Origin of the sequence: Nostoc sp. (genome assembly GCF_036917535.1) — a bacterium.
Taxonomy (GTDB): Bacteria; Cyanobacteriota; Cyanobacteriia; order Cyanobacteriales; family Nostocaceae; genus Nostoc.
On sequence record NZ_JBALDA010000053.1, the window covers coordinates 1 to 57,671 of the forward strand.

A 57,671-nucleotide genomic window follows, 5' to 3' on the forward strand; every position below is an offset into this window, starting at 1 on the left:
GGGAGATTTTTCTTGTTTATTTGGGGTGGCGGGGGTTGCCGTTGGCAACCCCGCCCTCCTCCCCCTGTAATGATTATCATTTTCAAAACTGTATATTTTATTTCCTGGAAGTCCCTTAAGCGAGGGAGAATATGGAGTTAAAGACAAACCTGAACGTTTCTTGACTATTTGTATTTCTTTTTTCAACAGATAATTATCACAGGAGGTTCAGCTTTTCTCTAATTGTATTCGTTGGAGTATTATTAGCTGCGATAACTAAGCAATGAGCAAAGAAAGTGTCATAAAGTTTCTTGACAATGTCAAAAAAGACCCGGCTTTACAAGACATCAGGAGAGGTTTAAATAAAGGAAAAACTAAAGTTGGCATTGTCAATTATTTGACAGAGGAAGCCAATCAAAGGGGCTATGAATTTACTGCCCTAGAACTTGAAGAAGAACTTGTGCCCTGGTTTTTATCTGCACAATCTGAACTTTTAGAAACCCCAGAAGAATCTATAGAAGGCTCTGGAGAAAAATCATGAAATCATCTAAACTTCCGATTCAAGCTGCGCCTGTTGAGCGGACTATCAGTGGTGCTCGCATTTCCTGCTAGGGTAGTTTTACTTACTGAACTTGGCTAAATTTGAAGCAGTGTACCTAAACTTCTCTTGACCAGCAATAAATTCTCTATCAATGAGAAAGATGAATTTGTTGCTGGCGGAGTTGAAAACCTGGATATCGATTGCCAAATTAATTGGACTTTGGACAAAAAGAAGTGTTTGCGTAACATTTACGTGAACACTTCTTTTCTTTCTCAGCATACGTTCAAAATTACAAGAAAGGCACAAGGCAGAAGGAAAGGAGTATTAATAAAAACTTTAGTTCTGGGTCTGAGCTACAGTTTAAAAAAAGAATTGTATCGAGACGCGTAGCGCGAGATACAAAGCGTCCAAGATCAATCCCACGTTTAAAAACGTGGTTTCGCTTCAGCATAGCTGCCTTCATACTTCTGCTTTCTGAAGTCCGGTATTTTTTACCTCGTTAAATACACCTTCAATACGCTCTCACAGGCTGTTTAATAAAACCTCAAAAGCTTTGGCTGTTGTTGAAGTTGATTAGCTCGTTTTGGAGTGAAACTGTAGTTTGGTGAACGCGGATCTGAATCGGGCAGTGAATATTCTATACTCCTCAAGGTGAACTTACAAGATGGTAATTATCAAGAAAATTCTATTGATGAGCTAACATTAACTGAGATTTCACAGTTAATGCAACGATGGATTGAGTGCTGCGTAGCTTTTTTTCGGGATGTTAACATCGCTTTTGCAGGTATTGATAGTAGTGAAATCAAAACACCAGCATTTCTAATCGAGCAGTTGCAGCAATTCATCGCCGAATTTTTAGTTTGTCTGCACCAACTCCATCAACAAGAGGAAGAAGCACGAAAAGCTCAATTTCATAATCGCCTCAAACTTAACCAACAAGTTAGCGATCGCTCCATTGGCAATTTAACGGCAATTTTTTAACCGAAAGCCGCAGAATTTTTACTTGAAGGAGCAAACTTATTAATTGCTGCGGGAGCGGTAGGTGCAGCGTCGGGGATTGAGATCCGTCCCCCGGCTCGTTCCGAAGACCCCAACCGAGTTAAAGATCCATTAGAAGCGAAGTTTCACCAACTAGTTTGCCCTTTGAGAATGTTGTTAACTGCTGTTTATCGCTATCTTGTTGAGACTGCACCATCGCTAAATTGCCACTTAAGCATATATAAATAAATGTGACAAGTTTACCGGACTCGATTAAAACTGTTCCTGCTTGATAGATTTTCTCCTCTGCCACCGAGTTGAGCTAGTCAAAATCTTGGTCTTGCAAAACTCTAAAATGACGAAAATTAGAAAGAACTTGTTTTACAGGAGTTGCTTCTGAATTCGATACTAGGGACATGATAATTATAAATTTGTGTAAAAAGTAATCAATAATAGCGACTAACTATTGGCTGTAAAATTCAGGACTCGTATATTTTATTTCCTGGAAGTCCCTAACAAAAATAGGTGATTGTTGTAAATTACAGTAAGTATTGAAATTTCAGTAGGGACTTCTAAAAATTGAAGAAGAATTCAAGAGCGGAGCAAGGAAAGCTCCGCCAAGGCATCAGAATTAAGACGTTTATTCAGACGCTCTCTACAAGAGGCTTTGCGTAGCGTCTCGTAGAGAAGCCATGCCAAAGGCTTTAAAATAGGACGTGCAAGATTTACGCCCCGCAAAAGTCCTGTTTGAATTTGGTTATGCAATTTAGATAACTTTTAGCTTAATCATTGCTATTTTTGAATTTACGCTGCAATTGTTTTAGCGATTGATACATATCTGGCAGGCGACCATAAACAGCAGATACCTTGAGATATAGTTTGTAAGGAAGGGCTGGAGTTCCGCAGACAACTTCTCCTGGTGCAACATCGTTATGAATTCCAGTTTGAGCAGATGTCATCGACCCATCTCCCATCTTCACTTGATTAACTATTCCTGTTTGTCCAGCTAAAATAACGCGATTTCCCAGTTTAACACCTCCCGCCATGCCAACCTGACCTGCGATCGCACAACCAGAACCGATTTGGCAACCATGACCTATTTGCACTAAGCTATCAATTACTGTATTGCGACCTACCCGTGTTTCTCCGACTGCTGGGCGGTCAATACCAGTGTTACAGCCAACTTCTACACCATCTTCTAAGACTGTATAGCCTGATTGTTCCATTTTGAACCAACCAGTCCGGGTAGGAACAAAACCAAAGCCTTCTGCACCAATGACAGCACCACTGTGAATGACGCAATCTGCACCAATGCGGGTGCGTTCGTGAATGGTACAGTTAGCGTGTAAGGTGGTGCGATCGCCTATTTTGGCATTTGGATAAATTACTACATTCGGATGAATGATTGCACCATTGCCAATTTCTACCCCTTGTTGAATCACAGCATGGGGGCCAATATAAACATCACTACCAACTTTTGCGGTAGAGTGAATCACAGCGGTGGGATGAATTTCTGGGGTAGGGCGATATGGTTGATAAAAAAGTGCGATCGCTTTGGCAAACAATAATCGCGGATCTGGGGTCGCTAGCCAGACAATACCTCTTTCTTGTGCAAGCGCCTGTAATTTTTCGTCTTGGGGCAAAATTAAAGCACTAGCATTGGTATTGCCGACAAAAGACCCAAATTTTGCACCTTCTACATAACTGATCGTACCGTTGATAGCTTCATCAATAGCTGCTACCCCTGTAATTTCTGGGTCTTGGTTTGGGTTACTAGTCAGGCTATGATTGGTGGCCGCGTCACCAAATTGACGGAGGATTTCGCTGAATTTCATTGTTGGGTGTGTTCAAAATTGATCTACAATCGCAAGATAATTTTCCCTCTTTATGCTCCAATACAATAATTTTGTAGACGCGTAGCGGTGAGGCAATTAGACTGTTCCTAAATTCACTTTAAGTTGGATTACTTTAGTGACATTCTTCTATTGATGGCTCTCGTGAGCTTACTTTCACAGAATCTTCTCTCAATAGGGTCTTGAGGCGTTGATTATCTTCGGTAACGATCGTTTCACCATAATGATGAAGTTGAAAAAGCTGGCAATAACGGTTTTGTTTGGCGCAAATCAAGCAGCCATAGGCATGATTGCCGTTAGTACCGCATAGCCGATGTCCCATTACCGGGCCGAGAGAAATATTTTGCTCGCTAGCAACAGTACTGAGAATTGAGCGCAGTTTTGACTCGAACTCCAATGATAAGTATTGCTTACGTCCTGGTTGTGTACGATCCCATTCTGGAACAATTAATTCCTGTTTTAACAGACTCGCTTCAATCTCTTCAGACATCACAAGCCCAGACAGAATAACGTGACGGGAAACATGGGGCAATAGTGTCCGTGCTAATTGCCACATTAAAGCTTCATCAAACCACTCTTCAACCAGTGGACGCAGATACCAACAACAGGGTATACCAAGGTTTACTAAATCTTGCAGCAACTGTACCCGGCTCTGAATTGAGGCTTGCTCATAGCCTGGTTTCAAGGGTGGTAGACTAACAAAGACAGTGACTCGAAGTGAATGAGGTCGCTCTAGAATTGTTTTGAGGCGCTCTAGAAAAGATTGACCAGGATGGACTTTGGTGGTGATGTAGACTATGTTGGCAGCTTTGCGGTCAATCAGTGCATCCAGAATTGATAGTACGCGTTCTCGATGGGCTGGAATAAAAGGGTCAGAGTAATCACACAGTGAAATTGGAAAGCCCTTTTGTCCCTCCTGGGTAGCAAAAATGTAGTTTAGCAAAAGATCGAGCAGGTCAACTGGATCTGAGACATCCTGAAAATTTTGTGGATAATGATGCCATTCACGGTCTTGATGACATACACAATAGGCACATTCAATCGGGCAACGATTCTGGGCGTTTGGCAGAAATGGATTGAGGCTGAAGTATTTTACAGCACGTTCCTCATCAGGAATACCAAGCACTGGAAAGCCATGCAGCATATACTGGCTTCCCTGCAACGTAATTTCAGACGCAGCATTTTTATCAGTATTCATATTTTTTATGAAAAAAGTAATACATCCGGAAAAATTTGTCTTCTCTAGGGTGGCTGGTGTAAATGTAGAGTGGCAAGGTGGGAAATGCTGGAGGATTAATAAGAATTTTGATAAGTAAATATAGTTAAGTAGCGATCGCTTGTTCCTAAAGAACTGGTAAATGGGTTCGGGTTAACACAAAGAAAAATTCCGCGTCTTTGTGTCACTCCAAATCCATCAATTTTGGAGCGGCAGACTATTCGTGGCTAATCGCCATTGCCACGCCTGCTAAATAACCAGTTGTCCAAGCACTTTGGAAGTTAAACCCACCGGTAACACCATCGATATCTAAAATTTCTCCAGCAAAATAAAGACCAGGAATTAACCTACTTTCCATCGTCTTGAAGTTGACTTCTTTGAGCTTGACACCGCCGCAGGTAACAAATTCTTCTTTGAAGGCTCCTTTGCCGTTGATTAAATATTGTCCTTGAGTAAGTTCTTGCACCAGTTGATTTAAGGTTTTACTAGATATTTCTGCCCAACGGTCTTCTGTGGAAATGCTTACACGAGCAATGATATATTGCCAAAGACGATGGGGGAGATCAACGCCACGATGTAATGCGATCGCTTTCTTTCCCCATTCATCCTTTACTGCTAAAACTTTTTCTCGCACTTGTTCTTGGTGCAAATCAGGCAGCCAATTAATCAATAATCTGGCTTGGTAGCGGCTTTCGCGCAGAACTCTCGCACCCCAAGCAGAAAGTTTCAAAACAGCCGGGCCACTCAAACCCCAGTGGGTAATTAGCAATGGCCCAGTTTGTTGTAATTGGGATTTTCCGCCCGCAGATAACCGCAATTGAGCGGGGTTAACGCTAACTCCAGCCAATTCCCGCAACTTTTGATCGACAATGTTGAAGGTAAATAACGAGGGTACTGGCGGTTCAATTTCATGACCTAACTCTTGGACAATTTTATAACCCGCAAGGCTGCTACCAGTCGCCAGAAGTAGGCGATCGCATTTAATCGTCTCTCCCGACTTTAGAAGAATATCAAAACCCTCATCTGCGGAAGTTCTCACTGAAGTCACAGGTGTACCGATACGGAGTTTTACCCCAGATGTCGCCAGCGATTTAATTAGACATTCCACAATAGTTTCTGAAGTATTGGTGACAGGAAACATCCGGCCATCAGCTTCAGTTTTGAGATAGACTCCATTAGCAGCAAACCAAGCTACTGTATCCTCAGGCCCAAACCGAGTCAAAGCACCCCGCAAAGCTTTTGTACCTCTGGGGTAATTTTGCACTAATTCCTCTGGCTCAAAGCAAGCGTGAGTTACATTGCAGCGTCCGCCACCAGAAATTAGCACTTTTGCTAGGGGTTGGCGACTGGCTTCGAGTAAAGTAACTTGGGCATCAGGATTGGCTTTAGCACAAGCGATCGCGCCAAAAAATCCTGCTGCCCCACCCCCAATAACTACAATTTGTAACGGTAGCAAGTTCTAAAATTCTCAATAGCACGTACCTTACTAGGCTAGCCGTTATCTTCACTATTCAACTGGTTCAAATTGATCTTTTGTAGCACCGCAAACCGGACATACCCAATCATCTGGTATATCTTCAAAGGCTGTTCCTGGCGCTATATCGCTATCTGGATCGCCTACTTCTGGGTCATATTCATAGGCGCAAACAGTACATATATACTTTGCCATGTTCTTTTCCTCTCGTAAATTGTTGGCATTGCTTCAGTATTAAATACTTTTGGCAGTGAGTCAAAATAGGCAAGCTACAATTCTTAAACGAGAACTACGGCATGAAAATCAAAGCGTTTCGCAAAGTCATTAGTCCAAGAGAAACCACGCTCCTTGTGAGCGCAGTAAGAATTAGTCCGATATCCTGATTTTTTTCACCTACAAGAAGTGAGGTATGTAGCAAAAACTCTCGTATCTTAGACTAATGACAAATAATTAAAAACGCCACCATGTCCTTTGGGCGTAACTGATAATCCCGATCGCGATCGCCCCAAATAGCAGCAGCCAAATAATTCCACCTGGAATAAAAGTGAGAATACCAATACCTCTAAGTACCCAGACGGCGACGCTAATGCCAAGAAGTATACCAAAAATCTGGATTAATCTACGATTTAAAGAAGATTGACTCACCTAATTTTCCTCTCAATTATACAAACATTACACTTGATATTGATCATTAAGATATGAAGTTACGATGAAGTCGCAGTTTTATCATAAATAACACGTAAAAATTGAGAGATACTATCCAAACATTGGGGTAAGGTACTTGATGTTAAATTGTGTTTGTGCCATTCTAGCTGTTAACAACGTAGTTTTTCATCTAAAGTATTACTTTGACAAAACTCACTAAAGTATCAATTATGTTAATTGTGATAAGAAACACAGTTTTTATAGTAAAGTAACTGAAATAATTAGTAAAAAATCATCCTTTCCTGAAAAGATAAGTATTAAACTAGAACTAATTTTATAATGGGTTGGATCTAAATCAAGTTTTATGGCTTGTAGTTTCAACTCTATTTAGGTGGATGAGTTGAGGAGTAACTTAATCATTATGTCTGCGTCTTATATATCAGATTCAATTATTGCAGGTTCAGATATGGCTTGGAGTCAAGACAAGCAAAAGTTGCTGGTACAGGGTGAAATTTTGGTAGAAACGCGATCGCACAAGATGTCGGGTGGTGCGGTGACAGCCTGGATGTATTTGCCGATGGTGCGATCGCACGTTTGGCAGCAATTAACTGATTATCCCCGGTGGGTGCAATATTTTCCTGATATCACCAAGAGTGAGGTAGTACATAAAGGTGAAGTCAAACGTCTGTATCAAGCAGCACAAAAAGCCTTCTTCTTTTTCACGGCTCAAGTGGAAATTTACCTCAATGTTGTAGAAGTGCTGGGGCAGCAAATCCAATTTCGCATGGTAAATGGGACTTTTGAGGATTTTGACGCCAATTTAGAACTAAAAGATTGTGGTAATGGCACAATACTTGCTTATACTGTGCAAGCAACACCTCTAATTCCGATTCCATCTATTTTTATTCAACAAGCGATGAATTTCGAGTTACCTGCAAATATGCGTAAAATGCGACAAGTTATGTGTAAAGCTCAATAAAAAATTCAGGCGTTGCTGATTTGAAGGATGAATTTAGTGGCTACGCGAACAAAACGCTCTCGAAGAGATGCTGTGCGTAGCTTGCTTTTTTGCAGGAATAAACGGACAATTCTGAATTATGCTGTATGTACCGTTCCACTAGCACTTCTTATTTACTATTTAAATACGAAATCGATTTCATGAATCGATTCATAATCGATTGAGGTAATCGTTGCGGATACTTAGAAAAATAGAAAATTCTTAATGGAATAAAAATCATGATTCTATTCAAGCGTATCTCCCATTGCTCAATAATAGAGAGTGTTTTAGCATATTCCTTAAATAACTGTTGAATGCGCGTTTTATTTGTTCCATTTGTAGAATCATCAAAAGTTTTTGTTCCTGGATAATATCTAAAATTTCCCCAAATTTCATTAGAATATTTGACATAAGCTACTTTAACTGCCTTAAGTAAAAAATCTATATCCATTACATAATGCTCTTCAACTTTGTAGACTCCAATTTGTTGATGTAAGGATTTGTGGTAGAAGTAAGCCGATGGATTCACAGGAAAAGTAACATCAATCATGCCATCATCATTAATTTGCTTTTGCATCAATAAATCAACTGACCGTAGTCGTTTAGGTTTATTAATATGAATTAAGCTATTTTGATGATCCCACATATTACAATTGCCAACAATCAAGCTAGGTTCTGGTAAAGTTTTAAATAGTTCCAAAATACGACTAAGAACCTTTGGCTCATAGAAATCATCAACATTTAAAATACCTATAATCGCTCCTCGCGCCATAGCAATTCCTTTATTCATCGCATCTGATTGTCCCCGATCTTTTTCAGAAATCCAGCGGATATGGGAATATTGATTGGCGTAATGTTTGATAATATCTATTGTTTTGTCAGTTGAGCCACCATCGACAATAATATGCTCAACTTCTGCAAAATTTTGGTTAATGACATTTTGAAGGCAAGCTTCTATAAATTTCTCACCATTATAAACTGGTGTAATTACACTGATCATTAGTTATCACTTTGCAAAGGAGACTGAAGATTGGAAAATAGTTTTCCTAATTTCCAATTTTTCTTTTTAGGAATATAATTTATAATATCATGTCCGGTTAAAGACTTATCATTAAGACCGCAGGGGAGCAGGGGGCAGGGGGCAAGGGGAAAAAGGTTTTCCTGGTTTTTGCACAGATGTGGGAATTATAACTAATTAGGCGGACATGATATAACCCTCTTCCATCAGTCTTGGAGAAAGCAATCGCTGCAAGGCTTACGAGACTTTGCTTTCCGAGTTTTGGCTACATTTTTGAATTTATATTAGAAAATAAAGCCTCAAACCTTGATTGAGTCATAGTTTCAGTTTTCTGCTTCGATTATTGTTTTCTGAGAGTGATGGAAGAGCGATAATTCCCACTTTCTCCCTAAAACAATCAAAAACCCGCTTTCTCACGGAAAACGGGTTTTTGTGTGTGATTTGTGAGGTGTAATTATCCAGTAAATACTTCTACTGGTAAACGGCTAAAGGACAACCTTTCATTTTGCACATCTACAAAGATGGTGTTACCGTCGTTGAATTCGCCGCGCAAGATGGATTTAGCAATTTGAGTTTCTAACTCTCGCTGAATCGCCCGCTTCAGTGGACGCGCCCCATACACCGGGTCATACCCTACTTCTGCTAAAAAGTCAAGGGCAGCATCTGAGAGTTTGAGAGATATTTTGCGATCGCCCAATCTTTGCCGCAATCTTTGCACTTGCAATAGCACAATCTGCCGCAATTCCTGCTTATCCAAACCGTGGAAGATGATGATTTCGTCAATCCGGTTCAGGAACTCTGGACGGAAGCTATTCCGCATCGCTTCCATGACTCGACGGCGCATTTCGTCGTAGTGGGCATTATCCCCAGCAACATCAAGAATGTATTGCGAACCGATGTTGCTAGTCATGATGATAATAGCGTTCTTAAAATCCACCTTATGACCTTGGGCATCAGTGACGCGACCATCATCAAGAATTTGCAAGAAGATATTAAAGACATCGGGGTGTGCTTTCTCGATTTCGTCGAAGAGAATCACTGAGTAAGGACGGCGACGAATTGCTTCTGTAAGTTGTCCGCCTTCTTCGTAACCCACATATCCTGGAGGCGCACCAATTAAGCGAGAGACGGCGTGTTTTTCCATGTACTCAGACATATCGATTCGCACCAGCGCATCTTCGCTATCGAACATATACGCCGCCAGTGCTTTCGCCAACTCGGTTTTACCCACACCCGTAGGCCCAAGGAAAATAAAGCTAGCGATAGGACGATTGGGATCGGCTAATCCAGCCCGCGATCGCTGAATTGCATCGGCTACTGCTGTGACTGCTTCTTCTTGTCCAACTACCCGGCGGTGCAGTTCATCTTCTAAATGCAGCAGTTTTTCTTTCTCCGATTCCACCAATTTGCTGATCGGAATTCCTGTCCATTTAGAAATAATTTCGGCAATATCACCTTCTGTAACTTCTTCTCGTAATAGTGATTTACCACTTCTTTGAGTGTTTGCCAATTCTGCTTCTACTGCTTCCAATTGACGATGCAAACTGGTTAAATTACCGTATTTCAATTCAGCAGCGCGGTTAAGGTCGTAATCGCGTTCTGCTTGCTGAATCTCTAAGTTGACCTGTTCAATCTCTTTTTTAACAGACTGAATTTTGTCAATGATATCTTTTTCAGATTGCCATTGAGTATTCAGTGTTTTTTGTTCTTCTTTGAGATCGGCAATTTCTTTTTCCAATCTTCCTAGACGTTCACGAGAAGCAGCATCGCTTTCTTTTTGCAGCGAAAGCTTCTCCATTTCCAATTGCAGAATCTTGCGGTCAATTTCGTCGAGTTCTTCTGGTTTGGAGGTAATCTCCATTTTTAATCTCGCGGCGGCTTCATCTACCAAGTCAATCGCTTTATCTGGTAAGAAGCGATCGCTAATATAACGACTCGACAATACAGCTGCTGCAACTAAAGCGCTATCAGAAATCTTCACCCCGTGGTGGTTTTCATAACGTTCTCTCAATCCGCGCAAAATCGAAATACTATCTTCTACACTAGGCTGATCGACATAAACTTGCTGGAAGCGTCTTTCTAGCGCGGCATCTTTTTCGATATGTTTGCGGTATTCATCTAGGGTTGTTGCCCCAATACAGCGCAATTCGCCCCGCGCCAACATTGGTTTTAACAAGTTACTAGCATCCATAGCGCCTTGGGTTGCACCAGCGCCGACAACAGTGTGAATTTCATCAATAAATAAAACAATCTTGCCGATAGATTCAGTAACTTCTTTTAATACTGCTTTCAGGCGTTCTTCAAATTCACCCCGGAATTTTGCGCCTGCAATCAAAGCACCCATATCTAAAGCAATTAGCTTGCAATCTTTGAGGGATTGAGGTACATCACCTGCGATAATGCGCTGTGCTAATCCTTCAGCGATCGCAGTTTTACCAACACCCGGTTCACCAATTAGCACAGGATTATTCTTGGTGCGGCGAGAGAGAATTTGCACAGTCCTACGAATCTCATCATCTCGCCCAATCACTGGATCGAGTTGACCTTTACGTGCAGCTTCTGTAAGGTCACGCCCGTATTTTTCCAGTGCTTCGTATTTGCCTTCTGGATTTTGATCAGTCACTTTCTGACTCCCCCGAACTTGTTTAATAATATTTTTTAGTTTGCCTTCGTCTAAACCAAACTCTTGGAATAAAGCTTTGCCAAAGCGGTCATCTTTAGCGTAAGCCAGTAATAAGTGTTCAATTGAAATATATTCGTCTTGAAACTCTTTGCGATATCCGTCTGCTCGATCTAGAAGTGTATCCAAGCTGCGTCCTAAGTAGACAGAACTGCTAGTACCAGATACTTTTGGCTGACGTTGGAAAAATTGCTCAGTGCGATCGCGCAGTTTTTGCAAGTCAACACCCGCTTTAGTGAGAATCCCAGTTGCTAGACCATCTTGTTCTAGCAGTGCTTTCATCAGGTGTTCGCTTTCAATTTGCTGTTGTTGATATTGTTTAACAATATCAGGAGTATGGGCGATCGCTTCCCAGGCTTTTTCTGTAAATTGGTTAGGATTAGTAGGTTGCATAGGCTTTTTCAGGAACGTAAAGGTGCAGTGGCTTGTCGCAGACTACAACCAAAACACCAAGTAAACACAATTTCTGTTCTCATTTATAAATATTGTATGAACAGCAGAGCGATCGCCTAGATCGGTGTTCACGTCTTGTAAAAGTGGTATTTTCCCCTAGTTCCGATTTTCCTATGTGCGATTCTTGTTAGTGCAGCTTAATCCCTATTGGCGATTTCAAGTGATTTATGGGCTGTTGTGGGCGAGTGGAAATATAGGGCGATCGCGTGCTTTATCTTCCTTCAAGGATAGGCAATATTTAGCCGAGTGGTGTTACCAAAACTCTCACCAAAGCCAATAAACGTATGGAAGAGCTGTCTGTCAAATTAAACACAGGACTTCTGAATCTGGCTCCTATGGGAGCAAACTATAGTGCCTCTATTAAAGAATCAACAGATACTTCTGACAATTACTGGTTCTATGACCAGATTATACAAACAGCTAAAAAACTTGAATATTACGCTAATCTTGAAGCTTATAAGTCATGGATCAGACTTACTATAATGACCCAAGATCAATTTGAATTAGTTATCAGTTTTCACAGTATTAATTATAGCTTTCAAGGAATACTTGTGGTATCAGCTTTTACCTTAAAGAGAGTAGCTAATGAAGAGGGAGGTAAGGACGTTTCAAATCTGAAGCAAGCCACTCAATAACTATTTCAGTTTAATTATGCTGAAGCCTTTGAAAGTATTGAAAAACGGTTCAAGGAATGGCTAGAGTATGTGTTAGCAATTGGTCTTGCTGAGTGGAAGAGGAGCCTTGGTGGATAAATAAATTTTTGTAGCGGTTCTCGCTTGAATTAAGTACAGCGAAATAATTAAATCCAAAACCATTTCCCTACTAAGAAAGTGGATGCTTTACGCGAGCGCACTCGCTCATACTGTTTAACGAAATAGCTGATACAGATACATAGCTAGGGTGTACACCTGTACGCTCCTACAGCCGATTTATATGTTGCAAAAATTTTGGGAAATGGTATCACACCGCTATAATCATCGATTAATTGAGGCACAATAGAACCAAAAGCACTGTGAACACACAATGACTACTCAATTGATGGTTCAACCCTCATCCTTAATGTCTTCTGGTATCAGGATGAGCGAATTCGGTGATATTTATCTTTTTAAATTCACTGATGAGCTACAGTCCCGCTTTGAAGAACTGTTGCAAAAGAAAAAAGCTGATGCACTTACTCCTGAAGAAGAAGCTGAATATGTAGGTATCTCCGAATTAGAGCGAATATTTACCTTGATTAACGCTCAACTAGCGGCGAAAAGTAAATGGTGTCCGAACAAACTCGAAGACTTGTAAGAAAACGATCTGAATACCTTTGCGAATATTGTCATTCTCCAGAATACTTGAGTCCAGACCGTTTTACAATTGACCATATCATGCCGCAATCTTTGGGTGGTTCTGATGAACTGGATAATTTAGCATTAAGCTTGTCATCGCTGTAATGAGCGTCACTATAATTTTACAGTAGGTATTGATCCCAAAACCCAAGAACAAGTCTCTCTATTTCATCCCCGTCAGCAACAATGGTCTGACCATTTTATCTGGACAAAAGACGGGACAAAAATTGTCGGTACAACTCCTATAGGGAGGGCAACTAGCACTCGCTTTGACTTCAATGATGAACGTCGGGATGAGCCTTCGATTCAAGTGGCTCGTCGTTTTTGGGTAGAAGCTGGTTGGCATCCACCACAATCAGATTCACGTCAAGAATAAGAGAAAATACCCTTGAGCTATATCGCCTCACGGCTAAGTTACCGCTAAATCCCGACTTACTCCAAACAAACTATTTATTTTTGTCGCCGAACTCATTAATTATCGTTAAAGATTAGTTCAGGGGCTTGGCAGTAGTCACAATAATGGTTAAGTAGTTGTGCGATCGCAGTGTAAACTTTCGCATCATCGATTACGAAGATGGTACGGGTACGTTAGAAATACTTTGCCCTAACGAAGTTGTAAGGCAACGACTTTCCAAGAAAAAGCGCAAAATTACCAACAACATCAACACCTGCTGGAGTCATATCAGATGGTTTTCGCTATGTGTCCAGCAAGATAGTGAGTTGCATTGCCAGAAGTTTATCCGTAATGGTGATTTGGTGACATCTTAATTGAGGACTGGGGGAGGATAAGGGGAATGAAGGGGATGAGGGAGAATTATTGAACAAGTTTCTTCCTTGTCTCTTTCCAATGCCCCATGCCAAATGACAAATGACAAATGACAAAAAAACAAAAATTTCCTTACCTAGTTGGTTCTAAATGGACAGCACAGCGAAAAGTTGATGGCTGGAGGCATTTCCAAGTTGTTAACCGGAAAAATCAGGCTAAGTGGGTTTACGCCGAAATGGTTGCTGCTTGCGATTCTAAAGTCCGTTTTTGGATAAATGCCAAATTATTACAAGATAGCTCCCAGTGGCAAGCTGGCTGGCAAACATTACAGGAAATCCAGGAAATTGAAACTGAGGTGTCCTGATTTGCCTTGTTCCCAGTCAGAAACAGGGAATGCCCATTAGTAGGCTGCCGCCTCCTTCACTGGCGGCAGCCAAAAGATTTTAATCAGCTTAGACAATATTTGACAATTTAATAATTTTTTACAAAATCACACTAACTTACTCTCAAGCAGCAATTAAAGGGTCTTAGCTATCGACTAAAAACTGGCAACTTATCTGCGATACCTTCTCTACGAGACGCTACGCGAACGGTGAGCTACGCTAACGCAAATTTCAGTAGTATTTCCAGCATCAGGCTACACATACCTTTGTTTACCCGTGCCCCTGCGCCCAATGCCTTGAAAACACGTTGTCTGACCATCAGCTAATTCTATGAAAAGCATTCAAAAAAGCCGATCTAAATTTTTGTATTTTGTAACTATTTTTATAAAAATAAATAATAAAAATTTTTTAAATAGGAATTTTTCGAGATAAATAGGATTTTTAAGCTAATTAAAGCTGAAATACCCTTAATTAAGTTCTAATCCATCGGATAAAACAGTTTTAAAAATTAAGAGCCACTTTCTTTTCTATGTAATTTGCCCAATAATGACAATCACAGACCTCACCCATGGCCATCTCAGGACAGGTGGAGGCAAATGTTTGAGCCACAAGTTTGACAAAAAGCTATAAGAGGCAAACAAAAGTGAAACTAGCAGTCTACGGAAAAGGTGGTATCGGTAAATCCACAACTAGCTGTAACATATCAGTCGCCCTAGCTAAACGTGGCAAGAAAGTGCTGCAAATTGGTTGCGACCCCAAACATGACAGTACCTTTACCCTGACTGGGTTTTTGATTCCGACAATTATCGACACCCTTCAAGAAAAGGACTATCACTACGAAGATGTCTGGCCAGAAGATGTTATTTACAAAGGCTACGGCGGTGTTGATTGCGTAGAAGCTGGTGGACCACCTGCGGGTGCGGGGTGCGGTGGATACGTAGTCGGCGAAACCGTGAAATTACTTAAAGAACTCAACGCCTTTGATGAGTACGATGTAATTCTTTTTGATGTTCTTGGTGACGTAGTTTGCGGTGGTTTTGCAGCACCACTCAACTATGCAGATTACTGCCTGATTGTTACAGACAACGGCTTTGATGCTTTGTTTGCGGCTAATCGGATTGCTGCTTCAGTCCGCGAAAAAGCACGAACTCACCCACTACGTTTAGCTGGGTTAATTGGCAACCGTACCTCCAAGCGCGACTTGATTGAAAAATATATAGAAGCAGTACCAATGCCAGTTTTGGAAGTTTTACCTTTGATTGAAGATATCCGTGTTTCCCGTGTTAAGGGTAAGACATTGTTTGAGATGGCAGAGCAAGATCCTTCCCTAGACTACGTTTGCGACTACTATCTCAACATCGCCGACCAAATTTTGGCGCGTCCCGAAGGTGTTGTACCTAATGATTCACCAGATCGGGAATTGTTCTCTTTGTTATCTGATTTTTATCTAAATCCGGGTAAACCCCAGGTTCCTAATTCCGAAGAGGAACTAGACTTGATGATTGTATAAATCACCAAGTTCTCAGGATGGGGGACAATAATATGGCATTCTTTCACAGCTTTACAGACTCATTAAAGCAAAAGTGGTTGCAATTTTTCCAGAATAATCGAGACTGGATTACTCTGCACATGGAAGTGGAATCAGTCTACACCCCTGATGGCGGGAAGCGACCACCTTCTTACCTCATCCTGGGAGTTCTTAACGCCCTAGAGCCAAAGCTAGCGCAATTAATGTTGCCCTTTGCCAAACTCAATCCTGACGCCGATACCCTAATTGAGGTGCTGGATTTGCATTTTGACCCAGATTTAGCTCTCGGTAATCGCTTCGTCGTCAACCCAAAAGTAGAGAAATACGTAGAAGAAGCAGCTGTCATTGATGAAAAGCCTGAAGATGAAACATTGACACATGCTCATACAAACGGCTTTGCGTCGGTGGCGGTAGTTCAAGAGTTCGTAATCGTGGATTCTGAGGATGAAAGCCTGGGAATCAGTGAATTGGAGGAAACCGAAAATGGCTTTGGCGATGTTTCCTTAACCAACGGACACGATTCAAAAGATAAGTCTCTGGAAACCTCTAGTTTAGAAGTAGATGAGTTTGGGGACATAGACTTCGATACAACAGCTGCAACGGAAGTCAAGCTGGATGAAGAAGAGGCGCTTGAAGATAGTCCACTAGATGAAAATGCGTTTAAAGACGTGTTATCAGATGTCTGGGGTGATGAAACAGCTTTGCAAAAGGCTGAGGAAAATAACGATTTATTAGGGGAAGAACTGCCAGCAGGCGTTTTTGATGAATCAGAAATTGCCCGTCTCTTCCCCAACGCTTAATTATTGCCGTTCTTCGCAATTTTAAGTTTTAGATTTGGGGTTTTGGATTAGAAATTAGGGAAATTGTCGTTAGACAGAGGATACTTTTGTTGTCCCAGCCTTCAATCCCTCCGGGTGACGCTCCTACGTCGCTACCGCTGCGCTAACAGCAGTCACTCATGGGGGGAAACCCCCAAGACCCTTACAGGTGACGCTCGAATACTCGCTACCGCTGCGCTAACGCCAGTCGCTTCTCCCAAGGGGAGACGCTGCGCGAACAAGTCGGGAAACCCGCTGTTAGCGCCTGGCTCACCGCGCTGCTTCACCAAAATTATCAATCTAAAATCTAAAATTGGTAGATCTGCCATTAAATATCAAGGGGAGAAAAAACAAAATGACTGTCGCTCAACAACCAGAAGCTTTAAACTTTGAATGTGAAACTGGAAATTACCATACCTTTTGCCCAATTAGCTGCGTGGCGTGGTTATATCAAAAAATTGAAGACAGCTTCTTTTTGGTGATTGGGACAAAAACTTGTGGCTACTTCCTGCAAAATGCGATGGGGGTAATGATTTTTGCTGAACCCCGCTATGCAATGGCAGAGTTGGAAGAGGGCGATATTTCTGCACAGCTGAATGATTATGAAGAGTTAAAGCGGTTGTGCTTGCAGATTAAACGCGATCGCAATCCGAGTGTAATTGTCTGGATTGGCACTTGCACAACCGAAATTATTAAAACAGATTTAGAAGGTTTGGCACCGAAACTAGAATCAGAAATTGGGATTCCCATCGTTGTAGCGCGGGCAAATGGTTTAGATTACGCCTTCACCCAAGGGGAAGACACCGTATTAGCAGCAATGGCTAACCGTTGTCCTGATAAGGCTCCGGTGGCGGAAACAGAGAAGAACGAACGCAATGCGATCGCTAAATTGCTCAACTTCGGCAAGAAGAAAGAAGATGTCGCCCAAGATGAATCTGAGTACGTGGATCATCCACCCTTAGTTCTCTTTGGCTCCCTTCCCGACCCCGTGGTTACTCAGTTAACCTTGGAACTGAAGAAACAAGGCATCAAAGTTTCCGGCTGGCTACCTGCGAAGCGCTTCACTGAATTACCAGTACTAGAAGAAGGGTATTATGTCGCTGGTGTCAACCCCTTCCTCAGCCGCACAGCTACCACCTTAATGCGCCGCCGCAAGTGTAAACTCATTGGCGCACCCTTCCCCATTGGCCCCGATGGCACCCGCGCTTGGATTGAGAAAATCTGCTCGGTGTTTGGTATTACTCCCAAAGGTTTGGATGAACGGGAAGCACAAATTTGGGCAGGGTTGGAAGATTACGTCAAACTAATTCGCGGTAAGTCTGTATTCTTCATGGGTGATAACTTGCTGGAAATCTCCCAGGCAAGATTCTTAATCCGTTGTGGGATGACAGTTCACGAAATCGGCATTCCCTACATGGATAAGCGCTATCAAGGTGCTGAGTTGGCATTGCTGGAGAAAACTTGCCAGGAAATGGGTTCACCCCTACCAAAGATTGTAGAGAAGCCGGATAATTACAATCAACTTCAACGAATTTATGAGTTGAAACCAGATTTGGTAATTACTGGTATGGCTCACGCTAACCCATTAGAAGCACGCGGTATTAATACTAAGTGGTCTGTGGAGTTTACTTTTGCTCAAATTCACGGCTTTACAAATGCGCGTGACATATTAGAGTTGGTGACTCGTCCGTTGCGTCGGAATAATAATTTGAAAGATTTGGGTTGGGATAAGTTGGTGAAAGAGGAAGCGAAGATTTAGATTTGGATTGAGCAACAGCATAACACCATGTTAGGGGCGAACTTTTCGGGTTCGTCCTTTTTTTTACGAACCGCAGAGGCACAGAGAACGCGGAGGAAGAGGAGAAATGGGGATAATCAAAAATGCTAAAATCTTTATATTACTCTTAGTTTTTTACTTATTAAGTTAATGGAAATTACCAAATTGTCTCCTCAAGGACAAGTAATTATTCCCCAATCTTTGCGGGAAGCTCATCAATGGGAAGTAGGTCAAGAATTTATTATTATTGATATGGGTGATGGAATTCTTTTAAAGCCTAAGAAACTTTTTCCAGAAACTAAATTAGATGATGTAGCAGGTTGTTTAAAACATCAAGGAAAACCTAAAACTCTTGAGGATATCGACAATGCAATTCGCCAAGGTGTAGAGGAATTATGTAATAGTTAATTTATTATTAAATTTATAATAAGCTCTATTTTTAATAAGTTATATTTTTCAGCTAAGGATTAAGTATAGGAGATGTTATAAAATGCAAAACTGGAGATGTACACATACTTTTACTGGACATCAAGGCTGGTTTGCAGGAGTTAATTCAGTTGCATTTAGCCCAAATGCACAAATTATTGCTAGTGGTAGTGATGACCAAACTATTAAATTATGGAATCTAAAAGTTTTACAAGAAATCCAAACTCTTTCTGGTCATAAAGGGATAGTTCGTGCAGTTACTTTTAGTCCTGACGGAGAAATTCTTGCTAGTGCTGCTACAGACAGAACAGTTAAGATTTGGAACTGGGCAAATGCACGAGAAATTCAAACTCTATTTGGACACTATGAATCAGTTACATCAGTTGCTATCAGTCGTAATGGAGAACTTTTGGCTAGTGGTAGTAATGACAAAACAATTAAGTTATGGGATTTGAAAACAAGGCAGGAAATTCATACATTCACATCTCCTGATTCTTCATTAGTTGAATCGGTTGCTTTTAGTTATGATGGCAAAACTCTTGCTAGTGGTGGATGGGATGATAAAGTTAAGCTGTGGGATATAGGCACTGGAAAATTAACTCAAGATTTGTCATGGCATAGTAGTAAAGTTCGTTCTGTTACCTTTAGTGCCGAAGGAAACATATTAGCTAGTGGTAGTGCAGATAAAAGTATCAAAATTTTTGATTTAACAAAATTGGAGGATATTTATAATACTCTAAATGGTCATTCTAATACTGTAACAACGGTCTCTATTAGTCCTAACAATGAAATACTTGCTAGTGGTAGTGATGACAAAACAATTAAGTTATGGAACTTAAAAACATGGCAAGAAATCTGCACTCTTTGTGGTCATGAATCTTATATTATGTCTGTTGTTTTTAGTCCTGATGGTCAAACGATAGCTAGTAGTAGCCACGATAAAACTATCAAAATTTGGCAGTGTGATTGAAACGAAAATGCAGCACGTTTCTAGTAGCAAGTCGCATCGCTTCTACACAGCAAAGAACTTAATTCAGATGCAAGGGTATAATTCTAAAGGTTTGGATAGAATTATATACATTAATTCTGCGCCGTCTGGTTTAATTTCTGTTGATGGAGTTAATTTAAGCCAGTCATGAAAGCTGATTCTTAATTGGGATATTGCTTGTACTTCTGTTTGATATGCTTCAAAACGACAATTGGTTTCAATCATAGATTCAACTACAGCCAAAGTTTTAGGAAGACGTGCGTAAATCTGCGGCTTAGGATCATCCCAAATTGCTTTTCCTACCCAATCTACTTTGGAATCCCAAATTGCTGCTGGTATTGATTCTACCCATTTATTAGGGTCTTGAGCCAACATGAATAAATTCATCCGTTGCATATCAAAGACTGCATTTTCATCCAAAGTTGGGTCGAGCCATTGGTAAATTCGGGTTAGTCTACGCAAATCAATCTGACCTCTGAACTGAGGCTGTAAGTATACTGCTGGGTTAAAAGTAAGCAGAAGCTTAACATATTTCTGAATACGAGAACGAATAATTATTGACCCTTCTTGGAAGCGGCGAAGTGCTGTATCGTGTTCTTCTAATTCTAAATAGCAACGTGCTTCAGCTAGGTAAGCTAAAGATAAAGTCAGCAGATATTCATCAGCAATTTGGCTTTTTTGCTCAATTTCGATATCTGTGTATTCAGTATAAATATGCTCTGCTTCTAAAAAGCGGTTAATAGCTTGTAGTGCGCTGCTTCTGCGATTTTCAGGTTTAGTCATCGTAAAAGCATTAGTTGCTAATTCGATTGCAGCACGAAAATTTGCATAGAAACTAAGGTCGATTTTATTATTAATGTTATTTAACAGTTTTTGCGCTTGTTGTAAGCGTTGTTCTAATTCCTTAAGCCGTTGTGCTATTACAGCAAAGCCTATAACTGAGACACCAAGGTTAAGTATACTGACTGCACTAGTTACCTGCAAAATTCCTTCAGTTACTTGCAGACTTCCACTAAAATTATTTGCTCCCTGCTCCCGTAACCAACTAACGATTTGTTTTGTCTTTACATCTCGAATTACACCCCCAACTCGTTCAAAAGTTCCATCTGCCAATCCTTTGGCAACCCAATCAGTAAGCATAAAGGTTACTGTCACTGGTAAACTCATGATCTTCTCCTAGTTACTACAATTTCAGCAGTGTGATGTCTGGTAGAAAGTCGCTTCGATTTTGCACAGCAAATACCTGTACTTTACTCAGTATTCCCAATTTGAGTTCTATTCTGTCTAATAATGATCGCCCTTTTAAAAAACCCCAGAATATAAAGATGGCGATCGCTCAAATCTAATCACAGTCAAACACAGTTACAATAAGATAATAAAGATGGGAGAGCCATACCAATTATGCTTAGTGGAATTAAACAAAAGGCTATTGTTGGAAAAGATGGCAAGATTGAACTGTCTGCAACGGAATTACCAGAAGGAACTATTGTAGAAGTCATAGTGTTAGTTGAAACAGCAGTTGAAGAAGATGAAACTACCTATCTTCTAAAATCAGAAACTAATAAAAAACATCTGCTTAAAGCTTTGGAGAATGTAGAAAAAGGCAACTTAGTTTATGTAGATTTAGATGAATATGAAAAAAGTTGCCTTTGAACCAGAAGCTTTTGAACAATTAGGTCAGTGGGCAACAGAAGACAAGAAAATTTTCAGAAAAATATTGGAACTGATTAGAGATATACAAAAAGATCCTTTTGCGGGGATAGGGAAACCAGAACCATTAAAATATGAACTACAAGGTTACTGGTCAAGGCGGATCACAGATGAACATAGATTAGTTTACAAAGTGCAAGAAGATTTATTGATTATTTTGACTTGCAAATATCATTATGAGCAATAAAGGCTATTGAGGCTGGAATATTATTTTATTTCAAGCGATCGCTCTTTTTTAATCCAATGATGGGAAGCAAAACAAGAGAGCGATCGCAGATACAATCATAAGGAAAAAACAAGCTCGTAGAAAATGGCTGAAATTGTCAATAACCTTAAAATTAGCTGTTGAATGCGGCTTGAAACTAGCCTTCAATTAATAGCAAAATCTGTATATTTACGCACAGATGGTAACTGAAAACCTAAAACAATATCTTCTTTTGGGACACCTAATTCAACCAATTCATTAGCAATTCCTATCTCTGTTCCATCTTGCTGAATCCAAATTTTCTCGTTAATAATATCTAAATGGAGAACAGGGCCATATATGCGGTCTTGTTCGCGCCAACCTACATAAACTAATTGATAATGATCGTGTTCTGTATCGAAAATTATCTGTGCTTGAATGCGATTATCCCAAACAGTATTAGCATGTTGTTTAAGTAAATTCTTAATATACTGTCGATATTCGTCTATCTTTGCCATTGGGCGATCGCCTCCTGTTCAATATTATAAATTAGTAAACAGAGATAATTAGTTTTAATTACAGATTGGATAAATGGAAGGATAAAAAATTCATTGTAAACAGTACTAGGAAACGTTAAATATAAAGTCCGATTGGCTTCTTGTTTTTGTAAAGCAATTCGGTAAATGATAAATTGTCCTAATGCAGCATAAAGTTCTGTGATTTTTGATGGACTTAGAAAACTTTTAATTTCAACAGCTATTTTTTGTCCTTGTTTTTCGGCTGCAATAACTTTTTCTGCTCCTAAATCAATATATAATTCAAGGGTTCCTGCCTGGAGAGCATAAGGATCGTGAGTGATTAACCAGCCATCTTTCTCAAGTGCTGTTCTGACAACTGTATGAAAAGCATCTTTAGCAGACACAGGTTTAATTCCAATTTATGGCAGTGCTTGATTTAAAAATTTTCATTTTATTAATACATTGACAACCTAACGAAGCTTTTTTTTAACTAAATTTAATATAGTTCTGTTTCTTCTCACCTGTCTACTTACTCCAGATGCAGAGGAGAAGAGGATTGAATGAACCGCAGATGAAAGAGCGATCACCCCATCCCTGAATAACTTCGATAAAATCACTATGGTGCTAGTTAACCCTGCCTAAATTTAATGAAAAGCGATATCTCCGATGGGCTACGCCTACGCCCTTTTTCCCAACCTTCCCTTCAACGTCCTGAACTACTTGCGCCAGCAGGTAATTGGGACTGTGCTAAAGCTGCTGTGGAAAATGGGGCAGACGCGATTTACTTCGGTTTAGATCGCTTCAACGCCAGAATGCGGGCAGAAAATTTTACTGAGGCGGACTTACCTCAATTGATGACATTTCTACACCGTCGCGGCGTAAAGGGTTATGTCACTATCAACACACTAATATTTCCCAAAGAACTAGCAGAAGCACAGCAATATCTCCGCACAATTATTGCAGCTGGTGTGGATGCGGCGATCGTTCAAGATATTGGTATATGCCGTCTCATCCGTCACCTTTCCCCCGATTTTCCCATCCATGCTTCCACCCAAATGACCATCACGAGTGCAGCTGGGGTGAAATTTGCCAAGTCCCTTGGCTGTCAATTGGTAGTGCTGGCGCGTGAATGTTCTCTCAAAGAAATCAATAAAATACAGCAGCAAATTGCCCAACAGGAAACGTCTCTGCCCTTGGAAGTCTTTGTTCATGGTGCTTTGTGTGTGGCGTATTCTGGTCAGTGTTTGACTAGTGAGGCTTTAGGCGGACGTTCTGCTAACCGAGGTGAATGTGCCCAAGCTTGCCGGATGCCCTACGAGTTAATCGCTGATGGGGAAGTTGTGAATTTAAAAGAACGCAAATATTTACTCAGTCCTCAAGACCTAGCAGGGTTAGATATTTTGCCAGATTTGGTGAAATCAGGAGTAACCTCTCTCAAGATTGAAGGCCGCCTGAAAGCTCCAGAGTATGTTGCTAATGTCACCCGTGTTTATCGGCAAGCTCTGGATGGAGTAATGACGCAATTGGAAAGACCTAATCCCTTAACTCCTTTGCATACAAAGGAAAGAGAAAGAGGTCAATCAGACCAAGAACACTACAACCTAGAAATGGCATTTTCTCGCGGACTCTATACGGGCTGGTTTAGCGGAATTAATAATCAGGAACTAGTTCACGCCCGCTTTGGTAAAAAACGTGGGGTTTATCTGGGTGAAGTTATCCGCATTCACAACGAACAGGTAACAGTCAAATTGCAAGCGCCCGTAAAACCAGGAGATGGAATTGTATTTGATTGCGGTCATCCAGAAGTGAAGGAAGAAGGTGGCCGAGTTTATGCTGTGGCGTCCAAAGGTAAAGAAACTTTGCTGACATTTGGGCGAAATGACTTGAACCTGCGCCGAGTGCATATAGGCGATCGCATTTGGAAAACCAGCGATCCAGAACTCGATAAGCAACTACGTCAAAGTTTTGCTGGCGAAAATCCCCAATATCAACGTCCCATTGACTTGGAGGTTTATGGAGAAGTTGGTCAGCCATTGATTGCGATCGCTCGCGATCGACTCGGTAATATTGTACAAGTAGAGTCTGCAATTTCTCTGGTGGAGGCGCACACTAAACCCTTAGATACAGAGCGTTTACAAGAACAATTGGGTCGTCTCGGTAACACACCTTTCTGTTTAGGAACACTAACCAACCACCTCATTGGTGCTATTATGCTACCCGTAAGTGAGTTGAATCGGATGCGGCGGGAAATCGTAGCGCAGTTGGAAGAATTGCGAAGTCAACCCAAACGCTGGCAATTACGTTCTGATGTCTCTTTCCAAAACTTACTCCCTTCCTCATTATCCTCATCTCCCAACCTGCGGGAAGCTAAAGCTATATCTCCTTCACTCATCGTCCTAGTACGAAATCTCAAGCAACTTCAAGTAGCACTCAAAGCGGGAATCCAAACACTTTACTGTGAATTTGAAGACCCCCGTGCCTACCAAGAAGCGGTGCAAATGGTGCGCCAGCAACAGCAAAAAAACAAAGCAGACAATTCCTCACTTTTAACTGATAACTCAGCACTCTTAACTCCTAACTCCCCACTCCCCACCATCTGGGTTGCACCACCCCGAATTACCAAACCTGGAGAAAATTGGATTTTGCAGCAAGTACGTGCCTGTGAAGCAGATGGCTATCTGGTGCGGAACTATGACCAACTGCAATTTTTTGCAGCAGACCGTTGTATCGGAGATTTTTCGCTCAACGTTGCTAATCCCTTAACAGCAGATTACTTTCAACAACACTTTGGTTTAGAACGGCTGACGGCATCCTATGACCTGAATATTACCCAACTGCAAGACCTGCTCACCAGTTGTCCACCCCAGTGGTTTGAGGTGACAATCCATCAACATATACCGATGTTCCACATGGAGCATTGTGTATTTTGCGCCTTTCTCTCGACGGGTACAGATTACACTAATTGTGGACGACCTTGTGAAAAGCAGGAAGTGAAATTGCGCGATCGCGTTGGTAGCGAACATGTCCTCAAAGCAGATGTAGGTTGCCGAAATACTGTATTTAACGGCACTGCTCAAACGGGAGCCGAGTACGTACAACGCCTCATAGAACTGGGATTACGTCAGTTTCGCATCGAATTTGTGAATGAAACACCAGAGCAAGTGAGTAAAACAATACATTTTTATAGTCAATTATTGCAAGGTGAGATTACAGGTTCCCAACTCTGGCGCGAGTTGAAGTTGCAAAATCAACTGGGTGTGACTCGTGGACCGATGGGAGTGTCAGCACTGCGGTTATAATTGATTTTCTGAACGCCCAGCATGAAAAATCTGTTCGGCGGTCAAGTTTAATTCTGGGAATGTAGGCGATATGATGCGGTCATTTCCCAAAAACAGATTAACTTGATACTCACCATCCACCAAATAATAAATCGAAATAGTCGGTTGTTTGGGATTACCTATGATACCTTCTACCGCCCAAAGCTAAATAGTCAACAATCCAGTATTCAGGAACGCCAAAAATTTCATAGTCAACCAGCTTGGATGCATAATCATCTCTCCAATTAGTGCTGACGACTTCAATAACTAGGGGAACCGATGCAGCTTGAATCACCGTTGAAGATTTTTTCCACATTGGTTGTGCTGAAAGATTATTTTGATTTCTCAATATCACATCAGGTGAATAAACTGATTCTTTGTCAGGAATCTTAACTAGTGCTTGCTTGGGTATGAGGTATGGGAATTTTAATCGTTTGAACTCTAAAGTTATTTCACCAGCTAAAAAACCATTAATCTCTTCATGGTCTCCTACTGGCTGTATTTCAACAATCACTCCATCGTGTAGTTCATAACAACCCTGAGAAAACAGGCTTTTCAGTCTCAGTATGTTTTCAGAAATCAAATCGGAGTCCTATATATTGAATTTCTTAACGAGACACCCTTTGTTCATAATTGGTTTGCAACTTGTCTAACTATTTCCACAAATCTAAGCACGATTGGGGATGTCTCATTTTTTCGCCAAATCATCGCAATGCCGACTTTTGGAGTAGATTCTTGTACACTTTTATAAACTACTCCAGTCCGTTGCATATTTTGCAAAGATGCTGGCACGAGCGCCACACCCATCTCGGCTGCTACTAAGCTGACAATCGTTTGCATCTGGATAGCTTCCTGAGTAACATTAGGACTAAAGCCTGCTTGTTGGCAAAGACTGATTATTAAATCGTAAAGTCCAGGCGCTAATATTCTAGGAAATAAAATAAATGGTTCATTGGCAAGCGATGTCAAACACACATCAGACTCATTGGCTAGCAAATGTGCTTCAGGTAATGCCACCACCAGCGATTCTTGAAAAATAATCTCCCAATTAAATCTATTCTCATCAACAGGTGGACGCACAAATCCTACATCCATTCGACCTTCTCGCAACCACTCTAGCTGTTGATCTGTAGTTAGTTCGTGTAACTCTAAACTCACACCAGGAACACAACTACGAAAGCTTCGCAGAATAGTTGGCAAAATATTATATGTGGCAGAACTGACAAAGCCAACCACTAACTGTCCAATTTCGCCCCGACTGGTTTGCCGCCCAACTTGAATTGCCTGTTGTAATTGCCTGAAAATTTGCTGAACTTCACATAGAAACACTTGTCCCGCTTCTGTTAACTGCACATTTCGTTTCGTACGGTGAAACAGTTCAAAACCTAATTCCCCTTCTAGCTGCCGAATTTGTTGACTCAAGGGGGGTTGGGCAATATGCAAGCGTTCTGCCGCCCGCCCAAAGTGCAGTTCCTCTGCCAGGATGACAAAGTAGCGCAAATGCCGTAGTTCCATTTGTTACCCAAACTCATATCTTTTAAATATTAGTTAACGTCAAAATATATATTGGACATAATTAAAAATCTTTTTTACTGTAGTGATTAGGTATTCATGAACCTCAAGCAGATGGTTGAGGATTGGTGAATCAACACATTGTAATTTCACAATTTTATGAATAATATCTCAACACTCAATAATAATTGGGACACTTCGCTTTACGAAGATAAACACGCCTTTGTCTGGCAATATGGTGAAGACTTGTTGCAATTACTCAACCCCCAGCCAAGAGAATCGATTTTGGATCTTGGCTGTGGTACTGGACAACTCACCGATAAAATTGCCCAAGCCGGTGCCCAAGTATGGGGAATTGATAACGCACCTGCGATGATTGAAAAGGCAAGACAAAACTATCCCCATATCCGCTTTGATGTTGCTGATGCTAGGAACTTTCAAGTAGATAAGCCATTAGATGCTGTGTTTTCCAACGCTGTACTACATTGGGTAAAAGAAGCAGATAGCGCGATCGCTTCCATATATAAATCCCTAAAACCCGGAGGGCGTTTTGTGGCAGAATTTGGGGGTAAAGGGAATGTAAAGGCGATCGCCACAGCTTTATACAGTGCTTTAGAGTCCATTGGTATCCCTCAAGCACAAGTAGAGAATCCTTGGTATTACCCCAGCATTGGTGAATACAGCAGCCTCTTAGAACATCAAGGCTTTGATGTCATTTATGCTATCCTGTTTCCTCGCCCAACTCCCCTAGCAGAGGGAGAAGCTGGCATCGCAAACTGGATTAAAATGTTTGCCAGCCCTTTCTTAGCAGGACTTTCACCTGAGCAACAAATACAAATAATTCCCGTCATCGAGGAATATCTAAAGCCAACACTATATCAACAAGGAACTTGGACAGCAGATTATCGAAGAATTCGCATCGTTGCCGTTAAACTTTAATTTGTGCCAATTTTAACTTGTGTCTTCATAACGAATTATAAATTAGTATCAGTTATGCATATATTTAAATTGTGCGATCGCCTTTGGCGTTGGCGCAGCCATCGCCAGACATCGTTTTCATTACTACTAACCATTAGCCTTACAGCTTTACTAGTCCCGCCCTCACTAGCACAGACCCCTTCAATACCGTCGCCTTCTAGTGCGCCTTTAGAACTAGACTTATTGACCAAGCCAAAAGACTATATAATCACAGCTACCACCATTCACCCAGAACGATTAACCGTTCCCAGTTTATGGTGGGCACAACAAAACTCTGAGAAAAAGCTATTGGATAATTGGATCGCATATCCAGCTTCTAACAAAGAACCTGCACGAGTAGACTTGATCGTGAATCAGCAAATTTGGAGCTTACTAGAGTATATAGAGCGCTACGACTTCGTAAATCGCTTGGGTAGCGCTGCACGGAACTTTGGTTACAACGTCCGGGTATTTAATTATCAAAAAGAACCCTTGGCAACCTACACTTGCAACTTTAGTATAAGTCCAGCTTTATGCAGTATCCAAACCACTATTAAGAACAAGATAGGGTTACAGCGTTCACTCTAGTAAGTTGATTAGGTTTTTAACCGCTGGAAAAGGAGAATCAATAACCCATGCCCAATGACGCCAGTTGCTTAAAGTCGGGCATTGCCGGACGCCAGTCGCTCATGGGGGAAACCCCCAAGACCGCGCTGGCTCCCCAACGCACTGCCTCCCCAATGCCCCATGCCCAATTCCCAATTAAACCTTAATTTTGGCGAATAAAGACTCGTATTGTTTTATTGCTGATGGAGATAACGGAAGTAAAAATTCACTTTTATCAAAAACTTTGCGATCGCTCTCTAACAAACTCCATAATGGTTCTTGGATATCGGAAGCGGCAATATTTGTAGAAATTGGCGAATTACTTTTAGTTAGCACCGAAATTTGTTTAGCTGTGCTTGGTTGCCAACAAAAATCAATCCATTGATCTGATAAAGTATCCTCAGTAATCCCTGCGGGACGTACCCATAAGTCCGCCCAAATTGCTGTTCCTGACTGGGGGATAACTGCGGCAAGCTGCGGATAACGTCCCAGAATAGGCAATACATCGCTTGACCAACCAACCGCTAACCAAGTGTCTTCTATAATTAGAGGTTCCAAGTAGTGATTGGAACTGTAAAACTTCACCTGTTGGTTTAATATCTGTAATTCCTTTTCCAAGTCTGGTACTTGGTCAAGATTCTCAGTATTATAAGATTTTCCCAGTTTTTTTAAGACCAAACCAATAACTTCTCGTGGTTGATTGAGTAGGGAAATACGCTGCTGCATTCCATCTCGCCACAAATCACTCCAATCTTTGGGCGTCCATCCCAATTTTCGCAACTTGTCACGGTTATAAATAATTACTGTACTACCCCACCTGTAAGGTGCACCCCACACCTTCCCTTGAGTATCCAAAATACCTTGATCGTTACGCGTTACCAGTTGTTTCCATTTTTCATCTAAAGTAGACCACTGCTTTAATTGGTTTCCCTGCACTTCTTGGAGTGGTTGAATCAATTTCTGTTCAATAGCTGCTTGTAGCCAGTAATCTCCCAATGTCACTAGGTCTGTGTCAGCTGCTTTTTGACCTTGCCTAAAGGGTATAAAGCGACGCCATCCCTGCTCATCGCTGGTTTTTGGCTTCTGCTGCCAATTTTGTAATTGCTGAAATAAATCCTGTATATGCCCAACTGGAGTAAACTTTAACTGTACCCGTTGTTGCAAACCTTTGTGGAATTGATTCACCACCTGACCAGGTATAGAACCTTTTAATAACTGTACTTTTAGTTGCGTCTGCTTGTTTCCACCACAGCCAAAAAGCAGTTGTGAAAGTGCCAGTGTGCTTGTACCTAGCAAAAAAGACCGTCGATCCATTGATTTTGGATTTTGAGATTTTTGATTATACTTAATATTAAGCAGAGATTTACCAGTGGCTAACTAGCTGAAAAAGTGGATCTGGAGAATTATCGGTATTTTTTCTTAATAATAGGGTTAATTTTGAATATTTGACTCAAATTAGCGATTTTTTGTCAAATTACTACCTAAAGATTAATTTTTATCCATATATTTACTTGATGGTACTTATGGTGGAATCTTACTTGTATTTAGAACTAATGATTTAAATGTTACATTTCCACCAAAAATTATCAATACTTAAAAAATCCATAAGTATCGTTAAGGTTGGGAGTAAATTGAATAACATATAGAAAATGTACGAATAAAGGTATTAAATGGAGCTATTACAGCAGCAGATCCTGACTTTAAGCCAAAAGCTGGATGACCTGTGCCAAGTAATTGAGCAGCTTGATGGTAAAGTCACTCAAACTTTCTCAGAGTGTTCTTTAGCGAATACACAAGCAAAGGATAATTGCCAACAAAATGGCGCGGCTGGAGGCTACCAGTTTAAAGGACGTAACAATTTAAATCCAGAAATGGAACACAAGGATGTGTTGACAGATGGCATTTATCTAGATACACATCGTCAAGCTGGAGATAATATAACACCAGAAATTCAAATACAACGACTGACAGCACAATTAACAGCAGCGTACAATCGCATTGCGGCTTTAGAAGAACAATTACTTAGAGAGAGAATTCACTAAATTTAACTTGAGTTCAACGAATTAAAAGAATGGTTGAAGGTAGATGGCAAGCCTTTAGGTTTAATGTCAACTGATAGCTTTGTAAGCATATATTAAATAAGTATAAGCAACTAATCCAGCTATCAAATTGATAAAAAACTTAAACACACTATTACATATATTTACGTAATAGTGTGATATATTTACTTGTAAGTCTGAATAACCTTCATCCAAACTACTGTAAAATACGTTAACGTTGCCATTTCCGTCTTCCCCTCTTCCAGAAACCAGGTAAGAAAAACCGTTCTGGGTTAGTAACGGTGTACTTGTATTTAAAAATTTATCATTGATTCCGTATGTACCTGGTGAGAGCAACCCGATGATTGTCTCAGTAATTCCTTGGGCTGTCCTTTTGCTAGTTATTGCTGTAATTGTTTTTTATAGGATCTAGATCGGTGGTAGTAAGAGTGCCGCTAGCGGAAATCCCTGTACCATTTGCTTCATAACTGGGAAAAGAGTATTGAAAATCAAATAGCTGTACAGCTTGTGCCGCAGAAGATGCACCAATACCAGTAATACCGACAACAGCACTAGCGGTAGCAATACCAAGCTTTTTTACTAATTTCATCAGATAATTCTCCTGAAAAATAAGAAGGTAAACAAAGTTGCATAGTTTAAATTGCTAGAAAGACGCTCTTACGCATAGACACACAGAGAAGTTAAGAGTTTCTGGCTATTGTATAGCAACGGACAGGGAGCTTAGGACAGCAATAAAATCACATAGTATCCTGTTGAAGGCGCGTTTCCCACGAACTGTCCTAACGGCTTTGGCGACTGCTATAAGTCAACGCATTGGCATTGCAGGGTATTGCCAAATTTAATTCGCTACGAATTAATGAAATTCTGTACTTAGCCGTTCAAGTTGGGCTTCAATGGCTGTCAAAAGTTGGTGTTGCTGCCAATCTTGGCTAAGATGTGCAGCTATGCAAGCGGCTCCAGCACCCATACCTTCTTTGACAAAGCCCTGCTCATAAGCTCTCAGTTGGGGATAACGAGAATCAGCAAAGCTCAGATGAGTTGCTAATAGAGGAGGGGTTTCTCTACTCAAAGTTAAGCTGTTTTTTCCTAAGTTAAGGGCTAAGTCAACTGTAGCGCCAGTAGGATCTTCAGCCACCCAGCGGGTTGTGCCTACAACTACTGCTTCTGGTTGCCATGATAAGGCGTAAGCTTGAGCGATCGCACTAATGAGCGCATAAACCGCCAGCATTTGCGTCCCTCCAGCCAGCATTACACCACAACTACGGCTAGCAGCGATCGCCATCCCAGCTACCACCACCTGCATTGGATCGCCCACGGCGGCGACAAGTTGTAGGGGATCTACAGAATTTTGGATTTGAGATTGGAAGTTTATCTCCCCCTGCTTCTTGCTCCCCCTCATCTTGTCCAGCCCAGCTTGCACTAGTGCCCACTTTTGCGCGTGGTTACAAACAGGGTGGCTACTGTTAACTTTTCCCGCAGCATCTATACCTAAACCAGTTAAGATTGCCAGGGCAGTTGTAGTACCTCCGACGACGCACTCACCGACAATCAGATACCCCTGTTGGATATTGGCGGCAAGGCGTTCTCCCCAAAGTAGCCCTTGTTCAAACAAGTGATGTACTGTTGTAATTTCCATAGCAGCGCCTCCACTTAAACACTTAGCAGGAGCGCCACCCAAATCAATTACTGGCAAAGCAGGAGGCTGAGGTAAACCAGCATTAAATAAATGAACTGGTATCTTTAGTGACTCAAAGACAGTACGAGAAATCAGCACAGGTGAAGCCCCAGCCGCCAATGGTGGCAAGGGATATTGGGCTTTATGTTCTGGGCCGTAATACAAAAACTCAGCATCGGCACAAGCAGTATATTTCCGATCCTCTGGAGTGCGACCAGCTGCTGAAATCCCTGGAATTAAACCAGTTTCAGTAAATCCTAAAACACAAGCAAATACAGGTAGACAACCACGATATCTTTGCAGCCATTGTTCACCCTGTTCTTTTTGGGTATAAATACGAATTTGGGAATTGGGCATGGGGAATTGGGCATGGGGCATTGATTATTAGTTAAAACTCATCATTTAACCAATGACCAATGACAAATGACTAATAACTATCCTTCATAATCCATGAGAACTTGTACCCAATGTGGTGGGCGGGGAATAGGGTTGCCCAGGCGGTCAAAAAGCAACCATGCTGCCAGGTGTACCACAAAAAGGTAGATAAAGTTGTTGAGTATAATTAAAGCGATCGCTCCCACTTGAATCAAAAATACACTGGGACTCGTCAACAAACTCAAGTTAAAAAATACCCACTCAATGAACTCAGTCACTTGGGTAATCACATAAATCCACAGGTCTTCACCTGACAAAACAGACAGCAACCACAGCCGAAAAAAGACTCCTAAAGTACCTAATAGCGTACCCAAAGTGATAGAAACAATCCAGGGAACACGACGACGACACCACGTCGCGCCCAAAAGCACGCCCATGAAACCGTAGGGCATGACAAACAGCAAACTGCGGGCTGGCCCCATCAATACTGTTAGCAGTAACCCAGAGGTGAGTGCTGCCATCCATGCCGCACGTTTGCCCCAACGCAGATAAACTAGAGCGATCGGCACTGGAAAAAATATCCGCAAAACTGGGCCCAAAGGAAAGTAAAAATTAATAAACCAAATTAGGCTAGCGGTACTCGCTAAAAATGCCGTTTCCACCATCCTTAAGGGCGCATCAGCTTTGATTTGAGGGGGCATTAACTGCTGTTCTTTATCTAACCAATGATTCTGAGGAGTTGGAGATTCAGAGGATGGATCTTCCTCCGGTTCATCTGGGAGAGAATCTAAAATACTCATATATGACAAGTTTTTAAACGATCATTCTTTCTAAGGCTGACAAATCAGGAATACAAATAGTGTCTTGATCCCGTTTAATCAAGCCTTTTTTTTCTAGCCTTGTCAATACTCGTGTCACTGTTTCTCGCGCCAGTCCGCTCAAACTACTCAATTCCCGATGAGGTAAATTGGGGATTTCGGTTCCGGTTTGCCCTTTTCTTCCCTGTCCTTCTGCCAAAAATAACAACGTATCTGCTACCCTTGATTGGCTATCAGATTCTCGCAACCGCAATCGGCGATTTACTTGCCGCAAACGTCGTGCCATTAGTTGCGCCAATCGAACTCCCGCCAAAGGTTCTATCTGAAGTAATTTGACAAAATCCTGAGCAGGCATACTACCAATTACCGTTGGAGCCAACGTAATCACATCCGTGGATCGAGGTGCTTCATCTAGCGCCGCCATTTCACCAAACAATTCACCTTTGCCAATAATATTCAGCGTTACCTCTTTTCCTTCCAGATTGTAGGTGCGAATTTTTACCCATCCATCCATAATAAAATACACAGAACCACCCCAGTCATTTTCCAGCAGAATCACCTGATTGGCTGGGTGAGTGCGGGTAACAAGATGGGTGAGGGCTGATTCCACAGCAGTTTCTGGCAACCCTTGAAAAAAGGGAGCGGAGGTGATCATCCAGGAATTAGCCTGTGCTTGCAAGCTATATCGATCTTCCATTACGACATCTTTAATTCAAGCTGCTATGTACACATAAAAAATTAGGAGCGCCATTTGTAGCCTAAGCTATCATTGCACATCTCCCTTTCAAAGAAAAAACTAAACTATGCTACACAAGAAAGCGACAAGAAGTTTTTCTATAATCTTTACCTATAAGTTTAAACGGAGTAAAAGTTTTGCAAAAAGTATTTTATAGCCGGCGGTTGTATTGCTTAGGGCTAGCTGCACTGCAAACTTGATTAGTTATGAGTATAGGCAAACAACATTAATGATACTAAAGGGAGTAAATTATTGCTCAGGTATTTTAGCGATTTTCAAAAATAGGCAACCAATGACCTGCAAAATTAAGCTTTTCGAGCAAAGGCTGTCTGAAAAGGACAAGGAGAGGGGGAGACAAGGAGATAAGGGGATGGGGGGACAAAAAGAAACTTTTTCCTTGTTTTCTTGGATGATTGAAGATTGCCACGACTCCCAGTAATCCATAACATAATGACAGTCACAAGTCCAAGTAGCGGCTTTTGCCACTCAAAATTCTATGGTCGATGCTGCGCGTAGCAATATCTCCATAGGGGTACGGTGATTGTAAAGTAATTGTCACATTAGTTGACATACGTTTATAAGTAAGGTGACAAAAGTGACTTTTAGTACAGATGAAATTCAAAAGCTGATTGCAGACATTGACAACTTACTTGCCAGTGGTGGCAAGCGCCTGTCTAGATTTCTGTCTGGTCAGGCACAAGAGCCTAAAGAAGTTTTAGAGCGAATTCGCGACTTATTGTTGAGGTTACAAGAAAAAGAAGTATTAGAGAGCAGCATCCCAAATCAGTCTTCTGAAGAACCGCGATCGCCTTTGTTAACAAAATTTATTGATCGCGATTATAACCAGTATCCACTACCGCAGCCCGAACTCAGTCAGGAACAGAGTACTGTTGGCGCAGGACAATTAAATAATGAATTTTCGAGATTGATTCAGCCGTTGCGATCAGAATTAGAATTGCTCTTGCAAGAGCGAGCCACTCTCATACAAGAAATTCGGCAACTAGAACAAAGGCGTTTGCAAAACTACTCCCTAGCGCAGCAGTTGACAAACCAAGAACAAATGATTACCGAGTTTTTACAGGTACTCATGAGTCGCCTTGTGCCAACTTTAACGCCACTGATTGGACAGACCAGAGAAAATTCCGCCAGTTCTTCAGGAGGAATTAATTACGCAACCTCTGCAACTCAATCTTTATTAGAATCCTCTGACGATGTGGAGCGCTTAACCCAGCTAGCTAGGGAGTTAGATCAACGGCTATTATCACTAGATGGAACGGTGAATGTAGTCTTTGAAGCACTACAGCGGAACATTAATACTTATTACGAATCCCTGTCCCAAGCACTGGCAAGAATGCATAGCAAGGGGATGCAAGGTGAACAGCTGATGACTAGCTTTGTCAACAATTTGACCCAGCATTTACAACAAGAATCCCTTAGTTCGCAGTCATCTTTGCTGGGAGGAGAATCTGAAACACTACCATCATTGACTGAACCAGCCGAGATTGCTGCTGGAGTTGCGCCTCAACCATCGGAGCTTATACAACCAGAAACTTCATCTCCACTCACAATTACTTCTGAGCAACAGGAGACTACCCTTACAGAGGATCTAGATGCAGTGCTGTTGCAGCTTGGTGTAGACTCATCTGAATATTCTCAAACCCCCACCGAATTACCGCAAGATATTTCTGTGACAATTGGTGATGAAGTAGACCAACTTTACGCCAGTTTGTTTGATGCTGGTGATGTTAATAATTCTAGCCTCGATGTTCCTACAAATGACTCTCCTTCTACAGCCTCTCCATCACCGTTGAACATCACGCAGACCCCGCCTGTCTCTCCAACCGTCGATTCTGCGGTTGTGACTCCAGATATGGGTCTTTCAACTCAAGAGACTTTAGGCGAAACCACAGATTCATCAGAGCCACAGGAAGAACTATTTTTTGCAGAGGATACTGATCTAGACTCACCTCCTAGCTTCTCTACTCCACAAATAGACAGTTTGCCACAAATCGGCACTCAGCCAGCTAGTGTTGATACAATTAATACCCTAACTGACTTATTGCCTGATGCTGATAGCGAACCGCAATTGCTGGAAGTCTCATCTTTAGGGGATAATGCCACAGCTACAGCAACTGACCTATTGCCTGATACAGATAGTGAACTGCAATCGCTGGAAGTCTCTTCTTCTGAGGATAATGCTACAACCACAGCACCAGTTACTCCAGAAGTACCAGAAATTGCGTTGGCAGAGCCTACCGTACCCCTACGGGGAAGCAAGCTACGCGAAGCGGACGCACCAGAAAGTATCGCCACATCGGAAGTATTAACTAACAATGATCGCTCCGACGAGCTGTCTTCAGATAACTACATTGCTGCTTCACCCCAGGAAAACTTACTTTCTATTGAGTCAAACCAGTCTCCAGCCGTACCAGATATTTCTTTAGATGAAGAACAGTTGCAGCAATTAGATCAAGATTTGGCTAATTTTGATCGGCAGCTAAATTCTGAGTCGCAGCCAGCTACCAACTTGGATGTTTTCTCGGAACCACTTGATAACATTCAAGACACAACTTCCCCTGAAAATCTCCAAATAACAGAGAATACATCAATTACTGCTTTCTCCAGTTTGGCAGTTCCCCAAGTAGAAACTGAAAAAAAGGAAGTCACAACTCCTGTTCCAGAAAGTTCTTTACCTCCAATTGCCAACTCCATAAACAATCCAGAAGTTTCGCCCAATATTTTAGAATCAGTCTGGTATTTAGGAATTGATTTAGGTACAACAGGAATTTCCGCCGCATTATTAAATCGCTCAACTTTTGTTGTACATCCTATCTACTGGTCAGCAGAAAATTCGTCGGGAACAAGTTCCTTTCAACAATCGTTTCGTTTACCAACAGAGGTTTATCTGCCTATAGCTTCTGTACCCCACGGTGAAAACGAAACTATCGAAGCACATGAGCAGACAGCACCTGCGGCTGTTGCCAAAGATAAAGTGCCCGATCGTGCCAACACTCCTGCAACACCAAAATCGACAGCAGATCCGACGAAAAATAATCTTTACTCGGCGCAGTTGAAGCCCTATCTACAAGTAGCCATTCCCTACAAGAGTGAACGACAGAAATGGGAACCAATTTTGCAATTAAATGAATTTTCGGCAGGGCCTTTGATTTGGGTTGTGCGATCGCTATCTAAATTACTATTAACCCTCAAATCCGAAAAAACAAGTACCACCCCTAGTTTAATAACTGCTGCTGCTGGTATCAACAAACAAGATTTTCCCCAAATTATCAATCATATTGCAGGTGTAATTTGTACCTGTCCATCTAGCTGGTCAGAACAATACCGCTTTAACGTGCGGGAAGCTTTACTCACTAGCAAACTCATCCAACATCCGCAGCAAGTCTTTTTTGTCGAAGAAGCGATCGCTAGTCTACTTTCGGAACTGGATGCTGCTAATGGTGAGCAAGTAAAACTAAGCGATGCTCAAGGTTCTCATCCAGCCAAAACTAGCGAACATCCCATTGTTGGCAACACCCTTGTGATTAATATTGGGACAACTGCTACAGAAATGTTGCTGGTGAATCTACCAGAAACCTTGCAGCAATTGTCATATAATGATTTCATGCTCCACAGTTTTGCTTATGCTGGCAAGGGTATTGAACAAGATATTATCTGCCAGCTGCTATTGCCACCGAAATCTCGACAATCACGCCTAGAAACACCAAGCGATGCCTGCGGCGGGCTACGCCTACGCAAAACTACCACGAGTAATCCTTGGCAATGGCAACCATCAATCCCTGGTTTAGACCAAATGCGTTGGCAGACTTTAGGGTTAGAAGAATTAGAACTACCCAGAGTTGGAGAACCAGATATCACCGCTCGAATTCGTCTCCAGCAGCGTCTAGAAAGTTCTCTACTAGGACAGGCGGTATTAGATGCAGCATTAGCCCTAAAACTAATTTTGCAACACCAAGACTCTTTTACCCTGGATTTGGCCGATCAGCGATGGGTTTTGCAGCGACGAGACTTAGAAAGCCAGGTATTTATTCCCTTTGTGCGCCGCCTGAACCGAGAACTCAACAAGTTATTGGTAGCTCGTGGCATCCCCACAGAAGCTATTAATCAAGCTATTCTGACTGGTGGAGTGGCTTGTGTCGGGACGGTGAACCGCTGGTTACGGCAAAAACTTCCCAGCACTAAGATTATTCAAGATTTATATCTCGGCGAAAATGGCGCTCCCAATTGCAGTCGGGTTGCTTATGGTTTGGCGATGCTGCCTCTACATCCCCAGATTTTAGATATATCCAGGCAACAATACACTGATTATTTCTTGTTTACAGAACTGTTGCGATTGCTACCAGACCGTCCCTTATCTTTTGGTGAAGTTATCCAGTTATTTGAGGGTCGTGGGATTAATACTCGTACTTGTCAGCAAAGGCTACTGGCTTTTTTGGAAGGTGAGCTGCCTTCCGGTTTAATACCTTCAGTCACAGAATCAACCTGGCTTACCCAGAGTTCGCAAGAAAATCCTGACTATCAGGCGATCGCCACAGCACCACTTTTTGAAAAACAAGGAAGTCTCACTTATCGTCCCAATTCTCAACAACTGTTGTCTTTGCGTCGCTATCTAGATGCAATCAAGGCTAGTAATCAGCAATCACTAGAGGAACCGTATACGGTGAATTTCGCCTTAGAGGTTAATCGTTGAAACTAGTACATCGCGTTAGAAATAAGAATACTACTTAAAATTCCAAATGCTCATATATAAGCATTTGGAATTTTTCAAAAAGCGGAATTAAAAAATAAAAAATAAAAAACAAAAATGGATACAGGGTAAGCGTTTCATTAATTTTGAATGGGTGGTTTATTTACGCCGTGTTTCACCAGTACTAATACTTTAGCTCAGTAATTTTTTGGATGTATACAATACTAGTATATTTATTTATTAGATGGCAAAAATACCGTAGATTTACAATCTATCTGTTTAATTGAAAGATTCTGTAAATTTGGAATTTTTAGTTTTTATATTGGTTAAGATATGTGCATATTCATACTCAGGAAGTTAAGTCGATGGAAAAAACACAATTATGTTAAGAAAGATAAAGGAGGCTAAAACCTTTTCCCTCCAGCATAGCTGCCTTCTGCCTCATCCCAATTACAAATATTTACACCGTTCTACTTAATAGCGACAACAGTAGTAAAAATCGCCTAAAAATCATGTTTATGTCTACACTACTAATGTAAAAATTCCTGTTATAAAACTAAGTTAGCCCTTGTGAATAATCTTTATCTTTATTCAGTTAATTATTTGCAACAGCCTTCACACCCCTCAACGTTAAGCGTAAGAAAACGATTAATTGACATTGTTGGAGCCATTGTGGGGCTGATTGTTACATTTATGATAGCAATTCCCGTAGTAATTGCTACCTTTATTCATGAGCCAAGTCCAATATTTTATTCTCAAATTCGTTGTGGTTTAAACGGAAAAACTTTCCGTATTTGGAAATTCCGCTCTATGATAGTCGATGCTGATAAACTCAAGCATTTGGTTGAAAACCAAGCCAAAGGTCACATCTTTAAATCTATTGACGATCCTCGCATTACTCCTGTTGGTAAATTTTTGCGGCGTACTAGCTTGGATGAATTCCCTCAATTTTGGAATGTTCTGATTGGGGACATGAGTTTAGTTGGTACTCGTCCACCTACTCCTGATGAAGTCAGTAATTACGATCCACACCACTGGGATAGATTGCGAGTCAAACCAGGAATTACTGGAGAATGGCAAGCTAATGGGCGTTCTAGCATTACAGACTTTGAAACCATTGTCAAAATGGATATAGATTATCAGCACAAATGGTCTGTAACTTATGACCTGAGTTTGATTATTAAAACTATCTGGGTGGTGCTTAAAAAGACTGGTGCTTATTAAATTGGGCATTGGGCATTAATTATTTCTCCCTCATCTCCTCATCTACCACTTTCTTATTCTAACTTCTGAATTCTTCTTCACCCCTTGACGCCGCTACCTGTTTCTGTCGGTACAATGTAACGTTGTAAGAACAAAAATAGTAATAATACTGGGGCGATCGCAATTACTGAGCCAGCAGCTACCAAGCGCCAGTCAAGAGAAAATGTTCCTGCTAGCTTTGCGACTCCCAAAGGAAGAGTGTATAAATTTTCATTTTGGATGACAATTAAAGGCCACAAAAAGTCACTCCAAGCACCAATGAATACGAAAATAGCTAAAGTTACCAGTGCTGGGCGAACTGCTGGTAACATAATATGCCACCATAATCCTAACTCTGAGCTACCATCCATCCGGGCGGCTTCTTCTATCTCTTTGGGCACACTCATGAAAGCTTGGCGCAACAGAAAAATACCAAAGGCAGAAGCTAAACTCGGAAAAATCATCCCCAAATAACTATTTGTCAAACCTAACTGGACCGTCAAAATATAGAGGGGAATCATCACGATTTGGAAGGGAATCATAATCGTAGAGACGATCGCTACAAAAATCCAGTCTCGCCCGACAAATGATAATCTTGCCAACGGATAGGCAGCCAAGGCGCAAAACAGTAGATTTAAGCCCACAGTCAGTACTGACACCAAGGTACTATTATACAGGTATTGTCCAAAAGGTAGAGAGTTCCACACACTAGAGAAGTTATTTAGTGTTGGCTGACTGGGTAGCAACTGTGGCGGCGACTGAAAAATATTTTCCGTCGGCGATTTCAAGGCTGTACTAATTAGCCATAGTAAAGGAAAGAGCATCAATAGTGCGATCGCTCCCAACACTGCATACATTAGTAGAATTTGCGAGCGTGATTTTTTCCAGTTCAACATTTGATTAATAAACATCGCTTTTAGTCCTGATGGTCAGCATCTTGTTAGTGGTAGTGCAGATCATACTGCGAAGCTATGAGATGTTAATACAGAAAAGAACTTTACACTTTGGATAACCATTCAGATTGGGTTAACTCTGTCGCTTTCAGTCCTAATGGCAAAACTTTGGTTAGCGGTAGTCGAGATATGACCATTAAGCTTTGGCGATGCAATATATAACAACAAATTAAAAATTTAGAGAATTGAAGCAAATTGTTAGATTTTTTGATCAATCCATTGAGTGACAGTTTAATAACATCCATCTTTGGGATACTCTTTCTGTTGATTAAGTATTAACTCTCTAAAGATAAAGTATTAACTCCCTGGAGATAGAGCCATTTGTTTGAGGGCAGAGGTTATTCTGAGATTACCAACAGTTGAGTAGCAAATAAGACTCAATTTTTATCAGCAACATATATTTTCAGTTCATTAAAACCTTTTGTTTTCACAAAGTTTTAGTTCGTCAATATCTTAATCTGAGGAGTTAAATCAACGGCTATGTCTATTCCTAATGAACGCGAAATCAAAAACAGTGAACTCAAGCAAAAATCTTACACTGATATTAATGGTAATACTCATACTGACTTGACACGAACCACTGAAACAGTTAAGAATAACGCAGCTAATCCCAACTCTTATAGTAACGGTTACGTACATGGTCGAAATGTTGAGCGTAGCTACCAGCAAGCAGATTTAGCCCAGCGTGATGAAAACAATGCTAGTGGTGGTTTGCTGTTGGGTATTATCATTACTTCCCTGCTTGGTTTAGTTATAGGTGGGGTTTGGTACTTCAACCAGCAGAATAACGCAGCGGTTAACAATATTGTGCCGGTCGCGGTTCCTGTACCGAGTAAGAGTAATCCAACTCCCAGTCCATCTCCTCAACCACAAACGAAAATAATCGAAACAACTAAGGAAGTCCCTGTTCCTGTTGCTGTTCCTGTTCCTGTTCCCCAACAGCAAGTTACACCTCCGTCTACACCTCGCCAACCGGATATTAACATTACTATTCCACCCCAGCAGCCTGCGGCAGAAAAAGCACCTTCTGTAACCCAGCCAGCCCCGAAAGCGACACAAAGTCCGGCGACGAGTTCAACTACTAATACTCCGACTTCGCAAAACGATAGTTCTACTAATACTGTTGCTCCTAGTACGAAAAGTGACACCTCTAAAACTACTACACCTCAAGGAGTAGACCAGTCAAACAGTACATCTAATAGCGGTTCTTCTACCGCAGGCGATTCTGCTCAATAACGGCTTCTGAACTTTCGGTCCACTTGGTAATGTTGGCATTCACGCCAACATTACCAAATGGGACAAATTTTAAGTAATATTTCTGGATTGTTGCGATAAATTAATGGTCTTCAAGTTTAGTAAAGGTGTCTTGTCGCTAAACAAACACAATGCTAGATTAAGACCAAGGTACAAACAGGTTAAAAGTTAAACAAAAACTTTCAAGTTAGAGCCTGTGCCTCCTGCTCTAATCTTTTTGTGATCGCTCTTTTGGTTGTGGCATCCGTTGAATGTGTTTTTGCCTTGAGTTCAATGAGTTGTTTTGGAGGTTTTAGAACGCACAGCCAGAAAATGCCTGCCTAGTTGGAATATAAGGATGTGCAATTCTGAGTAAAGCGATCGCGAATACTGTCCACCAAATTTTAAGTTAGTCATTTCTGAATTTTCCAATCTTCAAGGAACCGCCCCAAGCTATTGAGATTTATCTATCGTAGCTTCAGGCGGTTTCTGCTTTGAGTTTATGTATTTAAAATGCACTTTGACTAGTGAGGGCTGTCATTTGTCATTTATTTAGACCAATGACCAATGACTAATGACTAATTAAAGTAATTACAGTCACTTCAGGCGGACAAAATAAACGTCCTGGTTTATAAGTTCCTAAACCACGATTGACATATAGTTGATTTTCTTCTACCTTGTGAAACCCTTGCGCCCACTCCCAATATCGCACTACTTTCGAGCAGTCTCCTAAGAAAAATGTTACCCAACACCGCAGTTTTTTAGGAATTTGTTTGAGGAGCTTTTTATAATAAAATACTAGAGGGCCAATGCCCGGAATGACGATGTGACCACCGTGGGTATGACCAGATAGTTGCAAATCTACGCGCCATTGTTGCAATATTTTGGCTGTATCTGGGTTATGAGATAAAACAATGCGCGGTGTAAGCGAGTCTAGTTGATTCATGACTGGTGCGGGGTAGAATTCTCGTGACCAATAATCAGCTAGCCCTACCAGTGGTAATTCTTTTCCTAGTGGATAGGCGATTTCATTCCAAAGTACGTGAACCCCAATGCTGGTTAACGCTTGTGTAACTTCTGCTTTGGAGTGGCTGTAATAGATATCATGGTTCCCAAGTACGGCGTAGATACCACGGCGACTTTGCAGATGTTTGAGTCGAAGTACCAATTGATGGATTGGTGTGGGATCGTCAGTTACATAGTCACCAGTTAATAGAATTAAATCTGGTTCAGCTTCATTAGTAAGTGCGATCGCTTTTTCTAACATCTCTTCCGACAGTCGCAAACCATCATAGTGAAAATCTGACAACTGTACTAATGTTGTACCTTGTAAAGATGCAGGAAGTTCCGCAATCTTAACCGTTATTTTATCTACTCTTAAATGTCCTGTAAACAACCAATGCATAAGTCAACCGATACTCCTCATACCAGCGCTTACAGCTTACCAAAAATAAAAATGTAACTTGATAAAATGCAATAATTTATGTCATATACTCCAGATACAATTAATTCATTGATTTAAATTCTCTGATGAAATTAAGCAGGTTATGACTGATTTTGCAAGCACTCATTAGCCAAAATACCTGCTGTGATTGCGTTCTTTTCTTTTGAATTTGGAATTACCTACTCACCTTGTAGGGTGATTATGGTAACTTCTGGGCGGCAAAATAAGCGTCCTGGGAGGTAAGTTCCCAAACCACGATTGACATATAGCTGATTTTTACCTAACCGATGCAAACCCTGCACCCATTCCCAATGGTTGACTACAGAAACATTTACTTGTAAAAACGGGAATCGACGCCGCACTTTTTTGGGTATTTTTTTTACAAGCTTTTCGTAAAACAACGCCGCAGGGCCAATTCCGGGAATCACGATTTGACCACCGTGAGTATGACCAGATAATTGTAAATCAACTCGCCATCTTTGTAATATCTCCGCAGTATCTGGGTTATGAGATAAAACAATGCAGGGTGTGTCAGAGTTTAGCTGGTTCATAACTGTTGCGGGATGGAATTCCCGTGACCAACTATCAGCAAGTCCAACTAGTGGTAATTCTTTTCCTAGTGGATAAGCAATTTCGTTCCAAAGGACGTGAATTCCAATACTAGTAAGGGCTTCTGTAACTAATACTTTTGCCTGTTTGTAATGTATATCGTGATTGCCAAGAATAGCATAGATACCACAGCGACTTTGCAGATGTTTGAGTCGAAGTACCAGTTGGTGAATTGGTGTGGGATCATCAGTTACGTAGTCACCAGTTAATAAAATTAAATCTGGTTTAGCTTCATTAGTAAGTGCGATCGCTTTTTCTAACATCTCTTCCGACAGCCGCAAACCATCGTAGTGAAAATCTGACAATTGCACCAGCTTTTTACCTTGTAACGATGCAGGCAACCCTGCAATGTTAACCGTCAATGCTTCTGTACTCAACGGCCCAGATAATAACCAATGCATAAAACGTTCAATAAAGCTCAATCATAGCGTTTACAGCTTAACTGAACATTGTTGGTTGGTGTGTAGCAACCAGTGCAACTTATTGAAAATTTTATGAAAGCTGTATATTTTAGTGTATTTATATTTATTAAAATCAGACGTAACTTTGCTGTTAATTTATGTCAGAGTATGCTTTTTTCTCTGAAGACAGAAAGATAGTGATTCATGTTACGTACATAAATCAACTATACGGTCAGGGTTTATTTTGGTAGAGTATACTGTATTACATACTACCACGTTTAACTAAAACACCTAAGGCTGTTTATGTCGTCATCATTAGAGCCACAATTTATCCAGGATTTTACCCACTTTGAGCAGCACGTAGCAAAATTGCTCCATAAAGCAGATTGGACAGTTGAAACTGCAAAGACCAATCAACCTGGCTATGATCTAGTGGTTAAAAAAGGAAACCTAGTTGGTGTTGTTCAGGTAAAATGGCTAAAAAGTAACGTAACAGCGCCACAGCTTTTAAAGTTTGCTGACTTTTTAGATTCTGACGAAGGCAAAAAATTTAATTTTGGTTGGTTCATAACTACAAAAGGATTTGGCGGCCCAGCATTGGCATTAATCAGAACTTGGGGTAAAGATACTAAAGTTCACTGTGGTATTGCCCATGAAAATAAGCTGGTTAGGATTGATGGCGGTTCTGAGATTGGTGGCAGAGATAATTTGAAGCCTAACGAAGAAACTACGCCAAAAAAAGTTTACTTTGGAGTTTTTACTTGTAAAGGCGGAGTAGGAAAAACAACTGTAGCAAGTCATTTAGCAGGAGCATTAGCACTGCAAGGATTTAATATAGCACTTGTGGATTTAGACCCAGAACAAAATCTGCAAAAATTAGTAGGTGATGGGGTTTTTGTTCCCAATCCTAAAGGGGTAGGTACAACTATTCAAGTTTTTGATGGAAATGATTGGGATGAAGATGCTGCCCGTGACTGTCAAATAGTAATTTGCGATTGCTCACCAGCATTAGAGCGTAATCCCCCAGAGCTAGTTAAGCGATTAGATTATTGTATTATCCCAACAACCTTCAATCCATTGGGAATAAGTAAGCACGGTAAAGTTATTCAAGATACTGTTAAAGAAATACGTGAAATCAATAATTTAGCTCATTTATTTGTATTAGTTAACAACTTTAAAGATCCTGGTATTAAGCGCTTAAAGCTTCTAAAACAAGTCTATTCTAATGCTTATAAAGAAATTAGTAAGATAGATAAAAAATTTCATTGTATAGATCCAGAAGAAGTTTGTATTCGGACAAGCGACCTACTTTACTACTGGGGTATACATATACTCGAAAATCCAGAAAATCCTGCTAGTAGATTAGCCTTTGATCTAGTTGGTGGAAGATGCTACCCGCGTGAAGATTTTATCAACTTAGCAGATTATATTGAAAGAGAAGCTGGTATAGGAATTCTTAGAGCTAATTAAGACTTGTTAAGATAAGTTTGCACTTAGCGATCGCACTAAACAATATGGGACTTGGTTGAAAATCTTTATTTTGTTCATGTAGTAAACGCTATAAACCCTTTAAATTATTTACTGTCGTAGCTGGCGATCGCCACAATCGTAGATAAAGGAACTTCCGCAAAATACTGTTGCTGAAATTGTTCTTCTCGGACAGCAGCTAAAAATCTTGCAACTGCTTCATCAGAAAGGTTTTCGGCACTATCGGTTGGATGCCAGGTAATTTGTAAAGAACGGTCTTGTCGTTGAACTGTGAACCCTAAGTATTTTAAAGCTTTGATGCCGACAAGTAAGGTTTGGTCGCTGATGCCGATTTTCTCTAAAAGTTGTCCGCGGGTAACTAGTTGATTTGTGCGACTGAGATATTTGGCAATTCCAACAAGAGTCAGCCAAATTTGATTGGGTGGTTGGTGCTTAGGTTTTGACCAAGCGATCCCTAATTGTTGCTGATTGTCAAGCCCAGACGTAGAGCGGCTTATCGCCAAACATCGCCGTAACCATATACGTAAATCATCCCAATTTGTGGGACAATCTTCAATAATTAGTGCTAAATGCTGAGTGCTGCGCGCTGAGTGTTCCTGATTCCGTAAGTCTAGGATGAAGGGTGTTAGCGATAGCCGGGCGTTTAGCTCGTGCTGAGTGTTGAGTGCTAAGTTAGCAGAAGAGCGCACGGCAATTAATCTGATTTCATAACGTTTTTTGAAGGTGTTGTAGTCTAGTTCTACTATGCAATCACACCTTCCTATAGGCAATTCATCTTTATAGTGTCCCCACCATAAGCCAGGAAAAGCACTTCTGCTAAAATCATCCCGAATATCAAACTCAGTTTTAATGTACTGTACCTTTTTGCCTTGCCAATCTTGCTGATTGCGATGCCAAGAATTTTCAAACCAGCAGTTTTGAATTAGCAATTTCGGAACTGGATTACCCATTCCACAAGGTTCTAGCAGTTTGAGTTCTAAAAATAACTCTTTTCCTAAGTCTGCAACTGTTACCGTCAAGTCTGCTTGCACGGTTGGCGTTAGAGTTGTACTACCTAAAGATTGCCGTAACTGCTGATTAATTGCAGCTGTAAATAAAGGAATATTCTCTACCAACAAACTCAAACCTGCTGCAAAAGGATGTCCCCCAAAACGATGTAACAAATGTGCTTGCTCTTTCACCAGTTGGTATAAATCGACAGAATTCACCGAACGGGCGGAACCCCTTGCAAGCAAAGAAGAAGAATTGCTCCCCTGCTCCTCTGCTCCTTCTGTACTCAACAAAATCGTCGGGCGTCCAGTTTCTTGTGCTACCTGTCCGGCGACTAAGCCCAATACACCCCCAGGCCATTGGGCATCTTCTAAGACAATGACGCTGGTGGTTGATAAGTCTAATTGGGTGAGCTTTTGCGCTACTTGTGCCTGCACGTCTTTTTGTAAAGATTTGCGGCGGGCGTTAGCGAGTTCTGTAACTTCGGCTAGTTCGTTACAACGTTTGACATCCCGACTAGTTAATAATTCAACGCAAAAACTGGCATCACCTTGAATGCGGCTGACAGCGTTAATTCTTGGGCCTAAACCAAAGGAAATATCTGTGGGGCGATCGCCACTTTTCTGGCATAATTCTAATAATCGCCCTACCCCTGGTCGCCGCCGCGCTGCTGCTGGTTGTTTAAAATCTTCTTGCAGTCGTTGAATTCCCATCTGTGCTAAGTAGCGGCAATCTCCACTTAACTGCACTAAGTCGGCAATTAATCCGACTGCAACTAAATCTAATAAATCTTCTAAGGGATATTTGGCAACATTGGGCAGGCTTTGATATAGTGCTTCCACCAACTTATAAGCTACCGCCACCCCAGAAAGATTAAATAATTGATGTTCCTTTGGTAAATAACGGGGATTAATAATCGCTGCAACAGGTGGACGTTCGGCGGATAACGTGTGATGGTCTGTAACTATTACATCTATGCCTAACTCTTTAGCATAAATAATTTCTTCAATGTTTGTGCTACCCGTATCGCAAGTAACTATTAATTTGCAACCTTGTTTTGCTAAATTATCAATGCCTTGATCGTTAAGTCCGTGGGATTCTTTCAGGCGATTGGGAATGTAGTAAACTAACTGAGTATTTTGAGCGAAAAACTGCCCCAATCCATCCCAAAGTACAGATGTGGCGGTAATCCCATCAGCATCGAAGTCTCCCCAAATGGCGATTTTCTCTTTAGTATTATATGCTTGTTGCAAGCGTGCGATCGCCAGATGCATTTCTTGCCCAAACTCAAAGGGACTTGCTGGTTGATAAGCTTTATAGTTGATAAAAGCTGTTAATTGTTGACGATCTTTAATACCTCGTTGCCACAACAACTGGGCTGCATACAGTCCATTTGATGCAGGTGTATACTGTTTCACTGCTTGGATAAACCACTCTGGTGGTTGTTCAGTTGCTGTTATAGTCCACTGCTGTTGTTCTAGCATACAAACAAAGTTAGGATTTAGAAGTTAAAACTCTTAAAATACAAGGAGAATTTGTCAACCTGTGAAGTTGACCTTTAGAAAAGTGAAGAAAGGTTCCAGGAATTGCTAAGATAATCTGATCAATAATTTTCTATAATTATTTAACTTTGCTTTTGCTTACAATGATACCGCTTATTTTTACCTGTTTAATTCTTGTATAAATTTAAATTTAGTTAAGTAAAATTTCATAGTTTTGTTGTATACAGATAGTAGATATCTTTAGTAGAATCTTTCTATTAACTCACATTTTGCATCTAACGATTAAAATCGCGGCTACCCAAACCAAGCTTGCAAAAACAGGCTTCAAAACCCATGCAATAAGCATCTATGAGCAAAATCAGTGATGATGAAATAATAATATTTATTACTTTTATTTTTATTTACAACTTGTGAGCTAAATCACACTAGTAATCTAAGCATCGAAATAACATTCTATCTGTGCATAAAATATTACATATAGAATGATGGAATTACTTCAACTAATTTTGGTGCTAGGTACAGTAGTTGGTATTACAGATGGGAACACAATTTTGGTTAAAGATAATGCAGGACAAACAACTACAATCAAGTTAGCGTGTATTAATGCACCAGAGGCAACTGATAAGCACTATGGTTTAGCAGCAACACAAAGGCTAAAACAGCTATTACCACCTCAAACTCCTGTTGTGATTAGAAGGACAGAACAACTTAAAAATGGTCGCCCAGCGGGTGAAGTGTTTGTAGATAATCGGTCAATAAATCTCCTTTTGGTAGAGTCAGGTAATGCCATTGTTGACCAAGAATCTTTACAAAATTGCTACGAAAGCAAAACCCAATTTTTAATTGCAGAAGCTAATGCTAAAAATAAGCATTTGGGTTTGTGGCAACATTCAAAATTGTAAATGAACACCATATTTTAAAAGCTGCAACTGGTACAACCCAGCAAAAGTGTTGCAAGGTCGCACCTAAAAGAAACGCTTGTGCAACAATACTTTACACTTTATGCATTTCTTACCTTTTTCTCCTAAACCTGACTTTTGCCATTAAGTTTCAAAAAGTTTGCTCATAAAGGATTCTGGACAAAGCACCGTATATACGGTACAGTAATTTAAATTCGGCGCTAAAGGTAACAAGCAATATTGGACTGGTGGAAGAAAAATTTGTGCTTGTCTTGCGATCGCAAACGCGGTTACGAATTTTTTTCTAATCCCAAAACAACATTATGATCTGACTTTTTCGCATTCCGTGAAAAGTCAGATTTAATAGTGGGGTGTAATGACTATGAAAATCATAACTAACTTATGCAAAAATAATACAAATAGGCTAAGTCGCTTACTTTTTTGTGTTTTTAATATCACCAACTAATTCATCAATTCTTGATTGAGTAGTGTTCCAAGAACACATAAAACGTACTCCTCCCACGCCAATAAATGTATAAAACTGCCAGTTCTTGGCTTTTAAGCTGTGAATGACTTCTTCAGGTAATTTTACAAATACGGCGTTGGCTTCTCTAGGAAACATCAAGTCAACACCTTCTATGTTTAATAGTTGATTTTCTAAGTATTCAGCACATTGATTGGCATGTCTAGCATTTCTTAACCAAGCACCAGTTTCCAATAAACCCAACCAGGGAGCCGAAATAAACCGCATTTTTGAAGCTAGCTGCCCTGCTTGCTTACATCGATAATCAAAATCCTCTGCTAGCGATTTATTGAAGAAAAGAATGGCCTCACCTAATGCCATTCCATTCTTGGTACCACAAAAACACAATACATCGATTCCAGTTTTCCAAGTAATTTCAGCAGGGCTTTTATTCATAGCAGCAACTGCATTTGCAAAACGAGCGCCATCCATGTGAATCTTTAAGTTATATTTGTTTGCAACTTCTTTAATACTTAAAAGTTCTTCAATAGAATATAAAGTTCCTAATTCAGTTGATTGGGTAATGCTAATAACTTTAGGTTTTGGATAATGAATATCAGTACGTTTAGTAACAATTGCCTCTATAGCTTTTGATGTTAATTTGCCATTTTTACCTTGTGCAAGTAGCAGTTTTGAGCCATTAGATGCAAATTCAGGTGCGCCACATTCATCTGTTTCTATGTGAGATGTCTCATGGCAAATGACGCTGTGATATGACTGACAAAGAGCAGCTAAAGATAAAGAATTTGCGGCCGTACCGTTAAAGGTAAAAAATACTTCACAATCAATTTCAAAGAGTTCACGAAAATAATCTGTTGCTTTTTGAGTCCATTCATCATTTCCATATGCTGGAACACTACCTTGATTTGCCCTAATCATATATTCCAGCGCTTCAGGACAAATACCAGAGGAATTATCACTTGCAAACTGTTCTAATTGGTTACTCATAATTTAGATTTTTATTTTTAACAGTTATTGTTACAATCATACTAAATAATTTATGAATTTATCAATTATCAGATTGACAAATAATGCTATTAAATTCCCTTTATTATTTAATAATTATGCTAATTATAAGAACTTTGGATGGAAACAAATTAATTTTTATAGCCATATTTAATAATTTATGGAAAATAGGTTTTTGACTTATTATAAAAAACCTAAAATCATAATATTCGATATTCATAAATAAAATATGATTTTTATTTTTTGTATTAACTTACTTAATGAGTTTTTTTTGCTGTAACTTTTCTCTGAAGTAGTTATAACCTAAAGTAGTATAGTAATACTATTAAATGAGTTTACTTATCTCTACAGAAAACTGGAATTTTATTTTCACATCACTGAGATGTTTAATTACTACGGTGTCTTCGTCAGCCTTGCGTTGAGGGTATTTTGAGACGAGAAACATCGCCAATAACTAAATATTATGCTAAAAAATAAAGTTTGCTAATCAGAATGCTAATTATGTATTTATAATACACTATACAATTATACAATGTCCTACCAATAACTATGAAATCACTATTTGGCATATTTGTCTTTTATTAGTTCTCAGTAGTCATTTGTTTATTTTCTACTGACTAATGACCAATGACCAATGACCAATGACTAATGACTAATGACTAATAACTAATGACTGAACCATTGATTGAACTGAAAGGTGTTTCTAAGTCCTTTGCTAGCCATAAAGTTCTAGATAATATAGACTTGACTATTTACCGGGGAGAATCACTGGGGATTATTGGGCCATCAGGGACTGGGAAATCAACTATCTTACGAGTAATAGCAGGGTTACTTAGTCCTGATGAAGGAGAAATTTATGTCAAAGGAGTGCAGCGAGAGGGTTTAATAGAGGATGGCGGCCAGCAGGTTGGCATTAGTATGGTGTTTCAGCAGGCGGCACTATTTGATTCGCTAACAGTGGAGGAGAATGTAGGATTTTTACTATATCAAAATTCAAAGCTACCGCGATCGCGCATCCGAGATTTGGTAAAAGAAAAATTGGAGATGGTAGGTTTGCCAGAAGTAGGCGACCAATACCCAGCCGAACTTTCCGGGGGAATGCGAAAACGAGTGAGTTTTGCCCGTGCGATTATGTCTAATCCCGATATTCCCAGTGAAAGCCCAGAAGTTCTACTATACGACGAGCCAACAGCCGGACTCGATCCCATTGCCTCGACAGTAATTGAAGATTTAATCCGCCACTTACAATGTTTACATGGAACTTGTACTACTTATGCCGTTGTTACTCACCAGCACAGCACTATCCGCCGTGCATCTGATAAACTTATATTTCTCTATGAAGGTAAAGTGCAGTGGCAAGGTACAGTTACTGAAATATACAACACAGAACATCCCTTGATCAGACAATTTCTCAGTGGAAGTGTTGAAGGCCCGATTAAAGTCGCCGGCTAGAAACTTAAAAATGAGGAGTAAAGAGTTATTAACTTCTAACTTTTAACTCCTAATTAATTATTGGTTGTTGGTGGAGGCAAAACAATGCGAGGTCTTATGACAAGCCGCTTCGCCTCTGGGCGAACATTTAGAGAAGGTTCTGTGGGGTTATTACTCCTGTTAGGACTAGGGGTATTTGGATTACTCTTTGTCTGGTTAAATAGATTCACTGCTGCTGGCCGTTCATACAAAGTTATTGTAGAATTTGCTAACGCTGGCGGAATGCAAAAGGGATCGCCAGTTCGCTATCGTGGCTTTAAGGTAGGAACTATTTTCCAAGTTCGACCAGGACCAAATGCCATTGATGTAGAGATTGAAATTACCCAAAAAGACCTAATTATCCCCCAAAATGTAGTAGTAGAAGCTAATCAAAGCGGATTAATTAGCGAAAGTATTATTGACATCACACCAAAAGCAACGTTACCTGCTGGGGTTGTGCTTGCTAAACCCCTAGATAAAAATTGTGATACCAGCCTCATAGTGTGCAATGGCTCTCGGTTAAAAGGTCAGCTTGGTATCAGCGTTGATGATCTAATTCGCAGTTCAACTGAACTAGCCAGTGCATACAATGACCCCAAATTTTATCGAAATGTCAATCGGGTTCTAGAGACTACCACAGGCGCAGCATCCAGTTTTACTGAGCTAAGTCAGGATTTACAAGGTTTGACCAAAAGCTTACGACTACAACTTAATACCTTTTCTGCCACTGCTAATTCAGTGCAACGGGCAACAAACCAACTTAATACATCCGCAAATCAAACACTAAACAAATTTGATGCAACTGCAACTCAAGCAAATCGATTGCTGAACAACCTGGATAATTTATTGACAACAAATCGTTCGGCACTGGTTGGTGCTTTGAATAATATTACCGAAACCAGTAACCAATTGCGGGTTACAGTCAGTAGCTTATCACCATCTGTGAATCGATTGACTAAAGGAGAATTACTCAACAATTTAGAAACGCTTTCCGCAAATGCAGCCCAAGCCTCAGCTAATTTACGCGATGCTTCTAAAACTTTAAACGATCCCAAGAACATGGTGCTGCTACAACAAACTTTAGATTCAGCACGAGTCACCTTTGAAAATACCCAAAAAATTACATCTGATTTAGACGAATTGACAGGTGATCCTAGTTTCCGAAAAAATCTGCGGCAATTGGTAAATGGTTTAAGTGGTTTAGTATCTTCTACACAACAGATGCAGCAACAAGTGCAAGTTGCTACCACTCTAGACTCGGTAAAAGCTGCTGTGAGCAAACCAAAGAAGCTAGTTCCTATGCCATCACCAACCCAAGAGGCGATGTTTAATGACAAGTCCTTACCCGTCTACGAAATTAATCCCTCAACGCCTAATTTTGCAAGTACCGACACCAACCTTCAACTAACCCCCAGTCCATCTATTCCTAGCTCATCCCAAGAAAACCTTTTGAAGCAACTGCGGGAGTATGGCAAGCAACGGGAGCAACTGGAGACGACGAAAGAGGCAATACAGGTTGACCCTTCAGCTTCGCTCACTGCTGACCCTGAGCAAAGCCCAACTGTTGAGAATTTTAAGTAAGATATTTTACTGTCAGGTAAATGTGTTAAAGCTTATAGACACTACTCGCCATAACCTTGAAAACCGCATAATTTTGTTGACCAAAACAGACTCATGATACAAGCCCCTAAATTAATTTATGGACAAGAAAAAAGATTTATTTCGAGATGCGTTCGCGGAGCGTCTCGTAGAGAAGCACGAGAAATAATGTGTCCTTATTTCAAGCCCCATTATTTATTTATGGGAATAATAATTTTGAATTTTGAATTTTGAATTTTGAATTCCCCGTACCCCTGCGGGGAAGCAAGCTATGCGTAGCGTCTCGCAGAGAAGGGGTTGACCGGTATCGATTCTTTGTACAGTAAGGTTTTCGCGTAAACAAAAATTAAGTTAAAACGTAACGCTGTGATGGCAAGTTAAATATGGAACACCTTATCTTCCAAAACTCAAATAAGTTTGTTCTCATTAATGACAGTACCCGCTTTTAAGAACGAATTAACATTGGGTCATAAATTTGACACTCTTGAACCCCATAATTGCACAGAATAGAGCTAGCTATATCTTGCTCATTATCTGTGCCACTAACGATAAGTATGTAATTGCCTTGCTCTATTTGCTCATTGTAAAAGCGTGCCCACTCATCTGCTATTCCTAACCTCATAGCGTCAAAGCGTTCACTTAAATTAATGCCTATTGACCCAACCAATTGAGAAAAGTCTTTGCAAATTAAAGAAATCTGGTTTAATGAAAAACCTGCGACACACATATCCTTAATTGCCGCTTCAGCATTCTCTATCCTATTAAAGCAACTAACACTATACTTAGACATCATCCCACTTTTATTAGGAATAGCAGTAGCAGAAGTCGTTGTGGTCAGATAATTTGTAGTTTCATATTCACTGTTGAGATGCTCATAAATGCCAAACTCTTCAATACCCCAACGCCGTAGTATTTCTTCTACTTTAGCAATTTCAAAAGATGTACAATCCACGATTATTAAATAGTGTCCATCCTCTACTCGCTCGTTATATGCTCTAGCTTGCTCTGACGACATTCCCCAACCAACTAATGCACCAGCAAAAGTCCCAGTGGCAGCACCAATACTTGCCCCAACAAGGGTTGTAACCAAAGCAGTTGCTGCTGCCCCAGCCAGCATTATTGGGCCAACTCCAGGGATTGCTAAAGTTCCAAGACCCACTAATAAACCAGTTAACCCACCAACAGCGCCCCCTGAAAGCCCTCCTACTGTTGCACCTTCATCAGCTTTATCACCAGTGTCCTCTTTAACTTCATTATCGGCAATCTCATGATTACGATCTGAATTCTGTACAACTACAGATACTTTCTCCATCGCCAAGCCAGAATCTCTCAACTCATGTATTGCCTGCTCTGCATCTATCCGATGAGTAAATACGCCTACAGCACGTTGATATTGACTTAAAACCATTATTACTCCTTGGTCGCAGGGAAAAGATTAATCGCTGACAAAGTTGATTTTTCAGTACCTGTTATATTAAATACGAGTTGTGTTCAACTCAAAACTATCCTTAGTAATAAAATACATTCTCTCCCTCATTAGGTAGGCAATAACAGCCTCAACTAGATGTGTATGTCCAACGCAGACATAACTACATTCCCCTGTGTTGATATCCTAAATTTTCACGGCTTGGTCAGCTTGTGGATTTGCACGTTCAGCAGTTGGGCTATTTTATTGTCCGCGCGATCAAAAGGTGTATATTGACTTGAGTTTTTACGGCGAATTGAAGACTCAATATCTGGCACTTGGAGATTTTGCTCAAGCATACGTGATTGCTCATGAAATTGGGCATCATGTCCAAAATTTACTTGGGATTTCGCAGCAAGTTTAAACCTTGCAGAACTAAGTGAATTTCTGGAAACGAGATAGCGATCGCAAAGTTTATTTTAAGATGACAAAAACTATTTGGTTATTTATTACTAAACCAGTAAGTAAAGGTACTGATTTAGAATTAGCCACTTCCCAGTAGATTATAGAGAAAACATGTGGATAACTCACAGTGACATCTGAATTAGGCAAAGGCGTAGAATTAGCGATCGCTATTCCAGGGCTGAGTCAGGAGTCAGGAATGCAAAAGAACCCAATGCCCAATGCCCTATGCCCTATTCCCCATAACTAATTCCAATCCTGTTCATCTTTCTTGCCACGGCTTTTGTAAATTCCACCCAAATCGTGAATTTGACGAGTTTTCTCAAAAAGCTCGGCTTCGGTCAAACCCCACTGTTGCAAGACTTTATCTAGGTCTTTTTGGATGTCTCTCGCCCCTGGAAACCCTTGATAACGCATTCGCAGTCTAGCCAATTCTGCTAAGTTATAGTCTGTCGCCTCTTGAGCGAGTAAAATATCAATAAGGGGGCGATCGCGGTTATAAAGTGGATGTTGTTGGTCTTTACCGGCCGTTGCTTCAGTCATTGTCAGTCCTGAGTTTAGAGTGCTAAGTCCTGATTTTTAAGTTTAGCTGACAGTGAAAAACAAAACACACAAAATAAAATTGTCAAATACCGAAAGCTTAACTGTCAACTTTGCAACTCTTGTACTAGACGGCAAGTACACCTAATGTCTTACGGCTCTCACCACTGCCACTCAAATTTAAATAAAGTTACATTAGTCCTTAAGAAAATACAAAAAACTTTAGATGAGGGTGAATTTTATCTCACCCAAAGTCCAAGCAGCGAGGGAGCAAGAACCCATTATGTTTGAACACTTCACTTCCGAAGCCATTAGAGTAATTATGTTAGCTCAGGAGGAAGCACGTCGCCTGGGACACAATTTCGTAGGAACTGAACAAATTCTCCTGGGTTTGATGGGAGAAGGAACTGGGGTTGCTGCTAAAGTGCTGGCGGAATTAGGCGTTACTCTCAAAGACGCACGTCGCGAGGTAGAAAAAATTATTGGTAGGGGTTCTGGCTTTGTACCACCAGAAATTCCTTTTACTCCAAAGGTAAAAAGCCTCTTCGAGCAATCGTTTAAAGAAGCTCATAGTCTAGGACAAAATTACATTAACACTGAACACTTACTCTTAGGATTAACCGAAGCTGGTGAAGGTGTCGCCGCCAAAGTACTACAAAATCTAGGGGTTGACTTTAAAAGTGTCCGCAGTGCCATAGTTCGCCGGTTAGGTGAAAATGCACCAGCTTTTGCTGGTAGTGGTAGTCAAAAGCGTACCCAACCGCTAACTATGGAAGAGTTTGGCAGGAATTTGACCAAATTAGCCCAAGAAGGCAGACTTGACCCCGTAGTTGGTCGCCAGCAGGAAATTGAACGGGCGATCCAAATTCTTGGTCGCCGCACTAAGAATAACCCAGTGTTGATTGGGGAACCAGGAGT

General features: G+C 40.7%; 58 protein-coding genes and 2 pseudogenes (1 of these 60 running past the window's edge). 33 read left to right on the forward strand and 27 right to left on the reverse strand.

All coding sequences use genetic code 11. The features are described from left to right. The coding region (locus tag V7K56_RS17570; protein WP_334912151.1) for a hypothetical protein at nucleotides 1-186 on the reverse strand (186 nt) is incomplete at its 3' end. A gap of 76 nt (nucleotides 187-262) precedes the next feature. Here V7K56_RS17570 and V7K56_RS17575 point away from each other — a divergent pair. After that, the gene (locus V7K56_RS17575) at nucleotides 263-520 is read left to right on the forward strand and encodes a Nif11-like leader peptide family natural product precursor (RefSeq protein ID WP_334912152.1); all 258 of its coding nucleotides are present in this window, start codon (nucleotides 263-265) and stop codon (nucleotides 518-520) included. Between the two features lie 651 nt (nucleotides 521-1,171). Continuing rightward, on the forward strand, nucleotides 1,172-1,501 hold the full coding sequence (locus V7K56_RS17580) for a hypothetical protein (RefSeq protein WP_334912153.1): 330 nt from the start codon (nucleotides 1,172-1,174) through the stop codon (nucleotides 1,499-1,501). A 118-nt stretch (nucleotides 1,502-1,619) separates the two neighbouring features. Here the strand turns inward: V7K56_RS17580 and V7K56_RS17585 are convergent, their stop codons facing one another. The 6 genes from V7K56_RS17585 to V7K56_RS17610 form a co-directional block, all read right to left on the reverse strand. Beyond that, nucleotides 1,620-1,811, reverse strand: coding sequence for a cyclic nucleotide-binding domain-containing protein (locus V7K56_RS17585; RefSeq protein WP_334912154.1), 192 nt, complete (start codon nucleotides 1,809-1,811; stop codon nucleotides 1,620-1,622). Nucleotides 1,812-2,280: 469 nt separating this feature from the next. Then, nucleotides 2,281-3,333 carry a UDP-3-O-(3-hydroxymyristoyl)glucosamine N-acyltransferase gene (gene lpxD / locus V7K56_RS17590; RefSeq protein ID WP_334912155.1) on the reverse strand — a complete coding sequence of 351 codons (1,053 nt, stop codon included), beginning with the start codon at nucleotides 3,331-3,333 and terminating at the stop codon, nucleotides 2,281-2,283. Nucleotides 3,334-3,466: 133 nt separating this feature from the next. After that, entirely contained in the window at nucleotides 3,467-4,549 is a 1,083-nt protein-coding gene (locus V7K56_RS17595) for a hypothetical protein (protein ID WP_334912156.1), read from the reverse strand. Between the two features lie 235 nt (nucleotides 4,550-4,784). Then, complete coding sequence (locus V7K56_RS17600) at nucleotides 4,785-6,023, reverse strand: NAD(P)/FAD-dependent oxidoreductase (RefSeq protein ID WP_334912157.1); 1,239 nt, start codon at nucleotides 6,021-6,023, stop codon at nucleotides 4,785-4,787. Between the two features lie 51 nt (nucleotides 6,024-6,074). Continuing rightward, the gene (gene rd / locus V7K56_RS17605) at nucleotides 6,075-6,236 is read right to left on the reverse strand and encodes a rubredoxin (protein WP_334912158.1); all 162 of its coding nucleotides are present in this window, start codon (nucleotides 6,234-6,236) and stop codon (nucleotides 6,075-6,077) included. Between the two features lie 255 nt (nucleotides 6,237-6,491). Continuing rightward, the gene (locus V7K56_RS17610; RefSeq protein ID WP_334912159.1) at nucleotides 6,492-6,686 is read right to left on the reverse strand and encodes a hypothetical protein; all 195 of its coding nucleotides are present in this window, start codon (nucleotides 6,684-6,686) and stop codon (nucleotides 6,492-6,494) included. 421 nt (nucleotides 6,687-7,107) lie between these two features. Between V7K56_RS17610 and V7K56_RS17615 the strand changes: the two genes are divergently transcribed. Further along, entirely contained in the window at nucleotides 7,108-7,665 is a 558-nt protein-coding gene (locus V7K56_RS17615) for an SRPBCC family protein (protein WP_334912160.1), read from the forward strand. 148 nt (nucleotides 7,666-7,813) lie between these two features. Here the strand turns inward: V7K56_RS17615 and V7K56_RS17620 are convergent, their stop codons facing one another. Together V7K56_RS17620 and clpB are read right to left on the reverse strand one after the other, a co-directional pair. Further along, the gene (locus V7K56_RS17620) at nucleotides 7,814-8,683 is read right to left on the reverse strand and encodes a glycosyltransferase family 2 protein (protein ID WP_334912161.1); all 870 of its coding nucleotides are present in this window, start codon (nucleotides 8,681-8,683) and stop codon (nucleotides 7,814-7,816) included. Between the two features lie 472 nt (nucleotides 8,684-9,155). Continuing rightward, a complete protein-coding gene (gene clpB, locus V7K56_RS17625) occupies nucleotides 9,156-11,774 on the reverse strand; it encodes an ATP-dependent chaperone ClpB (protein ID WP_334912162.1) in 2,619 nt (872 codons plus the stop codon). A gap of 190 nt (nucleotides 11,775-11,964) precedes the next feature. Between clpB and V7K56_RS17630 the strand changes: the two genes are divergently transcribed. The 11 genes from V7K56_RS17630 (at nucleotide 11,965) to V7K56_RS17680 (ending at nucleotide 19,836) form a co-directional block, all read left to right on the forward strand. Continuing rightward, nucleotides 11,965-12,114, forward strand: coding sequence for a hypothetical protein (locus tag V7K56_RS17630; RefSeq protein WP_334912163.1), 150 nt, complete (start codon nucleotides 11,965-11,967; stop codon nucleotides 12,112-12,114). Between the two features lie 4 nt (nucleotides 12,115-12,118). Further along, nucleotides 12,119-12,469 (forward strand): hypothetical protein, encoded by a 351-nt coding sequence (locus V7K56_RS17635; protein WP_334912164.1) that lies wholly within the window; start codon nucleotides 12,119-12,121, stop codon nucleotides 12,467-12,469. A 388-nt stretch (nucleotides 12,470-12,857) separates the two neighbouring features. Beyond that, complete coding sequence (locus V7K56_RS17640) at nucleotides 12,858-13,127, forward strand: hypothetical protein (protein WP_104900801.1); 270 nt, start codon at nucleotides 12,858-12,860, stop codon at nucleotides 13,125-13,127. Next, complete coding sequence (locus tag V7K56_RS17645; RefSeq protein ID WP_334912165.1) at nucleotides 13,097-13,273, forward strand: HNH endonuclease; 177 nt, start codon at nucleotides 13,097-13,099, stop codon at nucleotides 13,271-13,273. The genes V7K56_RS17640 and V7K56_RS17645 overlap by 31 nt, the downstream gene beginning before the upstream one ends. Nucleotides 13,274-13,699: 426 nt before the next feature. After that, nucleotides 13,700-13,936, forward strand: coding sequence for a hypothetical protein (locus V7K56_RS17650; RefSeq protein ID WP_334912166.1), 237 nt, complete (start codon nucleotides 13,700-13,702; stop codon nucleotides 13,934-13,936). A gap of 107 nt (nucleotides 13,937-14,043) precedes the next feature. Further along, a complete protein-coding gene (locus V7K56_RS17655; protein ID WP_334912167.1) occupies nucleotides 14,044-14,298 on the forward strand; it encodes a TIGR02450 family Trp-rich protein in 255 nt (84 codons plus the stop codon). Nucleotides 14,299-14,960: 662 nt separating this feature from the next. After that, nucleotides 14,961-15,827 carry a ferredoxin:protochlorophyllide reductase (ATP-dependent) iron-sulfur ATP-binding protein gene (bchL, locus tag V7K56_RS17660; RefSeq protein ID WP_292774821.1) on the forward strand — a complete coding sequence of 289 codons (867 nt, stop codon included), beginning with the start codon at nucleotides 14,961-14,963 and terminating at the stop codon, nucleotides 15,825-15,827. A gap of 32 nt (nucleotides 15,828-15,859) precedes the next feature. Further along, nucleotides 15,860-16,645 carry a DUF5331 domain-containing protein gene (locus V7K56_RS17665; protein ID WP_334912168.1) on the forward strand — a complete coding sequence of 262 codons (786 nt, stop codon included), beginning with the start codon at nucleotides 15,860-15,862 and terminating at the stop codon, nucleotides 16,643-16,645. A gap of 373 nt (nucleotides 16,646-17,018) precedes the next feature. Next, complete coding sequence (locus V7K56_RS17670) at nucleotides 17,019-18,422, forward strand: ferredoxin:protochlorophyllide reductase (ATP-dependent) subunit N (RefSeq protein ID WP_334912169.1); 1,404 nt, start codon at nucleotides 17,019-17,021, stop codon at nucleotides 18,420-18,422. Between the two features lie 168 nt (nucleotides 18,423-18,590). Further along, nucleotides 18,591-18,848, forward strand: coding sequence for an AbrB/MazE/SpoVT family DNA-binding domain-containing protein (locus V7K56_RS17675; RefSeq protein ID WP_334912170.1), 258 nt, complete (start codon nucleotides 18,591-18,593; stop codon nucleotides 18,846-18,848). A gap of 82 nt (nucleotides 18,849-18,930) precedes the next feature. Continuing rightward, nucleotides 18,931-19,836 (forward strand): WD40 repeat domain-containing protein, encoded by a 906-nt coding sequence (locus tag V7K56_RS17680; protein WP_334912171.1) that lies wholly within the window; start codon nucleotides 18,931-18,933, stop codon nucleotides 19,834-19,836. 63 nt (nucleotides 19,837-19,899) lie between these two features. Here V7K56_RS17680 and V7K56_RS17685 read toward each other — a convergent pair whose 3' ends face one another. After that, entirely contained in the window at nucleotides 19,900-21,021 is a 1,122-nt protein-coding gene (locus tag V7K56_RS17685; protein WP_334912172.1) for a hypothetical protein, read from the reverse strand. 234 nt (nucleotides 21,022-21,255) lie between these two features. Here V7K56_RS17685 and V7K56_RS17690 point away from each other — a divergent pair, with 234 nt between their 5' ends. Then, nucleotides 21,256-21,507 carry a hypothetical protein gene (locus tag V7K56_RS17690; protein ID WP_334912173.1) on the forward strand — a complete coding sequence of 84 codons (252 nt, stop codon included), beginning with the start codon at nucleotides 21,256-21,258 and terminating at the stop codon, nucleotides 21,505-21,507. Then, on the forward strand, nucleotides 21,488-21,751 hold the full coding sequence (locus V7K56_RS17695; protein ID WP_334912174.1) for a Txe/YoeB family addiction module toxin: 264 nt from the start codon (nucleotides 21,488-21,490) through the stop codon (nucleotides 21,749-21,751). The genes V7K56_RS17690 and V7K56_RS17695 overlap by 20 nt, the downstream gene beginning before the upstream one ends. A 182-nt stretch (nucleotides 21,752-21,933) precedes the next feature. Here the strand turns inward: V7K56_RS17695 and V7K56_RS17700 are convergent, their stop codons facing one another. Both V7K56_RS17700 and V7K56_RS17705 read right to left on the reverse strand, forming a co-directional pair. Beyond that, nucleotides 21,934-22,266: a XisI protein gene (locus tag V7K56_RS17700; protein ID WP_334912175.1), complete on the reverse strand. Its 333-nt coding sequence runs from the start codon at nucleotides 22,264-22,266 to the stop codon at nucleotides 21,934-21,936. Beyond that, nucleotides 22,254-22,670: an element excision factor XisH family protein gene (locus tag V7K56_RS17705; RefSeq protein ID WP_334912176.1), complete on the reverse strand. Its 417-nt coding sequence runs from the start codon at nucleotides 22,668-22,670 to the stop codon at nucleotides 22,254-22,256. The genes V7K56_RS17700 and V7K56_RS17705 overlap by 13 nt, the downstream gene beginning before the upstream one ends. 243 nt (nucleotides 22,671-22,913) lie before the next feature. Between V7K56_RS17705 and V7K56_RS17710 the strand changes: the two genes are divergently transcribed. After that, on the forward strand, nucleotides 22,914-25,565 hold the full coding sequence (locus V7K56_RS17710) for a U32 family peptidase (protein WP_334912177.1): 2,652 nt from the start codon (nucleotides 22,914-22,916) through the stop codon (nucleotides 25,563-25,565). Here the strand turns inward: V7K56_RS17710 and V7K56_RS17715 are convergent. Together V7K56_RS17715 and V7K56_RS17720 are read right to left on the reverse strand one after the other, a co-directional pair. Continuing rightward, nucleotides 25,560-26,166: pseudogene (locus tag V7K56_RS17715) on the reverse strand (Uma2 family endonuclease). The gene V7K56_RS17710 and the pseudogene V7K56_RS17715 overlap by 6 nt on opposite strands. 44 nt (nucleotides 26,167-26,210) lie before the next feature. After that, nucleotides 26,211-27,098, reverse strand: coding sequence for a LysR family transcriptional regulator (locus V7K56_RS17720; protein WP_334912178.1), 888 nt, complete (start codon nucleotides 27,096-27,098; stop codon nucleotides 26,211-26,213). A gap of 156 nt (nucleotides 27,099-27,254) precedes the next feature. On the opposite strand from V7K56_RS17720, the gene V7K56_RS17725 reads away from it, so the two are divergent. From V7K56_RS17725 to V7K56_RS17735, 3 genes are read left to right on the forward strand one after another with little or no spacing between them, the layout of a single operon-like run. After that, nucleotides 27,255-28,034 carry a class I SAM-dependent methyltransferase gene (locus tag V7K56_RS17725; RefSeq protein WP_334912179.1) on the forward strand — a complete coding sequence of 260 codons (780 nt, stop codon included), beginning with the start codon at nucleotides 27,255-27,257 and terminating at the stop codon, nucleotides 28,032-28,034. A 54-nt stretch (nucleotides 28,035-28,088) separates the two neighbouring features. Further along, nucleotides 28,089-28,640 carry a hypothetical protein gene (locus tag V7K56_RS17730; RefSeq protein ID WP_334912180.1) on the forward strand — a complete coding sequence of 184 codons (552 nt, stop codon included), beginning with the start codon at nucleotides 28,089-28,091 and terminating at the stop codon, nucleotides 28,638-28,640. Nucleotides 28,641-28,687: 47 nt separating this feature from the next. Beyond that, nucleotides 28,688-28,825, forward strand: coding sequence for a hypothetical protein (locus V7K56_RS17735; RefSeq protein WP_334912181.1), 138 nt, complete (start codon nucleotides 28,688-28,690; stop codon nucleotides 28,823-28,825). On the opposite strand, the gene V7K56_RS17740 is transcribed toward V7K56_RS17735, so the two are convergent. Continuing rightward, entirely contained in the window at nucleotides 28,815-29,972 is a 1,158-nt protein-coding gene (locus V7K56_RS17740) for an extracellular solute-binding protein (RefSeq protein ID WP_334912182.1), read from the reverse strand. The genes V7K56_RS17735 and V7K56_RS17740 overlap by 11 nt on opposite strands. 356 nt (nucleotides 29,973-30,328) lie before the next feature. Between V7K56_RS17740 and V7K56_RS17745 the strand changes: the two genes are divergently transcribed. Continuing rightward, entirely contained in the window at nucleotides 30,329-30,700 is a 372-nt protein-coding gene (locus tag V7K56_RS17745; RefSeq protein ID WP_334912183.1) for a hypothetical protein, read from the forward strand. Nucleotides 30,701-31,094: 394 nt separating this feature from the next. Here V7K56_RS17745 and V7K56_RS17750 read toward each other — a convergent pair whose 3' ends face one another. From V7K56_RS17750 to V7K56_RS17765, 4 genes are all read right to left on the reverse strand, one after another. Next, nucleotides 31,095-31,307, reverse strand: a complete 213-nt coding sequence (locus tag V7K56_RS17750; protein WP_334912184.1) for a hypothetical protein — start codon at nucleotides 31,305-31,307, stop codon at nucleotides 31,095-31,097. A 264-nt stretch (nucleotides 31,308-31,571) separates the two neighbouring features. After that, a complete protein-coding gene (gene cobT, locus V7K56_RS17755; protein ID WP_334912212.1) occupies nucleotides 31,572-32,750 on the reverse strand; it encodes a nicotinate mononucleotide-dependent phosphoribosyltransferase CobT in 1,179 nt (392 codons plus the stop codon). Nucleotides 32,751-32,827: 77 nt separating this feature from the next. After that, complete coding sequence (locus V7K56_RS17760) at nucleotides 32,828-33,568, reverse strand: DUF2232 domain-containing protein (protein WP_334912185.1); 741 nt, start codon at nucleotides 33,566-33,568, stop codon at nucleotides 32,828-32,830. 13 nt (nucleotides 33,569-33,581) lie between these two features. Beyond that, nucleotides 33,582-34,283, reverse strand: coding sequence for a Crp/Fnr family transcriptional regulator (locus V7K56_RS17765; protein ID WP_334912186.1), 702 nt, complete (start codon nucleotides 34,281-34,283; stop codon nucleotides 33,582-33,584). A gap of 634 nt (nucleotides 34,284-34,917) precedes the next feature. Between V7K56_RS17765 and V7K56_RS17770 the strand changes: the two genes are divergently transcribed. Continuing rightward, entirely contained in the window at nucleotides 34,918-39,030 is a 4,113-nt protein-coding gene (locus V7K56_RS17770; RefSeq protein WP_334912187.1) for a hypothetical protein, read from the forward strand. A 567-nt stretch (nucleotides 39,031-39,597) separates the two neighbouring features. Next, nucleotides 39,598-40,251, forward strand: coding sequence for a sugar transferase (locus V7K56_RS17775; RefSeq protein WP_334912188.1), 654 nt, complete (start codon nucleotides 39,598-39,600; stop codon nucleotides 40,249-40,251). 77 nt (nucleotides 40,252-40,328) lie between these two features. On the opposite strand, the gene V7K56_RS17780 is transcribed toward V7K56_RS17775, so the two are convergent. Further along, the gene (locus tag V7K56_RS17780) at nucleotides 40,329-41,165 is read right to left on the reverse strand and encodes a carbohydrate ABC transporter permease (RefSeq protein ID WP_334912213.1); all 837 of its coding nucleotides are present in this window, start codon (nucleotides 41,163-41,165) and stop codon (nucleotides 40,329-40,331) included. A 13-nt stretch (nucleotides 41,166-41,178) separates the two neighbouring features. On the opposite strand from V7K56_RS17780, the gene V7K56_RS17785 reads away from it, so the two are divergent. From V7K56_RS17785 to V7K56_RS17795, 3 genes are all read left to right on the forward strand, one after another. Further along, complete coding sequence (locus V7K56_RS17785) at nucleotides 41,179-41,244, forward strand: hypothetical protein (RefSeq protein WP_334912214.1); 66 nt, start codon at nucleotides 41,179-41,181, stop codon at nucleotides 41,242-41,244. Between the two features lie 29 nt (nucleotides 41,245-41,273). After that, nucleotides 41,274-41,384 carry a WD40 repeat domain-containing protein gene (locus V7K56_RS17790; protein ID WP_334912189.1) on the forward strand — a complete coding sequence of 37 codons (111 nt, stop codon included), beginning with the start codon at nucleotides 41,274-41,276 and terminating at the stop codon, nucleotides 41,382-41,384. Nucleotides 41,385-41,702: 318 nt separating this feature from the next. Then, nucleotides 41,703-42,458 carry a hypothetical protein gene (locus V7K56_RS17795; RefSeq protein ID WP_334912190.1) on the forward strand — a complete coding sequence of 252 codons (756 nt, stop codon included), beginning with the start codon at nucleotides 41,703-41,705 and terminating at the stop codon, nucleotides 42,456-42,458. A 288-nt stretch (nucleotides 42,459-42,746) separates the two neighbouring features. Here the strand turns inward: V7K56_RS17795 and V7K56_RS17800 are convergent, their stop codons facing one another. The 3 genes from V7K56_RS17800 to V7K56_RS17810 form a co-directional block, all read right to left on the reverse strand. Beyond that, nucleotides 42,747-42,872 carry a hypothetical protein gene (locus V7K56_RS17800; protein WP_292786051.1) on the reverse strand — a complete coding sequence of 42 codons (126 nt, stop codon included), beginning with the start codon at nucleotides 42,870-42,872 and terminating at the stop codon, nucleotides 42,747-42,749. Between the two features lie 154 nt (nucleotides 42,873-43,026). Then, on the reverse strand, nucleotides 43,027-43,860 hold the full coding sequence (locus tag V7K56_RS17805) for a metallophosphoesterase (RefSeq protein WP_334912191.1): 834 nt from the start codon (nucleotides 43,858-43,860) through the stop codon (nucleotides 43,027-43,029). A 218-nt stretch (nucleotides 43,861-44,078) separates the two neighbouring features. Next, a complete protein-coding gene (locus V7K56_RS17810; RefSeq protein ID WP_334912192.1) occupies nucleotides 44,079-44,909 on the reverse strand; it encodes a metallophosphoesterase in 831 nt (276 codons plus the stop codon). Nucleotides 44,910-45,212: 303 nt separating this feature from the next. Here V7K56_RS17810 and V7K56_RS17815 point away from each other — a divergent pair, with 303 nt between their 5' ends. Continuing rightward, nucleotides 45,213-46,379 carry a nucleotide-binding protein gene (locus V7K56_RS17815; protein WP_334912193.1) on the forward strand — a complete coding sequence of 389 codons (1,167 nt, stop codon included), beginning with the start codon at nucleotides 45,213-45,215 and terminating at the stop codon, nucleotides 46,377-46,379. Between the two features lie 104 nt (nucleotides 46,380-46,483). Here the strand turns inward: V7K56_RS17815 and recJ are convergent, their stop codons facing one another. Further along, nucleotides 46,484-48,871 carry a single-stranded-DNA-specific exonuclease RecJ gene (recJ, locus tag V7K56_RS17820; protein ID WP_334912194.1) on the reverse strand — a complete coding sequence of 796 codons (2,388 nt, stop codon included), beginning with the start codon at nucleotides 48,869-48,871 and terminating at the stop codon, nucleotides 46,484-46,486. A 500-nt stretch (nucleotides 48,872-49,371) separates the two neighbouring features. On the opposite strand from recJ, the gene V7K56_RS17825 reads away from it, so the two are divergent. Further along, nucleotides 49,372-49,791 (forward strand): thermonuclease family protein, encoded by a 420-nt coding sequence (locus V7K56_RS17825; RefSeq protein ID WP_334912195.1) that lies wholly within the window; start codon nucleotides 49,372-49,374, stop codon nucleotides 49,789-49,791. 430 nt (nucleotides 49,792-50,221) lie between these two features. Here the strand turns inward: V7K56_RS17825 and V7K56_RS17830 are convergent, their stop codons facing one another. Beyond that, the gene (locus V7K56_RS17830; RefSeq protein WP_334912196.1) at nucleotides 50,222-51,259 is read right to left on the reverse strand and encodes a threonine aldolase family protein; all 1,038 of its coding nucleotides are present in this window, start codon (nucleotides 51,257-51,259) and stop codon (nucleotides 50,222-50,224) included. A gap of 687 nt (nucleotides 51,260-51,946) precedes the next feature. Here V7K56_RS17830 and V7K56_RS17835 point away from each other — a divergent pair. Beyond that, nucleotides 51,947-52,729 (forward strand): ABC transporter ATP-binding protein, encoded by a 783-nt coding sequence (locus tag V7K56_RS17835; protein ID WP_334912197.1) that lies wholly within the window; start codon nucleotides 51,947-51,949, stop codon nucleotides 52,727-52,729. 84 nt (nucleotides 52,730-52,813) lie between these two features. Then, the gene (locus V7K56_RS17840) at nucleotides 52,814-54,328 is read left to right on the forward strand and encodes an MlaD family protein (protein ID WP_334912198.1); all 1,515 of its coding nucleotides are present in this window, start codon (nucleotides 52,814-52,816) and stop codon (nucleotides 54,326-54,328) included. 463 nt (nucleotides 54,329-54,791) lie between these two features. On the opposite strand, the gene V7K56_RS17845 is transcribed toward V7K56_RS17840, so the two are convergent. Then, a complete protein-coding gene (locus V7K56_RS17845) occupies nucleotides 54,792-55,754 on the reverse strand; it encodes a general stress protein (RefSeq protein WP_334912199.1) in 963 nt (320 codons plus the stop codon). 223 nt (nucleotides 55,755-55,977) lie between these two features. Between V7K56_RS17845 and V7K56_RS17850 the strand changes: the two are divergent. Both V7K56_RS17850 and V7K56_RS17855 read left to right on the forward strand, forming a co-directional pair. Continuing rightward, nucleotides 55,978-56,172 (forward strand): annotated as a pseudogene (locus tag V7K56_RS17850) (neutral zinc metallopeptidase); the annotation flags it as partial. Nucleotides 56,173-56,190: 18 nt separating this feature from the next. Next, nucleotides 56,191-56,313, forward strand: a complete 123-nt coding sequence (locus V7K56_RS17855; RefSeq protein ID WP_334912200.1) for a hypothetical protein — start codon at nucleotides 56,191-56,193, stop codon at nucleotides 56,311-56,313. Between the two features lie 146 nt (nucleotides 56,314-56,459). On the opposite strand, the gene V7K56_RS17860 is transcribed toward V7K56_RS17855, so the two are convergent. Then, nucleotides 56,460-56,756, reverse strand: a complete 297-nt coding sequence (locus V7K56_RS17860; RefSeq protein WP_094353136.1) for a DUF3288 family protein — start codon at nucleotides 56,754-56,756, stop codon at nucleotides 56,460-56,462. A gap of 280 nt (nucleotides 56,757-57,036) precedes the next feature. Here V7K56_RS17860 and V7K56_RS17865 point away from each other — a divergent pair, with 280 nt between their 5' ends. Further along, nucleotides 57,037-57,671, forward strand: the beginning of a protein-coding gene (locus V7K56_RS17865; protein ID WP_334912216.1) for an ATP-dependent Clp protease ATP-binding subunit. Its footprint extends 1,819 nt past the window's final position; 635 of the gene's 2,454 nt are visible here — the first part of the coding sequence; it begins with the start codon at nucleotides 57,037-57,039; its stop codon lies off the right edge, out of view.

Bases quoted from the DNA above. Each gene is read 5' to 3' on its own strand.
- V7K56_RS17575 (WP_334912152.1), top strand. From the start codon at position 263: ATGAGCAAAGAAAGTGTCATAAAGTTTCTTGACAATGTCAAAAAAGAC.
- lpxD (WP_334912155.1), bottom strand. From the start codon at position 3,333: ATGAAATTCAGCGAAATCCTCCGTCAATTTGGTGACGCGGCCACCAAT.
- V7K56_RS17595 (WP_334912156.1), bottom strand. From the start codon at position 4,549: ATGAATACTGATAAAAATGCTGCGTCTGAAATTACGTTGCAGGGAAGC.
- rd (WP_334912158.1), bottom strand. From the start codon at position 6,236: ATGGCAAAGTATATATGTACTGTTTGCGCCTATGAATATGACCCAGAA.
- V7K56_RS17615 (WP_334912160.1), top strand. From the start codon at position 7,108: ATGTCTGCGTCTTATATATCAGATTCAATTATTGCAGGTTCAGATATG.
- V7K56_RS17620 (WP_334912161.1), bottom strand. From the start codon at position 8,683: ATGATCAGTGTAATTACACCAGTTTATAATGGTGAGAAATTTATAGAA.
- clpB (WP_334912162.1), bottom strand. From the start codon at position 11,774: ATGCAACCTACTAATCCTAACCAATTTACAGAAAAAGCCTGGGAAGCG.
- V7K56_RS17635 (WP_334912164.1), top strand. From the start codon at position 12,119: ATGGAAGAGCTGTCTGTCAAATTAAACACAGGACTTCTGAATCTGGCT.
- V7K56_RS17640 (WP_104900801.1), top strand. From the start codon at position 12,858: ATGACTACTCAATTGATGGTTCAACCCTCATCCTTAATGTCTTCTGGT.
- V7K56_RS17645 (WP_334912165.1), top strand. From the start codon at position 13,097: ATGGTGTCCGAACAAACTCGAAGACTTGTAAGAAAACGATCTGAATAC.
- V7K56_RS17655 (WP_334912167.1), top strand. From the start codon at position 14,044: ATGACAAAAAAACAAAAATTTCCTTACCTAGTTGGTTCTAAATGGACA.
- V7K56_RS17665 (WP_334912168.1), top strand. From the start codon at position 15,860: ATGGCATTCTTTCACAGCTTTACAGACTCATTAAAGCAAAAGTGGTTG.
- V7K56_RS17670 (WP_334912169.1), top strand. From the start codon at position 17,019: ATGACTGTCGCTCAACAACCAGAAGCTTTAAACTTTGAATGTGAAACT.
- V7K56_RS17675 (WP_334912170.1), top strand. From the start codon at position 18,591: ATGGAAATTACCAAATTGTCTCCTCAAGGACAAGTAATTATTCCCCAA.
- V7K56_RS17680 (WP_334912171.1), top strand. From the start codon at position 18,931: ATGCAAAACTGGAGATGTACACATACTTTTACTGGACATCAAGGCTGG.
- V7K56_RS17685 (WP_334912172.1), bottom strand. From the start codon at position 21,021: ATGAGTTTACCAGTGACAGTAACCTTTATGCTTACTGATTGGGTTGCC.
- V7K56_RS17690 (WP_334912173.1), top strand. From the start codon at position 21,256: ATGCTTAGTGGAATTAAACAAAAGGCTATTGTTGGAAAAGATGGCAAG.
- V7K56_RS17695 (WP_334912174.1), top strand. From the start codon at position 21,488: ATGAAAAAAGTTGCCTTTGAACCAGAAGCTTTTGAACAATTAGGTCAG.
- V7K56_RS17700 (WP_334912175.1), bottom strand. From the start codon at position 22,266: ATGGCAAAGATAGACGAATATCGACAGTATATTAAGAATTTACTTAAA.
- V7K56_RS17710 (WP_334912177.1), top strand. From the start codon at position 22,914: ATGAAAAGCGATATCTCCGATGGGCTACGCCTACGCCCTTTTTCCCAA.
- V7K56_RS17720 (WP_334912178.1), bottom strand. From the start codon at position 27,098: ATGGAACTACGGCATTTGCGCTACTTTGTCATCCTGGCAGAGGAACTG.
- V7K56_RS17725 (WP_334912179.1), top strand. From the start codon at position 27,255: ATGAATAATATCTCAACACTCAATAATAATTGGGACACTTCGCTTTAC.
- V7K56_RS17730 (WP_334912180.1), top strand. From the start codon at position 28,089: ATGCATATATTTAAATTGTGCGATCGCCTTTGGCGTTGGCGCAGCCAT.
- V7K56_RS17735 (WP_334912181.1), top strand. From the start codon at position 28,688: ATGCCCAATGACGCCAGTTGCTTAAAGTCGGGCATTGCCGGACGCCAG.
- V7K56_RS17740 (WP_334912182.1), bottom strand. From the start codon at position 29,972: ATGGATCGACGGTCTTTTTTGCTAGGTACAAGCACACTGGCACTTTCA.
- V7K56_RS17745 (WP_334912183.1), top strand. From the start codon at position 30,329: ATGGAGCTATTACAGCAGCAGATCCTGACTTTAAGCCAAAAGCTGGAT.
- V7K56_RS17750 (WP_334912184.1), bottom strand. From the start codon at position 31,307: ATGAAATTAGTAAAAAAGCTTGGTATTGCTACCGCTAGTGCTGTTGTC.
- cobT (WP_334912212.1), bottom strand. From the start codon at position 32,750: ATGCCCAATTCCCAAATTCGTATTTATACCCAAAAAGAACAGGGTGAA.
- V7K56_RS17760 (WP_334912185.1), bottom strand. From the start codon at position 33,568: ATGAGTATTTTAGATTCTCTCCCAGATGAACCGGAGGAAGATCCATCC.
- V7K56_RS17765 (WP_334912186.1), bottom strand. From the start codon at position 34,283: ATGGAAGATCGATATAGCTTGCAAGCACAGGCTAATTCCTGGATGATC.
- V7K56_RS17780 (WP_334912213.1), bottom strand. From the start codon at position 41,165: ATGTTGAACTGGAAAAAATCACGCTCGCAAATTCTACTAATGTATGCA.
- V7K56_RS17795 (WP_334912190.1), top strand. From the start codon at position 41,703: ATGTCTATTCCTAATGAACGCGAAATCAAAAACAGTGAACTCAAGCAA.
- V7K56_RS17800 (WP_292786051.1), bottom strand. From the start codon at position 42,872: ATGACTAACTTAAAATTTGGTGGACAGTATTCGCGATCGCTTTACTCA.
- V7K56_RS17805 (WP_334912191.1), bottom strand. From the start codon at position 43,860: ATGCATTGGTTGTTTACAGGACATTTAAGAGTAGATAAAATAACGGTT.
- V7K56_RS17810 (WP_334912192.1), bottom strand. From the start codon at position 44,909: ATGCATTGGTTATTATCTGGGCCGTTGAGTACAGAAGCATTGACGGTT.
- V7K56_RS17815 (WP_334912193.1), top strand. From the start codon at position 45,213: ATGTCGTCATCATTAGAGCCACAATTTATCCAGGATTTTACCCACTTT.
- recJ (WP_334912194.1), bottom strand. From the start codon at position 48,871: ATGCTAGAACAACAGCAGTGGACTATAACAGCAACTGAACAACCACCA.
- V7K56_RS17825 (WP_334912195.1), top strand. From the start codon at position 49,372: ATGATGGAATTACTTCAACTAATTTTGGTGCTAGGTACAGTAGTTGGT.
- V7K56_RS17830 (WP_334912196.1), bottom strand. From the start codon at position 51,259: ATGAGTAACCAATTAGAACAGTTTGCAAGTGATAATTCCTCTGGTATT.
- V7K56_RS17835 (WP_334912197.1), top strand. From the start codon at position 51,947: ATGACTGAACCATTGATTGAACTGAAAGGTGTTTCTAAGTCCTTTGCT.
- V7K56_RS17840 (WP_334912198.1), top strand. From the start codon at position 52,814: ATGCGAGGTCTTATGACAAGCCGCTTCGCCTCTGGGCGAACATTTAGA.
- V7K56_RS17845 (WP_334912199.1), bottom strand. From the start codon at position 55,754: ATGGTTTTAAGTCAATATCAACGTGCTGTAGGCGTATTTACTCATCGG.
- V7K56_RS17860 (WP_094353136.1), bottom strand. From the start codon at position 56,756: ATGACTGAAGCAACGGCCGGTAAAGACCAACAACATCCACTTTATAAC.